48 protein-coding genes (2 of these 48 cut by a window edge) are annotated in these 57,671 nt (G+C 69.3%); 25 read left to right on the top strand and 23 right to left on the bottom strand.

Features of this window, described 5'->3' with window-relative positions:
- From ACIRRA_RS28860 to ACIRRA_RS28840, 5 genes are all read left to right on the top strand, one after another.
- On the top strand, positions 1-283 hold the end of the coding sequence (locus tag ACIRRA_RS28860; protein ID WP_402774398.1) for a TetR/AcrR family transcriptional regulator. It extends 413 nt beyond the left edge of the window; only the last 283 of its 696 coding nucleotides appear in the window; its start codon lies beyond the left edge, outside the window; its stop codon occupies positions 281-283.
- Positions 284-396: 113 nt separating this feature from the next.
- Complete coding sequence (locus ACIRRA_RS28855) at positions 397-2,082, top strand: metallophosphoesterase (RefSeq protein ID WP_402774396.1); 1,686 nt, start codon at positions 397-399, stop codon at positions 2,080-2,082.
- Positions 2,083-2,145: 63 nt separating this feature from the next.
- The gene (locus ACIRRA_RS28850) at positions 2,146-3,132 is read left to right on the top strand and encodes a cytochrome c oxidase assembly protein (protein WP_402774393.1); all 987 of its coding nucleotides are present in this window, start codon (positions 2,146-2,148) and stop codon (positions 3,130-3,132) included.
- A 55-nt stretch (positions 3,133-3,187) separates the two neighbouring features.
- The gene (locus ACIRRA_RS28845; protein WP_402774390.1) at positions 3,188-3,427 is read left to right on the top strand and encodes a hypothetical protein; all 240 of its coding nucleotides are present in this window, start codon (positions 3,188-3,190) and stop codon (positions 3,425-3,427) included.
- Positions 3,428-3,677: 250 nt separating this feature from the next.
- The gene (locus ACIRRA_RS28840) at positions 3,678-4,367 is read left to right on the top strand and encodes a hypothetical protein (protein ID WP_356997838.1); all 690 of its coding nucleotides are present in this window, start codon (positions 3,678-3,680) and stop codon (positions 4,365-4,367) included.
- Between the two features lie 236 nt (positions 4,368-4,603).
- Here the strand turns inward: ACIRRA_RS28840 and ACIRRA_RS28835 are convergent, their stop codons facing one another.
- A complete protein-coding gene (locus tag ACIRRA_RS28835; protein ID WP_402774387.1) occupies positions 4,604-4,888 on the bottom strand; it encodes a DUF2631 domain-containing protein in 285 nt (94 codons plus the stop codon).
- Between the two features lie 94 nt (positions 4,889-4,982).
- Here ACIRRA_RS28835 and dxr point away from each other — a divergent pair, with 94 nt between their 5' ends.
- Positions 4,983-6,122 (top strand): 1-deoxy-D-xylulose-5-phosphate reductoisomerase, encoded by a 1,140-nt coding sequence (gene dxr, locus ACIRRA_RS28830; protein ID WP_402774384.1) that lies wholly within the window; start codon positions 4,983-4,985, stop codon positions 6,120-6,122.
- 22 nt (positions 6,123-6,144) lie between these two features.
- A complete protein-coding gene (locus tag ACIRRA_RS28825) occupies positions 6,145-7,347 on the top strand; it encodes a M50 family metallopeptidase (protein ID WP_402774382.1) in 1,203 nt (400 codons plus the stop codon).
- Here the strand turns inward: ACIRRA_RS28825 and ACIRRA_RS28820 are convergent.
- Positions 7,322-7,996, bottom strand: a complete 675-nt coding sequence (locus ACIRRA_RS28820) for an endonuclease V (protein ID WP_402774379.1) — start codon at positions 7,994-7,996, stop codon at positions 7,322-7,324. The two genes, ACIRRA_RS28825 and ACIRRA_RS28820, sit on opposite strands and share 26 nt — an antisense overlap.
- A gap of 256 nt (positions 7,997-8,252) precedes the next feature.
- Between ACIRRA_RS28820 and ispG the strand changes: the two genes are divergently transcribed.
- The 3 genes from ispG to ACIRRA_RS28805 all read left to right on the top strand — a co-directional run bounded on the left by ispG (position 8,253) and on the right by ACIRRA_RS28805 (position 12,390).
- Positions 8,253-9,386: a flavodoxin-dependent (E)-4-hydroxy-3-methylbut-2-enyl-diphosphate synthase gene (gene ispG, locus ACIRRA_RS28815; RefSeq protein WP_402774540.1), complete on the top strand. Its 1,134-nt coding sequence runs from the start codon at positions 8,253-8,255 to the stop codon at positions 9,384-9,386.
- A gap of 234 nt (positions 9,387-9,620) precedes the next feature.
- Positions 9,621-10,484: a GNAT family N-acetyltransferase gene (locus ACIRRA_RS28810; RefSeq protein ID WP_402774376.1), complete on the top strand. Its 864-nt coding sequence runs from the start codon at positions 9,621-9,623 to the stop codon at positions 10,482-10,484.
- Positions 10,485-10,590: 106 nt separating this feature from the next.
- Positions 10,591-12,390: a penicillin-binding transpeptidase domain-containing protein gene (locus tag ACIRRA_RS28805; protein WP_402774374.1), complete on the top strand. Its 1,800-nt coding sequence runs from the start codon at positions 10,591-10,593 to the stop codon at positions 12,388-12,390.
- Positions 12,391-12,409: 19 nt separating this feature from the next.
- Here ACIRRA_RS28805 and ACIRRA_RS28800 read toward each other — a convergent pair whose 3' ends face one another.
- The 8 genes from ACIRRA_RS28800 to ACIRRA_RS28765 form a co-directional block, all read right to left on the bottom strand.
- On the bottom strand, positions 12,410-12,607 hold the full coding sequence (locus tag ACIRRA_RS28800) for a hypothetical protein (protein ID WP_402774371.1): 198 nt from the start codon (positions 12,605-12,607) through the stop codon (positions 12,410-12,412).
- Between the two features lie 223 nt (positions 12,608-12,830).
- Positions 12,831-13,394, bottom strand: coding sequence for a peroxynitrite isomerase (locus ACIRRA_RS28795; protein WP_402774368.1), 564 nt, complete (start codon positions 13,392-13,394; stop codon positions 12,831-12,833).
- A gap of 21 nt (positions 13,395-13,415) precedes the next feature.
- Positions 13,416-14,237: an ABC transporter permease gene (locus ACIRRA_RS28790; protein WP_402774366.1), complete on the bottom strand. Its 822-nt coding sequence runs from the start codon at positions 14,235-14,237 to the stop codon at positions 13,416-13,418.
- Between the two features lies 1 nt (position 14,238).
- On the bottom strand, positions 14,239-15,072 hold the full coding sequence (locus ACIRRA_RS28785) for an antibiotic transporter (RefSeq protein WP_402774364.1): 834 nt from the start codon (positions 15,070-15,072) through the stop codon (positions 14,239-14,241).
- Positions 15,069-16,109: an ATP-binding cassette domain-containing protein gene (locus ACIRRA_RS28780; protein WP_402774537.1), complete on the bottom strand. Its 1,041-nt coding sequence runs from the start codon at positions 16,107-16,109 to the stop codon at positions 15,069-15,071. Before ACIRRA_RS28780 ends, ACIRRA_RS28785 begins: the two co-directional genes overlap by 4 nt.
- A gap of 65 nt (positions 16,110-16,174) precedes the next feature.
- On the bottom strand, positions 16,175-29,464 hold the full coding sequence (locus ACIRRA_RS28775; protein ID WP_402774361.1) for an amino acid adenylation domain-containing protein: 13,290 nt from the start codon (positions 29,462-29,464) through the stop codon (positions 16,175-16,177).
- A 40-nt stretch (positions 29,465-29,504) separates the two neighbouring features.
- Complete coding sequence (locus ACIRRA_RS28770) at positions 29,505-29,912, bottom strand: AMP-binding protein (RefSeq protein ID WP_402774358.1); 408 nt, start codon at positions 29,910-29,912, stop codon at positions 29,505-29,507.
- A gap of 147 nt (positions 29,913-30,059) precedes the next feature.
- Entirely contained in the window at positions 30,060-30,923 is an 864-nt protein-coding gene (locus tag ACIRRA_RS28765; protein WP_402774355.1) for a helix-turn-helix domain-containing protein, read from the bottom strand.
- A gap of 262 nt (positions 30,924-31,185) precedes the next feature.
- On the opposite strand from ACIRRA_RS28765, the gene ACIRRA_RS28760 reads away from it, so the two are divergent.
- Both ACIRRA_RS28760 and ACIRRA_RS28755 read left to right on the top strand, forming a co-directional pair.
- Positions 31,186-31,545 (top strand): DUF4254 domain-containing protein, encoded by a 360-nt coding sequence (locus tag ACIRRA_RS28760; RefSeq protein WP_402774535.1) that lies wholly within the window; start codon positions 31,186-31,188, stop codon positions 31,543-31,545.
- A gap of 320 nt (positions 31,546-31,865) precedes the next feature.
- Complete coding sequence (locus ACIRRA_RS28755; protein WP_402774352.1) at positions 31,866-32,228, top strand: hypothetical protein; 363 nt, start codon at positions 31,866-31,868, stop codon at positions 32,226-32,228.
- Between the two features lie 132 nt (positions 32,229-32,360).
- Here ACIRRA_RS28755 and ACIRRA_RS28750 read toward each other — a convergent pair whose 3' ends face one another.
- The 9 genes from ACIRRA_RS28750 to ACIRRA_RS28710 form a co-directional block, all read right to left on the bottom strand.
- Positions 32,361-32,996 carry a LysE family translocator gene (locus ACIRRA_RS28750; RefSeq protein ID WP_402774349.1) on the bottom strand — a complete coding sequence of 212 codons (636 nt, stop codon included), beginning with the start codon at positions 32,994-32,996 and terminating at the stop codon, positions 32,361-32,363.
- Between the two features lie 98 nt (positions 32,997-33,094).
- Positions 33,095-34,804 carry a hypothetical protein gene (locus ACIRRA_RS28745; RefSeq protein ID WP_402774346.1) on the bottom strand — a complete coding sequence of 570 codons (1,710 nt, stop codon included), beginning with the start codon at positions 34,802-34,804 and terminating at the stop codon, positions 33,095-33,097.
- Positions 34,805-34,979: 175 nt separating this feature from the next.
- The gene (locus tag ACIRRA_RS28740) at positions 34,980-35,777 is read right to left on the bottom strand and encodes an ABC transporter permease subunit (RefSeq protein ID WP_402774344.1); all 798 of its coding nucleotides are present in this window, start codon (positions 35,775-35,777) and stop codon (positions 34,980-34,982) included.
- Positions 35,778-35,780: 3 nt separating this feature from the next.
- A complete protein-coding gene (locus ACIRRA_RS28735; RefSeq protein WP_402774342.1) occupies positions 35,781-36,674 on the bottom strand; it encodes a 2-aminoethylphosphonate ABC transporter permease subunit in 894 nt (297 codons plus the stop codon).
- A complete protein-coding gene (locus ACIRRA_RS28730) occupies positions 36,671-36,844 on the bottom strand; it encodes a hypothetical protein (protein WP_402774339.1) in 174 nt (57 codons plus the stop codon). The genes ACIRRA_RS28735 and ACIRRA_RS28730 overlap by 4 nt, the downstream gene beginning before the upstream one ends.
- Positions 36,841-38,022, bottom strand: coding sequence for an ABC transporter ATP-binding protein (locus ACIRRA_RS28725; protein WP_402774336.1), 1,182 nt, complete (start codon positions 38,020-38,022; stop codon positions 36,841-36,843). The genes ACIRRA_RS28730 and ACIRRA_RS28725 overlap by 4 nt, the downstream gene beginning before the upstream one ends.
- A gap of 41 nt (positions 38,023-38,063) precedes the next feature.
- Positions 38,064-39,128, bottom strand: coding sequence for a 2-aminoethylphosphonate ABC transporter substrate-binding protein (locus ACIRRA_RS28720; RefSeq protein WP_402774333.1), 1,065 nt, complete (start codon positions 39,126-39,128; stop codon positions 38,064-38,066).
- Positions 39,129-39,220: 92 nt separating this feature from the next.
- On the bottom strand, positions 39,221-39,907 hold the full coding sequence (locus tag ACIRRA_RS28715; RefSeq protein WP_402774330.1) for a phosphonatase-like hydrolase: 687 nt from the start codon (positions 39,905-39,907) through the stop codon (positions 39,221-39,223).
- Between the two features lie 10 nt (positions 39,908-39,917).
- Positions 39,918-41,033, bottom strand: a complete 1,116-nt coding sequence (locus tag ACIRRA_RS28710; RefSeq protein ID WP_402774327.1) for a TIGR03364 family FAD-dependent oxidoreductase — start codon at positions 41,031-41,033, stop codon at positions 39,918-39,920.
- A 161-nt stretch (positions 41,034-41,194) separates the two neighbouring features.
- Between ACIRRA_RS28710 and ACIRRA_RS28705 the strand changes: the two genes are divergently transcribed.
- The gene (locus ACIRRA_RS28705; protein WP_402774532.1) at positions 41,195-41,926 is read left to right on the top strand and encodes a GntR family transcriptional regulator; all 732 of its coding nucleotides are present in this window, start codon (positions 41,195-41,197) and stop codon (positions 41,924-41,926) included.
- A 66-nt stretch (positions 41,927-41,992) separates the two neighbouring features.
- Here ACIRRA_RS28705 and ACIRRA_RS28700 read toward each other — a convergent pair whose 3' ends face one another.
- Positions 41,993-43,006, bottom strand: a complete 1,014-nt coding sequence (locus ACIRRA_RS28700; RefSeq protein ID WP_402774325.1) for an LLM class flavin-dependent oxidoreductase — start codon at positions 43,004-43,006, stop codon at positions 41,993-41,995.
- 128 nt (positions 43,007-43,134) lie between these two features.
- On the opposite strand from ACIRRA_RS28700, the gene map reads away from it, so the two are divergent.
- From map to ACIRRA_RS28680, 4 genes are all read left to right on the top strand, one after another.
- Positions 43,135-43,998, top strand: coding sequence for a type I methionyl aminopeptidase (gene map / locus ACIRRA_RS28695; protein ID WP_402774322.1), 864 nt, complete (start codon positions 43,135-43,137; stop codon positions 43,996-43,998).
- An 8-nt stretch (positions 43,999-44,006) separates the two neighbouring features.
- A complete protein-coding gene (locus ACIRRA_RS28690) occupies positions 44,007-44,348 on the top strand; it encodes a hypothetical protein (RefSeq protein ID WP_402774320.1) in 342 nt (113 codons plus the stop codon).
- A gap of 136 nt (positions 44,349-44,484) precedes the next feature.
- Positions 44,485-46,035 carry a cobyric acid synthase gene (locus tag ACIRRA_RS28685; RefSeq protein WP_402774318.1) on the top strand — a complete coding sequence of 517 codons (1,551 nt, stop codon included), beginning with the start codon at positions 44,485-44,487 and terminating at the stop codon, positions 46,033-46,035.
- Between the two features lie 66 nt (positions 46,036-46,101).
- Positions 46,102-46,665, top strand: coding sequence for an alpha/beta fold hydrolase (locus tag ACIRRA_RS28680; protein ID WP_402774315.1), 564 nt, complete (start codon positions 46,102-46,104; stop codon positions 46,663-46,665).
- Here the strand turns inward: ACIRRA_RS28680 and ACIRRA_RS28675 are convergent.
- Positions 46,645-47,583: an alpha/beta hydrolase gene (locus tag ACIRRA_RS28675; protein WP_402774529.1), complete on the bottom strand. Its 939-nt coding sequence runs from the start codon at positions 47,581-47,583 to the stop codon at positions 46,645-46,647. The two genes, ACIRRA_RS28680 and ACIRRA_RS28675, sit on opposite strands and share 21 nt — an antisense overlap.
- A 238-nt stretch (positions 47,584-47,821) precedes the next feature.
- Between ACIRRA_RS28675 and mqo the strand changes: the two genes are divergently transcribed.
- From mqo to ACIRRA_RS28635, 8 genes are all read left to right on the top strand, one after another.
- Entirely contained in the window at positions 47,822-49,378 is a 1,557-nt protein-coding gene (gene mqo / locus ACIRRA_RS28670; protein WP_402774312.1) for a malate dehydrogenase (quinone), read from the top strand.
- Positions 49,379-49,396: 18 nt separating this feature from the next.
- Positions 49,397-49,846, top strand: a complete 450-nt coding sequence (locus ACIRRA_RS28665) for a GNAT family N-acetyltransferase (protein WP_402774310.1) — start codon at positions 49,397-49,399, stop codon at positions 49,844-49,846.
- Positions 49,847-50,123: 277 nt separating this feature from the next.
- Entirely contained in the window at positions 50,124-52,232 is a 2,109-nt protein-coding gene (locus ACIRRA_RS28660; RefSeq protein WP_402774307.1) for a magnesium chelatase subunit D family protein, read from the top strand.
- Between the two features lie 109 nt (positions 52,233-52,341).
- Positions 52,342-52,962, top strand: coding sequence for a cob(I)yrinic acid a,c-diamide adenosyltransferase (gene cobO, locus ACIRRA_RS28655; protein WP_356997889.1), 621 nt, complete (start codon positions 52,342-52,344; stop codon positions 52,960-52,962).
- Positions 52,956-54,341 carry a cobyrinate a,c-diamide synthase gene (locus ACIRRA_RS28650; RefSeq protein WP_402774304.1) on the top strand — a complete coding sequence of 462 codons (1,386 nt, stop codon included), beginning with the start codon at positions 52,956-52,958 and terminating at the stop codon, positions 54,339-54,341. Before cobO ends, ACIRRA_RS28650 begins: the two co-directional genes overlap by 7 nt.
- Entirely contained in the window at positions 54,328-54,693 is a 366-nt protein-coding gene (locus ACIRRA_RS28645) for a cobalamin biosynthesis protein (RefSeq protein ID WP_402774301.1), read from the top strand. The genes ACIRRA_RS28650 and ACIRRA_RS28645 overlap by 14 nt, the downstream gene beginning before the upstream one ends.
- 75 nt (positions 54,694-54,768) lie before the next feature.
- A complete protein-coding gene (locus ACIRRA_RS28640) occupies positions 54,769-55,653 on the top strand; it encodes a DUF222 domain-containing protein (protein ID WP_402774298.1) in 885 nt (294 codons plus the stop codon).
- 107 nt (positions 55,654-55,760) lie between these two features.
- The gene (locus ACIRRA_RS28635) at positions 55,761-56,123 is read left to right on the top strand and encodes a hypothetical protein (protein ID WP_402774295.1); all 363 of its coding nucleotides are present in this window, start codon (positions 55,761-55,763) and stop codon (positions 56,121-56,123) included.
- Positions 56,124-56,317: 194 nt separating this feature from the next.
- Here ACIRRA_RS28635 and ACIRRA_RS28630 read toward each other — a convergent pair whose 3' ends face one another.
- Together ACIRRA_RS28630 and ACIRRA_RS28625 are read right to left on the bottom strand one after the other, a co-directional pair.
- The gene (locus ACIRRA_RS28630; protein WP_402774293.1) at positions 56,318-57,430 is read right to left on the bottom strand and encodes a hypothetical protein; all 1,113 of its coding nucleotides are present in this window, start codon (positions 57,428-57,430) and stop codon (positions 56,318-56,320) included.
- A gap of 3 nt (positions 57,431-57,433) precedes the next feature.
- Positions 57,434-57,671: the 3' portion of a phosphotransferase family protein gene (locus ACIRRA_RS28625; protein ID WP_402774290.1), read on the bottom strand. Its footprint extends 899 nt past the window's final position; 238 of the gene's 1,137 nt are visible here — the last part of the coding sequence; its start codon lies off the right edge, out of view — the gene reads right to left on this strand; it ends in the stop codon at positions 57,434-57,436.

The following is a 57,671-nucleotide window of genomic DNA, read 5'->3' as shown; positions in this document are numbered from 1 at the left end:
GCTCGAGGACCCCATCTTCCAGCTCATCGGGGTCGGAATCGACGCCCTGGTCGCGGCTGGATTCATGGATCCACGTCAGCGTCCCGGCGCGGAATTCACCGCGTGGGCGGCCGTACACGGGCTGGCGAGCCTCATCGTCGACGGCCCACTGGCCGACGCCGAGCCCGCCGACCGCGAGGCGGCCATCGACCATGCCGTCGCCACCGTCCTGCGCGGCTTCGCCACCGGCCCGCGCGCCGAGCCGTACCGCTCGACCGACCCGCACATCGCGCTGCCCGCCTGATTCGGACGACTCGCCGCGCGAATTGTCCTATGTTCACCGCCATGTCGCGAGTCCGTAAGCTTGCGGCGTTTTGATGACCGCGCAAACGGACTCACGGTGACAAGGTTTTCTCGATGCTGAACCCCCTCGGCACGGTGCCCCGCACGGGTATTCCGGCACAGCTCGCCGCGCAGATGACGATGGACGAGCAATACGACTGGCACCGTTCATATCTGAAACGGCATCGGGTGAGCCGCCGCACCTTCCTGTGGGGCAGCGCCGCCGCGGCCATGGCCGCCGGACTCGGCTCCGCCTTCGGCGGCCGCGGCATCGCCTACGCCGACGACGCTCCGCTGACCGTCGGCGGCCGCCGCGTCGGGTACGGCACCGACGCCGCCAGTCAGCTGCGCTTCTCCGCCCAGCTGTCGCGAAACCCGGGCGCCACCAAGGTCTTCCTCGACCACGGCCCGACCCCGGCACTGGGCGGCACCCTCGAGGCCGAGGTCCGCAATCTGGTCACCCAGCTCCCGCGCACCGACGGGGGAGTGCTGTCGGCCGAACAGTTCTACGTCCACGCCCCCGTCGACGGACTGCCCGGCCGCCTGCCGCACTTCTACCGCTGGCGCACCGCCGACGGCTACAGCAGCGACGTACTCTCCGCGAACACCGCCATGCCGACCTCGCGCGCCGCGCTGCTGCCGTTCCGCTTCACCATGATGGGCGACCAGGGCGTCGACGACACCCCGGCGCTGCCCGCGGGCATGCCGGCGGGCGCCTACCGCAACAAGTACGGCGAGGGCGACGCCCCGAGCTCCCGCAATGCCGAGAACATCCAGCGCCAGATCGTCGCCAGCAACCCGGAATTCCACATTCTGGCCGGCGACATCTGCTACGCCGACACCTCCCACGGCGGCGGCCCGGACTGGTTCGTGCCCAACGGCAAGGCCGACACCGACGCCATCGACGCCTACAACCCGTTCGTGTGGGACACCTACCTGCAAGCCATCGAGAGCAGCGCGGGCCGTGTGCCCTGGATGTTCGCCACCGGCAACCACGACATGGAAGCCGTCTACGGCAATCACGGCTACGGCGGCCTGATGGCGCGCATGGACTTTCCGGGCAACGGGCCCGCGGGCTGCCCGTCGGTGTACTCCTTCACCTACGGCAATGTGGCGGTGCTGTCGCTGGACGCCAACGAGGTGAGCTGGCAGGTCCGCGCCAACCTCGGCTATTCCGGTGGCGCACAGAACAGTTGGGTGGAATCCACCCTGGCCGGCTACCGCGCGAACCCGAGCATCGACTTCATCGTCTGCTTCTTCCACGAATGCGCCTACGCCACCGGCATCGGCGGCGCCAGCGACGGCGGCGTGCGCGGGGCCTGGGCCGACCTGTTCGACAAGTACCGGGTCGACCTGGTGTTGCAGGGCCACAATCACAACTTCGAGCGCACCGACCCGATGCGCGGCGGGCAGCCGACCAAGGCCGCCCCCGACAACTCGATCGTCTACCCCGACACCGACGGCACCGTCTACTACGTGGTCGGCGGAGGCGGCGCGGCGCACGCCACCTTCGCCGCAGGTGACACCTACCGCGGCAACGAGCAGCCCGACACCTTCGTGCCGGAGAGCACCCTGTGGGGTTCCGACGGCAAGGAGCGTAAGGAGGCCGTCGCCTGGTCGCGGGTGCGGTTCAGCCGCTACTCGTTCATTCGTGTGGATGTGCGGCCCGGCGTGTTCTCCAGCGAAATGGACGTGGTCGCGGTCGACGAGCACGGGCGCGAATTCGACACCGTGACCTACCGCCGCCTGGTCTCCCGCTAGTCCCGCACCGCCTTCCCGGTAGCCGTGCCGACCCTCGCGGCGGCACGGCGCATACTGGGTGCCGTGTTACAGACCCATACACCGCTGCAGCTGAGCAGTTTGGTGAGCTCCTGGCGGTGGGACACCTCGACCGTGCTGGTCACCGCGCTCCTGGGACTCGCGTACGCGGCCTGCTTCCTCAAGGGAAGACAGCGCGGCGAGCAGCTTCCGGTGAGCCGGGCCCTCTACTTCGGCCTGGCCGGACTGGGAGTGTGGTTGTACACCGGCGTCGGCATGATCGGCGTGTACTCCGACACCCTGTTCTGGGTGCGCGCGCTGCAGGTGCTCCTGCTGCTCTACCTGGTGCCCTTCGCGCTCGCGGCCGGTGCGCCGTTCACCGTGCTGCGTGCGGCGCTGGGCCCGGCGGGCCGGAAACGCCTGGACGCCATGCTCTCCGGCAGTGTCGCCCGGCTGCTCACCCACCCGGCCACCGCCTCGATGCTGATCCTGCTGCTGCCCTGGGTGCTGTTCCTCTCGCCCTGGTACGAGTCCGTGCTGCGGCACGGGGGCGTCGACGCGGTCACCCGAATCATCGTGGTGGCCATCGGGTTCCTGTACTTCTACTCACGCCTGCAGATCGATCCGGTGCCCAAGCACTTCACGCAGGGTCTGTCGCTGCTCATCACCATCGCGGAGTCCCTGGCCGACGGCATTCTCGGCATCGTGCTGTGGCTGGGGCCGCTGATCGCCACCGGCTACTACGGCTCGCTCGGCCGCACCTGGGGTCCGGACGCGCGCCTGGACCAGACCATCGGCGCGGGCATCCTGTGGCTGCTCGGCGATTTCCTCGGGCTGATCTACTCGCTGGTCGTCATGCGGGCCTTCGCCGCCGACGAGAAGCGCAGGGCCGGGGAGGTGGATGCCGAGCTGGATGCCGCCGAGGCGGCGCGGGCGCAGCGGAAGGCGGTGTCGCGCACCGCGACCCGGGCTGCGGAGGCGGTCGACGAGCCGGTGTCCACCGGACTGTGGTGGGAGAACGACCCGCAGCTGCGCGAGCGCTTCCGCCGCTGAAAAGTGACCTGGCTCACCAAGATCAGGAGTCAGTGATATCGGCTATTGATACGCCTTGGTCGGCACCATCGTCGGCGCGGGCATCGGCTGTGTCGTCGGCATCGTCGGCGGCGCGACGCTGAGTTTGCCGGTGTTCGAGGGCATGGGCTTGGGTCCGGTGCTCGGCTGCCTGGCCGGTGCGGGCATCGGCATTCCGCTGGGCGCGGCGGCCGGCCTGATCCTGACCGGAGCGCCCGCGGCCATCATCATCGGCATCGGATTCGTCCAGCGCATCAACGATTCGGCGAACCGGTAGTTATCGGCTCGCGAATGCGGGGTCCCCAATGGGGGTGTGAGGCGGGCCTCTTTATGCGCCGAAAGGTTGCCTGGATCACTCATGCGGGCTCAGCGAACGCCATTTTTACGCAAAACGTACGTTACGAACTGTCTTTGCTACGGTTTGGCAACAAATAGGCAACATTTGCTGACTTATCCTGTATGGGGTGCTCGATGAGGACCTCGCTCCCAGGAGGGAAGCGCCCGTTCAAGAAAGCGACAAGAAGTTTATGCGTTTCACCAAGTTTGCCGCCACCTCGGCCCTGGCCATCGCGGCCCTCGGCATCTCCGCCGGTACCGCCTATGCCGATCCCGCGGCCGCCGCCGCTCCCGGCATCCACTGGGACACCAAGATCGACGGCGCTTCGGTGGTGCTGAAGACCGACGCGGGCTCGCTGACCACCCAGGACGGCCAGTTCCAGGTGCGTGACAACAACGGCGGCCTGGTCACCCAGTTCCCGCTCGACATCATCACCGGTGACGTCGCCCACCCGGTCGCCGCCCGGATCGACGGCAACACCGCCACCTTCACCCCGAACATGGACCCGGCCGCCGCCTTCCCGGCCCCGGCCCTGCCGGCCCCCGTGGTCAAGGACGTCGCCAGCCAGGCCGACCAGGACGCCGCGTTCTCCGCCGCGGTCAACCAGTTCGGCATCGCCACCTCCATGGGCACCCTGCTGGGCACCCTCATCGGCGGTGTGGCCGGCTGCGCCATCGGCGCGGCGGGCGGCGCCATCGCCGGTGTCGTGGTCATGTCGGTTCCGGCCGGCATCGCGGGCTGTGTCGCCGGCGCCGCGATCGGCATCCCGCTGGGCGCCGCCGCCGGTCTGGTAGTGACCGGTGTGCCCGCCGCCATCGCGGTCGGCATCGGCCTGTTCAACCGCCTGAACGCGCCGGACTCCACCCCGGCCGCCAGCTGAGCCGCTGAGTAGGGGCCGGACCGCGACCACCACGGTCCGGCCGGGCCGCGGCAGTGGCGCGCACGCCGCGGCGAGCAGCGGTGCCGATGCAGGAGGCACTGCGTGACAACAGAATTCGGGCCGGGTCGCTTGGGGGCGACCCGGCCCGAATTCGTTCGCGGTGCTGCCGGACGGGGCCGGCAAAACCCGAATGCCCCACGGACGTGTCCGTGGGGCATTCGGGTTTTCGCGTCGAACTAGCGCGGGCGGCGCGACACGATGGAGTCGCGGATCAGGACGAAGGCGATACCGATCGCGAACAGCACCAGGAAGATGTAACCGACATTGCCGGTGCCCGAGGAGCTGCCCTGCTGGTTCTCGAACAGCATGGCCAGCAGGATCACGACGACGACCCAGCCGGCGGTGCGAGCGGTACGGCGCGACTCGCCGCTCCAGCCCCACGCGGCGGACGGAACCTCGGCGGTGTCGACCTTGGTCACAACCTCAGAGGGGTGCGCGGGTTCCAGTTCCGTGGCGGCCACTGTGGCTCCTTTACGGCTCGAATCGATTGCTGGCCAATATCGTGACATACGACCCAGCGTCGTAGCGAGCAGGGGGCAGGGGACAATGGGTTCCGTGTCCGACGTTGTGAGAGTTCTGCTGCTGGGCAGCACCGGTTCGATTGGTACGCAGGCACTGGAGGTGATCGCGGCCAACCCCGACCGCTTCGAAGTGGTGGGTCTCGCGGCGCGCGGGGGCAATGCGGACCTGCTGGCACAGCAGATCGCGGCCACCGGGACCGGCAACGTGGCGGTGGCCGACCAGGCGGCGGCGGCGAAACTCGGTGTGGCGCTGTCGGGTCCGGACGCCGTGACCGAGCTGGTGCGGCGCACCGACGCGGACGTGGTGCTCAACGCGCTGGTCGGCTCGCTCGGCCTGGAGCCGACCCTCGCCACGCTGGAATCGGGGCGGCGACTCGCCCTGGCCAACAAGGAGTCTCTGGTGGCGGGCGGCTCGCTGGTGACACGGGCGGCCAAGCCGGGCCAGATCGTGCCGGTGGACTCCGAACATTCGGCGCTGGCCCAGTGCCTGCGCGGCGGCAGCGCCGACGAGGTCGCCAAGTTGGTGCTCACCGCCTCCGGCGGACCCTTCCGCGGCTGGACCACCGAGATGCTGGAGTCGGTGAATCCGGCCGAGGCCAAGACCCATCCGACCTGGTCCATGGGACCGATGAACACGCTGAACTCCGCGTCGCTGGTGAACAAGGGCCTCGAGCTGATCGAGACGCACCTGCTGTTCGGCATCGACTACGACCGCATCGACGTCACCGTGCACCCGCAGTCCATCGTGCACTCCATGGTCACCTTCACCGACGGCTCGACCCTCGCCCAGGCCAGCCCGCCCGATATGAAGCTGCCCATCGCGCTCGCCCTGGGCTGGCCGGACCGCGTTCCCGGCGCGGCCGCCGCGTGCGACTTCTCCACCGCCTCCACCTGGACTTTCGAGCCGGTCGACAACACGGTCTTCCCGGCCGTCGAGCTGGCCCGCCAGGCCGGTAAGGCCGGCGGCTGCGTGACCGCGGTCTACAACGCCGCCAACGAGATCGCCGTGCAGGCCTTCCTCGACGGGCTCATCCGATTCCCCGACATCGTGAGAACTGTCGCGCGCGTCGTGGAGTCTGCCGACCGCTGGAGCGCCGAACCCGGTAGCTTGGACGAGGTGCTCGCGGCCGATACGTGGGCGCGTGACACCGCACGCACGATCGTGCGCGGCTGACAGCAGGAGGGCTCGGAACCGGATGGTCTACGCGATCGGCTTCGTACTGTTCGCCCTCGGGATCACGGCCTCGGTCGCCCTGCACGAATGCGGCCACATGTGGACCGCGCAGGCCACGGGCATGAAAGTACGGCGCTACTTCATCGGTTTCGGGCCCAAGGTCTTCTCGTGGCGGCGCGGCGAGACCGAATACGGCCTCAAGGCGCTGCCGCTCGGCGGGTTCTGCGATATCGCGGGCATGACTGCCCTCGACGAGCTCGAACCCGAGGATCTCGACCGGGCCATGTACCGGCAGGCCCCCTGGAAGCGGCTGCTGGTGATGTCCGGCGGCATCCTGATGAACTTCCTCATCGGCTACCTGCTCATCGTGCTGCTCGCGGTGGGCTGGGGGCTGCCGCGTTTCGATCAGCCGCCGGCCACCCAGCTCGGCGCCATGAGCTGCGTCGCCAACATGGCTCCCGACCAGTCGCTGCTGCCCTGCACCGGGCAGGGCCCGGCCCAGCTCGCGGGTCTGCAGCGCGGCGACCGGGTGACCGCGGTCGCCGGCGTCCCGATCAAGACCTGGAGCGACTTCCGCACCCAGACCGAGAAGCAGACCGGCACCTTCGAATACACCGTCGAGCGTGACGGCAAGACGCTGCCGGTCCAGGTCACCCCGCAGATGGCAACGGTCTACACCGACAAGAACGGCACCCCGAAGACCGTCGCCAAGGTCGGCGTCGGCCAGGACTACTACGCGCCGGTCCAGCACAACATCCTCAGCGCGATTCCCGCCTCGGGCGCGTTCACCGGCCAGATCGCGGTGCGCACCGTGGAGTCGCTGGCCCAGATGCCGTCCAAGGTGGTCGACCTGTGGCACGCCGTCACCGGCGGCACCCGTGACCCGGAGACCCCGGTCAGCGTCTACGGCGCCTCCAAGATCGGCGGCGAGACCGCCGAGCACGGCCTGTGGTCGATGTTCGTGCTGACCCTGGCCAGCCTGAACTTCTTCCTCGGCGCCTTCAACCTGCTCCCGCTACTCCCGCTCGACGGCGGCCACATGGCGGTCGTCATCTACGAGAAGCTGCGCAACCTCTTCCGCAACCGCAAGGGCCTGCCCGACGGCGCCCCGGTCGACTACCTGAAGCTGCTCCCCGCGACCTACGTCGTGGTTGTCATCGGCGGCGCCTACATGATCCTCACGCTGGTCGCCGACATCGTCAATCCGGTGAAACTGTTCCCATAGCCGTTGGCGCGCTTGCGGATTCGATTGCGATGTCGCGCAACAGGGTCCGGCAGAGCCGATCGGCCCGGCGGGTGGTTTCGGGCTGACGGTATTCCGGGGTCAGCGACAGGACCTGGGCGCAGGCGGTTTCCAGGTCGATCAGATGACCGACCGAGACGTACACCGGTTTGACGTCGGTGCGGGTTCGCAGCGCGCGGCCGACCGGGTCGCCGTCGATGGTGATGACGCTGGAGGCGCCCCGCTCGCGGGCGGGCTCCTCGAACTCGCCCCAGGCGTTCTTGGCGACTCCGATGGTCGGCATGCCGGTCAGCAGGCCGAGGTGGCAGGCGAAGCCGAAACGTCGCGGGTGGGCCAGGCCCTGCGAATCGCAGACGAGCAGATCCGGTGTGGCGGTGAGGTTTTCGAGGGCGGCCAGGGTGGTGGGGAGCTCTCGGAAGGCGAGCAGGCCCGGCACGTACGGGAAATCGGTGGTGCCGCGTGCGGTGGCGGTCTCGACGGTCTCGAGCGTGGTGGCGTCCAGCACCACAATGGCGGCCGCCACATTGCCGTCGTCGTCATAGGCCGAGTCGAGCCCCGCTACCGTCCGGAATTCCGGTGGCCGGGGGTTGACGGCGATCACCCGCGTGCGCAGCCGATCTTGCAGTGCCACTGCCTCTTCCGGTGTCGCCGGCCACGGATCTGGATTCGCTACCTTCACTTTTCGGAGCGTAAACCTTGGCGTCGATCGCAACGAATATGAACTGTAGGCTCCGGGCCGATTCCGAGTCCCGCAGCCGGCGCGGGTACCCTTGTCGCCGCCGTCACAGGGCGACCGGTATTCGAGCCTCGGTAAGCTCGGAGCCGGTAAGGGTGAGGACTTAGTCGAAAGTAGGCAGCCGATCGTGAGCAGTGCCATCGCATTGGGGATGCCGGCCGCACCGGCGGCCGTCCTCGCACCGCGGCGCAAAACGCGCCAGCTGATGGTGGGCAATGTCGGAGTGGGGAGCGAATTCCCCGTCTCGGTCCAGTCGATGACCACCACCAAGACCCATGACGTCAACGCCACCCTGCAGCAGATCGCAGAGCTGACCGCGTCCGGCTGCGACATCGTGCGCGTGGCCTGCCCACGTCAGGAGGACGCGGACGCGCTGGCGACCATCGCCCGCAAGTCGCAGATCCCGGTGATCGCCGACATCCACTTCCAGCCGCGCTACATCTTCGCCGCCATCGACGCGGGCTGTGCCGCGGTGCGCGTGAACCCGGGCAACATCAAGGAGTTCGACGGCCGCGTCAAGGAGGTCGCCAAGGCGGCCGGTGACGCCGGCATTCCGATCCGCATCGGCGTCAACGCCGGATCCCTCGACAAGCGGATGCTCGAGAAGTACGGCAAGGCCACCCCCGAGGCGCTGGTCGAGTCCGCGCTGTGGGAGGCGGGCCTGTTCGAGGAGCACGGCTTCGGCAATATCAAGATCTCGGTCAAGCACAACGACCCGGTGATCATGGTCGAGGCCTACCGCCAGCTCGCCGCGCGGTGCGACTACCCGCTGCACCTGGGTGTGACCGAGGCCGGCCCGGCCTTCCAGGGCACCATCAAGTCGGCCGTCGCCTTCGGCGCCCTGCTGAGCGAGGGCATCGGCGACACCATCCGCGTCTCCCTCTCCGCCCCGCCCGCCGAGGAGATCAAGGTCGGCACCCAGATCCTCCAGTCCCTCAACCTGCGCCCCCGCAAACTGGAGATCGTCTCCTGCCCGTCCTGCGGCCGCGCCCAGGTCGATGTGTACACCCTGGCCAACGAGGTCACCGCCGGTCTCGAGGGCATGGAGGTCCCGCTGCGTGTGGCCGTCATGGGCTGCGTCGTGAACGGCCCCGGCGAGGCCCGCGAGGCCGACCTCGGCGTCGCCTCCGGCAACGGCAAGGGCCAGATCTTCGTCAAGGGCGAGGTCATCAAGACCGTCCCCGAGCATCTCATCGTCGAGACCCTCATCGAGGAGGCCATGCGCCTCGCCGAGGAAATGGGCGACATCACCGAATCCGGCGCCCCGGTCGTCACCACCGGCTAGCCACACCCCAACCCCGGCCCGGTCCGTATCGGCATCACCGCCGCTGCCGCCCGGGCCGTTCGTCATTCACGCCTTGGCCCGGGACCCGTACCGGCAGGTGTTTTCCGGGGTGGCGTGGGGCGAATGCGTACCAAAGGGCTGGATTGGGTTGGGGGGTTTGGGGTTTTGCCTGATGGGTCGGCGGTTGGGGGCAATCGGGCGGCGCGGGGCGGGAAGTTCTGGCAGGCTGTGAGCGTGCGGAGTGTGCTGGAGCCGACTCGCAGGGGCCGGACGTCCGGGGTCCGTCAGCTCGCGAACCGTGATCTGACGCAGGTCTTGCGTGTGCTCGACACCGATCCGGTGGCGACCTGTATGGTCGCGGCGCGCCTGCAGGAGTACGGGCTGGATCCGCGCGGGCTGTACGGCGAACTGTGGACCCGGGGTGGGCCGGCGGAGTCGCTGTGCTTCTCGGGCGCGAATCTGGTTCCGCTGCGCGGTGGTCGCGACGATATGAAGGCCTTCGCGGAGCGCGCGATCAAGGGGCCGCGCGTGTGCTCGTCGGTGGTGGGGCGGCGCGAGCTGACCCTGCCGCTATGGGAGTTGCTGGCCGAGCACTGGGGGACGCCGCGGGAGGTGCGCGAGGACCAGCCATTGCTCGCGCTGGAACGGCCCGCGAGTATTGCGCCGGATTTGCGGGTGCGCCGGGTGCGGCCCGAGGAGATCGATCGGTATCTGGTCGCGGCGGTCGCCATGTTCACGGAGGAGATCGGGATCGACCCGCGCACGGGCGACGGCGGCCGCAGTTATCGCCGCCGGGTGTCGGGGCTCATCGAATCCGGCCGGGCCTGGGCGCGATTCGAGGACGGTGAGGTCGTCTTCAAGGCGGAAGTCGGCGCGTTGTCGCGACGCACCGGACAAATTCAGGGCGTATGGGTCCATCCGGACAAGCGCGGCCAGGGCTACGGCGCGGCGGGGACCGCGTCCGTGGCCAATGTGGTGGTCTCCTCCGGGCGCACGGCCAGCCTGTATGTCAACTGCTACAACAAGATTGCGCGCCGCGCGTACGGCAAGGTGGGGTTCCGTCAGGTCGCCACGTTTGCGACAGTGCTGCTGGATTGAGTCCACACCCGAGCGCCGGGAGGCGGAGCGGGATGTGGGCGTGAAATCCGTTCCGATACAGAGTGTCGCGCCAGTTTGCCGGTAGTTGGCTCTAGCATCTGACCCGATGTCAACACGGGTCTTCACCACGCTGATCGTCGCCGCGGTCGCCCTCCCGGTCACCGTCGCCGCGACCGGTTGCTCGCCGGGTCCGCAGGGCCCCGCGCAGGCGGCCGAGGCCTTCGTCTCCGCCTTCGCCGACCATGAGGTACAGGCGGCGGCCGACCGCACCAGTCAGCCCGAAAAGGCCGGTGCCGCACTGGCTTCGGCGTGGGACCAGCTGCAGGCCGAGAAGCTGGTGGCCACCACCGGCGCCGCCCGCGTCACCGGCGACACCGCCATCGTCGACTACACCTACGAATGGCATCTGCCCAAGGACCGTGTCTGGACGTATCAGGGCCAGCTGCAGATGGGCCGCGCCAACGGCCAGTGGCAGGTGCGCTGGTCCTCCGCCGACATCCACCCGCAGCTGGGCAATACCCAGACGCTGCAGCTACGTTCGAATCCCGCGCCCCGCGCGCGCGTGAACGAGCGCTCGGGCAGCGATGTCATGGTGCCGGGCTCGCTGTACCGGGTGCTGTTCAAACCGTCGGCATCGGCCGACCCGACCGCTGTCTCCGCGGCGCTGGCGAATGCCCTGCACCGCTTCGACGCGCACCTCACCCCGGACTCGCTGTTGCGCGCGGCCCGCAAGGCCGACGGCGCCTACACCGCGGCGTTGCTCTCGGAATGGGAGTTCGGCCAGGTGAATTCGCAGCTGCTGGGGCTGTCCGGGGTCACCTTCAGCAAGGAATTCGATCTGGTCCCCACCGACCGCCACTTCGCCCCCGACCTCATGACCCAGGTCCGTAAGACCGTCATCGACGAGGTGGACGGCAAGGCGGGCTGGAGCGTGGTGACCGTGAATGCCAATGGCGTCGACACCGATGTGCTCCAGGAGGTCGATCCTCAGACCTCCCCGTCGTTCTCGCTCAGTGTCGACCGCAATATCCAGAACGCCGCCCAGGGCGCGGTGGATGCCCGCGCCGAGCAGACCATGATGGTGGTGCTGCAACCCTCCACCGGCGCGGTGCTGGCCATCGCCCAGAACGAGGCGGCCGATGCCGACGGCCCGGTGGCGGCGACCGGCCTCTACCCGCCGGGCTCGACGTTCAAGACGGTGACCGCCGCCGCGACCATGACCGCCGGCCACGCCACCCCGGACACCGTGGTGCCGTGCCCGAGCCAGATCGTGGTGGGGGAGCGCACGATTCCCAACTACGACCTGTTCAGCGTCGGCAATGTGGCCATGGCGACCGCCTACGAGCGTTCCTGCAACACCTCGTTCGCCAAGCTAGCCTCGGAGCTGGGTGGCCAGGATCTGCGCACGGCCGCGGCCGCGCTGGGGCTGGGCCCGGACTACACGATGGCGGGCCTGCCGACGGTATCGGGTTCGGTGCCGCCCGACGATGATCTGGTGCAGCGCGCCGAGGACGGCATCGGTCAGGGCAAGGTGCTGGCCAGCCCGTTCGGCATGGCGATGGTGGCGGCGACGGTGGCGCACGGTTCGACGCCCGTGCCGTATCTGATCGCGGGTCATCCGACGCAGGTGTCGGGTGATCGGCCGCAGTTGAAGCCGGAGGTCGTCGACGGGTTGCGGTCGATGATGCGCAAGGTGGTGCTCGGCGGTACGGCCGAGCGCATCATCGATCAGGGTGAGGTCTACGGGAAGACCGGTGAGGCCGAGGTGGACGGCGGTTCGCACTCGTGGTTCATCGGCTACCGCGGGGATCTGGCCTGGGCGACGCTGCTGGTGCGCGGTGGCAGTTCGGACAATGCGGTGGCGGTGACGCGGGACATGCTCGCGGCCCTGCCTCCGGGCTACTGAGGACCACCGCCCGGCAGGGTCAGCGCTCGCTGTAGGTGTCGAGTCGAGAGCAGGCGACGGGGTGGATCGTGCCGACGTTGTCGGTCACGAAGCGTTGGTCGGCGAGGGCTTGGACGGGTGGTCCGTCACTGGACGCGTCGCCGATGATCTCGGTGACACCCGCGCCCGCGAGGATCATGCCTGCGGTGGTGATCAGCAGAAGGGCCGAGCGCTTCATGTCCCTCTCCCTTGTTTGGGGATGAGTTGGGAGACCCGAACGTTCGCCTTGTGCGGCGAACACGGTGGTGATCCGATGCTCATTAAGGGTTGGCTGACTATTTGCCAATGGAAGAAACGGTAATCGGTCACTTATGCCGAGGCAACCCGCAATTGTGCTGCCGCATTCCGGTTGGGCGGAGATTCAGCAGTTCGCGGGCCGGATTTGAATCCGAAGTTCACTGTCAGTTTTCCCGGTGCATGGTCGCCGCGAGGTGGTGGGTCAGTGGTTGCTCGACTGCCGCCATGCGCAGCGAGTACTCGAGGGTGTCGCCCGCGACGGTGATGGTGCGACCCAGTGCGGTCACCGATTTCGCGGTGCTGCTGAGGCCGATCGAGGTGGATTCGAGTTCCAGGCGCAGCTCGCCGCCCTCGGTCACCAGGCTGCCCTCGCAGATCTCGGTGATGCCGGTGGGATGGGCCAGGATGAGCTCGATGCGGTCGGGGCCGATCGCCCGCAGGTATCCGGTCTCGCTGTGCATGGGCCGGCTTCCGTCGGCGGCGCGGGTGCGCTGCCGGTAGGTGAGGAAGGGGCGGCCGACGTGGCCGAAGTGCACTTCCTCCAGGTACTCGAACGGCTCGATGGTCGGGTATTCGCCGCGGCCGCGGCCGCGCCAGGAGCCCAGCAGCGGGGCGAGGTGGGCGATATCGGGGTGTGGCGCGACGGTGGTTTCGGGTTCGAGCACGGCGGACAGCTTAGTAGGCCCGGCGCGTAGCTGCGCGAGGTCCACACGCCTGCGCGCCGACATTCCCGGATAGGGGTATTGATCTCAGCGGCGGCTGGCCCGGCGGTAGCCGTAGGCGGCGGGGATGGCGAACACGACGATCAGGCCGACGGTCCAGGCGAGTGTCTGCATGAGCGGGCCCGCCACGGGTCCGCCGTCGGCCAGCGCGCGCATGGTGTCGACGGCGACCGACATGGGCTGATCGCGGACCACGGGCTGAATCCACCGGGGGTAGGCCATGAGTGGCACGAATCCGGTGCTGAAGAACATGAGCAGTGACGACAGCAGTGCGACGGCCTCGACCAGGGTGGACTTGGCGGTGAACACGGCGATGGCGGTGATCATGGTGGCGAAGGCCAGCCCGAACAGCACCGGGATCCACAGGAAGGCGAAGGCCTGCAACGGTCCCTGCTGGAAGCGGAAGCCGAGCGCGGTGCCGAAGCAGATGATCACGACGGTTCCGGCGAAGATGCGGCAGCCTTCGGCGAGGATGCGCGCGGCGAGCCCGGACGCGCGGTGCACCGGCAGCACCCAGAAGCGGGACAGGATGCCCGCCTCGCGTTCCCGGCCGAGCATGACGCCGCTGGCCACGGTTCCGGACAGCGCGCCGACCAGGGTCACCATGGGGGTGGATCCGTACAGAGCGCTGTGGCCGGAGAACTTCTGGATCTGTGAGCCCACCACGATGTCGAGCATGAGCAGCAGCAGGCACGGCACGATGAGGGTTTCGAGCAGCGTGATGGGGTCGCGGACCCAGCGCAGCAGCAGTCGCTGGGTCTGAATCCAGGTGTGCCGCAGCAGGGCCGGGGCCGAGCCTTCGCCGAAGACGATCGTGTCGGCGAGTTCGGGGTGGTCGAGGGTGGCCATATCAGGACCTCTTCAGGTTCTGCCGGGCGATGAAGTAGCAGGCCAGCGCGATGGTGCCGACGAGCCACAGCAGCGGCGGCGTCATGAGAGACCAGGTCACCGGGTGGGCCTTGCCGAGGGTGTCGCCGCCCAGCGCGCGCAGCGCCTCGGCGTATTGGGACACCGGCTGGTTGCGGACGAAGAACTGGACCCAGTGCGGGAATTGGTGGGCGGGGGCGAGACCGGTGGAGAGCATGCCGAGGATGAGCGGCGGCAGTACCAGCACCTGGGTGGTGGCCTCGGGGCTGCGTGTGGCGGTGCCCATGGCGTCCGCGCCGAGGCAGAACGCGATGCCGATGGCCAGTCCGAGGGCCAGGAAGCCCAGGGTGTGCGCGGTGCCGTCGACGAAGCGGAACCCGATCACGTGGGTGCTGACGACGGCCGAGGCGAGCCCGATGAGCAGCCGGAACACATTGGAGGACATGCGCGCCGCGGCGGGGACGATCGGGTGCATGGGCATGGCGTCGAAGCGCCGGTCGAGGCCGGAGACCGCGTCGGTGGCGGCGCGGAAGGCGGCGGAGACCGCGGTGAAGGCGCACGCCTGCAGGATGACGATGGGCGCCATGAACTGCGCGTAGCTGCTGAATCCCAGTCCAGCGAAGGACATCACGCGGTTGAGCGGGATGTAGAAGCTGGCGGTGAAGGTGATGGGTGCCAGGACGGCGGTGATGATTTCGCCGGTTTTGACCGAGGGCACGATGAGCCGCACCGTCAGTACCCACCACTGGGCGAGGGTGGCGGGTGCGGCGCGGACGTTGGTGAGCCACCCGGCGGGTGCGGCCTCGACGGCGGTCATGCCCGGGTCCGATCCTCGGCGCTGAAGCGCCCGTCCGTCGTGCGGAACCGGACCGACGGCGAATCATCCTCGGCCTCTTCAGATTTGGCGATGTGCCCGGTGAGTTCGAGGAAGACGTCGTCGAGCGAGGGTCGGCGCAGCGCGATGTCGATGAGTTCCATTCCGGCCGTGTCGAGCCGGCGCAGCGCCTCGGCGAGCGTCTTGGCGCCTTCCGGTGCGGGGATGGCGATCCGGTCCGAATCTCCGGTCAGCGCTTCGCGATTGGCGGCGGGCAGCAGGTCGCCGAGAGCGCGGGCGATGGCGGGCAATTCCTCGATGCGCAGCGGCACGATCTCGCAGTAGCTGCCGCCGGTCCGGGCCTTGAGTTCGTCGGCGGTGCCGTCGGCGATGACCAGGCCGTGGTCGATGACGATGATGCGGTCGCAGAGCGCGTCGGCCTCTTCGAGGTACTGCGTGGTGAGCAGGGTGGTGATGCCGTGTTTGCGGAATCCGCCGACCAGGTCCCAGACGCCCTGGCGGCTGCGCGGATCCAGGCCGGTGGTCGGTTCGTCGAGGAAGACCACCTCGGGCCGCACCACGAGTCCGCACGCGATGTCGATGCGCCGCCGCATGCCGCCTGAGTAGGTGCCGACGCGGCGTCCGGCGGCCTGCACCAGGTCGAATTCCTCGACGAGTTCGTCGGCGCGGGCGCGGGCGGCGTGCTTGCGCAGGCCCATGAGGCGGCCGAACATGACGAGGTTCTCGTATCCGGACAGGGCGTCGTCGAGGGCGGCGAACTGCCCGGTCAGCATGATGGATCGGCGGACCGCGGCGGCGTCGGTGACGACGTCGTGCCCGGCGACCAGCGCGCGCCCGCTGTCGGGGGCGATGAGGGTGGACAGGATATTGACCGTGGTGGTCTTGCCCGCGCCATTGGGTCCGAGGATGCCGAGTACCTCGCCGGGCGCGGCCTTGAAGGTGATGCCGCGCAGCGCCCGGACCGTGCCGAAGGATTTCTCGACGTCTTCGACGACGACGCCGTCGACGCCGGTGTGCACGCTGCTCGGGGGTGCGGCCGTCTTGGTTTCCACGTTTGTTGTATCGGGTTTGGCACGGTCGGTGTTCACGGCGTCCCTCCCAGGTGTGCGTCGAGAATGCGTGCGATGGCCGCGAGCGCGTGCGGTGCGGTGAGTTCGTCGTGGCTGACGTCGATGTCGTGGTTGCTGATGGTCCCGGTGATCCAGGGTCGCCAGCCGGCGGGCCCGAAGATGTCGGAGGTGTGCACGGTGGCGCTGAAATACAGTGCGTCGCCGTGGAATACGGGCCGCTGGTAGCCGGTGCGGGTGGCGGCGGAGGCGTTGTAGGAGGCGGCCATGCGTTCCAGGGTCTGCGCGTCGACCAGGCTGACGCCGCCCATGTGGTCGCGAATCATGGCCGCGGCCTGTTCGGCGCTGGTGTCGGCGGGGATGCCGGTGATGCCGAAGACCGAGCCGAAGGTCGCGACGAAGGAGCCGGCGGTGAGCGTGTCGATACTGTCACCGTCGATATCGGTGCTGTCCGCGTCGAGCAGGGCCAGGGTGCCGACCTCGTCTCCGGTTGCCTCGAGCTGGGCGGCGATTGCGTGCGCGATCAGGCCGCCGAAGGACCATCCGAGCAGATGATAGGGGCCGCGCGGTTGCAGTCGGCGGATTTCGGCCACGTAGCGCGCGGCGAAGTCGGCGATGCTGCGGGCGTGCGGTTCGCCGGACAGGTCGGGGGCCTGCAGACCGTAGATGGGACGGCCGGGGTTCAGCGTGTCGGCGAAGCCGAGGTAGGTCCAGGCGATGCCGGAGGACGGATGGATACAGAACAGGGCGGGTTCGTCGCCGCCGGGCCGGATCGGCAGCACCACGTCCAGGCCGAGGCCCGGCGGCGAATCTGCCTTGCCGGCAGCGAGTTCGGCCGCGGCCTGCTGGTCGCGCAGATACTGCCGTTCGGCCTCGGCGGCGAGCTCGGCGGCCGGTGAGGTGGCGAAATAGGCTGCGGCGGTGAGCGCGTCGGTCCACAGGTGGGCCAGCATGGTGATCTCGTGGCGGGGCAGCAGGGTTTCGGGGAAGGTGAAGGCGGCCTGCAGGCGGTCCCCGACGACGACGGCATTGATCTCGATCTCGGCGGTGACGGGCACGTCGGCGTGCTCGGTGGCGTGCAGGTCGCCGAACTCGTCGGTGGGCAGCCAGCCGAGATCTTCGAGCCCGGCCGGAATGTCGGCGGTGGCGTAGCGGCCGAGGTAGTTGAAGCCGATGCGGCCGGGCACCCGGTCGGGCAGGTCGGCGGCGGTCCCGGGGTTGAGGTAGCGCAGCATGCCGTAGCCGATGCCCTTGTCCGGCACGGACATCAGCTGGTGTTTGACCGCCCGGATGGCCGCGCCCATGGCCGGGCCGCCGGCGAAGGCGTCGCGAATCGGGATGTCCGACAGGGCGAGTCGCACCGGGTACACGGTGGTGAACCAGCCGATGGTGCGGGACAGATCGGCTCCCGGAACGATTTCCTGCTGTCGCCCGTGCCCTTCGAGCCGGATCAGCACTGCCGCGCCGGGTTCCGTGCGCCAGCGCATGACGGCCAGCGTGAGCGCGGCCAGCAGGGTGTCCTCGACGGTACCGTCGAACAGCGCGGGCAGGGTGGTGAGCAGGGCGGTGGTGACGTCCGGGTCGAGCTCGACCTCGACGGTGCGGACGGCCGGCACCCGGTCGACGGCGGGATCGAGTGCGCGCGGCCCGATCGGCGGGTCGGGGGTGGCGGCGACCTCGCGCCAGTAATCCAGTTCGGCCGTGCGGGTTTCGCTTTGCGCGGCTTCTTCGAGCGAGTGCGCCCAGCGGCGCAGGGAGGTGCCGGTCTCCGGCAGGATCGGTGGCGTGTCCGCGCTGATCTGCGCCCAGGCGGCGATCAGGTCGGGAATGAGGATGCGCCAGGAAACACCGTCGATGACCAGGTGGTGGGCCACCAGGATGAGGTGACCGCGGCGGTCGGCGGGGCTGTCCGGCGCCGGGTCCAGCCACACCAGTTGCAGGACGGTCCCGGTGGCCGGGTCGAGGCGGCCGAGCGCGGAATCCAGTTCGGTGACCGCGTATTCACGCAGGTCGACCGCGTCGGCGGTGTCGAATTCGATGCGATGCAGGAGCGTGTCGACATCGACCGCGCCGGGTTCGCGGATGCTCATGCGCCAGTCGCCGTCCGTATAGGCGAGCTGGGCGCGCAGTGCGTCGTGGTGGTCCACGACGGCGGTGACGGTGGCGACGAGCTGGTCGCGCCCGATGCCCTGCGGCAGTTCCAGCACCGCGGTCTGCGCGAATCTGCGGTGGTCGCCGCCACGTTCGAGCATCCAGTGCACGATGGCGGTGAGCGGCAGCTCGCCGACTCCGCCGCCGGGCAGCTCCTCGAGGACAACGGTCTCGCCGGCTGCCGCCGCGAGCGCGGCCAGCGCCGCGACCGTGCGATGCTCGAAGATCTGCAATGGCGTGAGTTCGATGCCGCGCAGCCGGGCGCGGGAGACCAGCTGGATGGCGAGAATGCTGTCGCCGCCGAGGGCGAAGAACGAGTCGTGCACGCCGACCCGGTCGCGGCCGAGCAGTTCGGCGACGAGCTCGGCGAGCACGGCTTCCAGCTCGGTGCTCGGTGCCCGGTATTCGGTCGCGGCCTCGAACACCGGCGCCGGCAGCGCCTTGCGGTCGAGCTTGCCGACCGCATTGAGCGGGATGGCGTCGAGCGCCACGAATGCGGTCGGCACCATATAGCCGGGCAGCCGGTCGGCGGCGTGGGCGCGCAGGGCGGCCAGGTCGACCTCGCGCCCCGGCGCCGGCAGCACATACGCCGCGAGCGCGATGGCGCCGCCGGGTCCGGGAACACCCAGGGTGACGGCGAATTCGACGCCCTCGGCGGCGGACAGCGCGGCATCGATCTCGCCGAGTTCGATGCGCTGGCCGCGCACCTTGACCTGGAAGTCGGTGCGGCCCAGGTATTCCAGGCGCGGTTCGTCGAGGTAGCCGGTCCAGCGCACCAGATCGCCGGTGCGGTAGAGCCGTTCACCGGGCCGCCCATACGGGTCGGCGACGAAGCGGGCCGCGGTGAGGCCCGGGCGTGCGTGATAGCCGCGCGCCAGGGCCGGTCCGGCCAGGTACAGCTCCCCGGCCACGCCCATCGGCACCGGGCGCAGGCGGTCGTCGAGGACGAGGGTGCCCGCACCGCGGATCGGGGTGCCGATGGTGACCGGCTGCCCGGCGGTGAGGGGTTCGGAAGCCGTTGCCCAGATGGTGAATTCGGTGGGCCCGTAGAGGTTGATCAGCGTGCGCCCGCTCGACCACCGGGCCACCAGGTCCGGGCCGATGGCCTCGCCCGCCACGGCCAGCACCCGCACGCTGGATACCGCCTCCGGGTCCAGGGTCGCCAGCGCCGAGGGCGTGATGACCAGGTGCGTGACACCCTGCGCCGCAATGAGATCCGACAGCGCCTCGCCGCCGAAGACATCGGGCGGGGCGACCACGGCGGTGCCGCCGGAACCGAAGGCCATCAGCGCCTCGAAGGTCGAGGCGTCGAAACTCGGTGAGGCGACCTGGAGTACGCGGCAGTGCTCACCCAGGGCCAGCAGTTCCCGCTGGGCCCGCACCAGGTCGGCGATGCCGCGATGCGAGACGGAGACGCCCTTGGGTGTGCCGGTGGACCCGGAGGTGTAGATGAGCCATGCGGGCTGATCCGGGTACGTGGTCATGGCGCGAATCCGGCCCTGCCCCGGGGCGATCCGCACGCTGGAGGCGGCGGGATCGTCGAGCACCAGCCAGCCGATCGTGTCGGGCAGCAGCGCCCGGTGCGCGCTCGTGGTGAGCCCGAGCACCGCGCGCGAGTCGGTCAGCATGTGATCGATGCGGTCCAGCGGGTGACGCGGGTCGATGGGCAGGAAGGCCGCCCCGGCCTTGGCGCAGGCCCAGATCGCGGTGATCAGTTCGATGCCGCGCGAGAGGGCCAGCGCCACAATCGTTTCCGATCCCGCTCCGGCGGCCGAGAGCTGCATGGCGAGCCGCTGCGACGCGGTGTCCAGCTCGCGGTAGGACACCGCGCGCCCGTCGGCGATGACTGCCGGGCACATGCGGTGGGCGGTGGCGGCGGCCCGGAAAACCTGGGCGAGCGTGGTGATCCGGTCGTGCCCAGGGCCGCACAGCGGCACCAGCGCGGTCCGTTCGGCCGCATCGAGCAGGTCGATATCCGACAGCCGGACCTCGGGGTCGGCGGTGACGGCGGTGAGGATCCGCTGCCACCGGGTCACCAGGCGCGCGGCGGTGGCCTCGTCGAACAGGTCGGTGGCGAAGGTGAGCGTGCCGTCGAGTCCGGCTGCCTCGGTGCCGGGTAGCGGTGCGCGCAGATCGAAGGTCAGATCGAACTGCGAGGCATTCCGCTCGATGGGCTCGACCGCCACCCGCAGCCCGGGGAATTCGACGGTCGGCGGCTGGAAGTTCTGCAGCGACAACGACACCTGGAACAGCGGATGCTGTGCCGTTGACCGCGGCGGGTCCAGGACCTGCACCAGCCGCTCGAACGGCACCTCCGCGTGCGCGAAGGCATCCAGATCGGTGGCCCGCACCTGTGCCAGGAACTCCCGGAACCCCGTGGCGGGATCCACGGGTGTGCGCAGGGCGAGCGTATTGACGAACATGCCGACCAGGTCGTCGAGGGCCGCCTCGCCGCGCCCGGCCACGGCGGTCCCGATCAGAATGTCGGGCGTGCCGGACAGCCGCGACAGCAGCACCGCCAGCGCGGCATGCAGCACCATGAACAGGCTGGTGTCGGTCGCGGCCGCCAATTCGGTGAGCGCACCGTGCAATTCGGCGTCGAGCCGGAACTCCAGGTCCGTGCTCCGCAGGCTCTGCACCGCCGGTCGCGGCCGATCGGTCGGCAGCTCCAGCACGTCGGGCGTCGCCGCCAGCCGCTGCTGCCAATACCGAATCTGCTGTGCGGCACGCGATTCCGGATCCGCCTCGTCGCCCAGTAGTTCCCGCTGCCAGATCGAATAGTCGGCGTACTGAACCCGCAACGGCGGCCGCTCGGCCTCCGCACCACCGCGCGCGAGATACGCCGTCACCAAGTCGGTGGCCAGCGGTGCCATGGAGGCTCCGTCCGCACTGATGTGGTGCACCACCAGCACCACCACGTGCACCTCGGATGCGGTGCCGCCGGTGCGCTGTGCTCCGGCCGGGTCGATCAGCCGGAGCACGCGGACCCGCAGCGGGGCTTCGCGGGTGAGATCGAAGCCAGCCCCGGTGCTTTCGGCGATGGCCGCGCGCAGGTCCGGGCCGTCGTCGGTGTCCGCGACGCTGATCTGCGGCGCGGCCGCTTCGGCGCTGAGCACCACTTGGCGAGGGCCGTCGGCGTCGGCCGGGTAGATGGTGCGCAGCGATTCGTGACGGGCGACCACGTCGGCGACCGCCGAGCGCAGGGCCTCCATATCCAGTTCGCCGGTCAGACGCAGGGCCGCGGTGATGTTGTAGGCGGCGGAGGCCTGGTCCAAGCGGTTGAGGACCCACATCCGTTGTTGTGCGGGGGACAACGGGATTCGGTCCGGGCGGATGCGCGGGGCCAGCGCCGGCAGTCCGGGGGCCTCGGTGCCGGGGACGATGCGCGACGACAATTGCGCGACGGTGGGCGCGTCGAAGAGATCGCGCAGGGCGATGGTCGCGCCGAGGGCGGCGTTCACCCGGGCCACCACGCGGGTGGCGGTGAGCGAGTTGCCGCCGAGGTCGAAGAAGGAGCGGTCGATGCCGACGCGCTCGGCGTCGAGGACGTCGGCGAAGACCTGGGCGACGGCTGTTTCGACGGGGGTGCGCGGGGCCAGGTAGCGCTGGTCGAGGGTCGCGAAATCCGGTGCGGGCAGCGCATTCCGGTCGAGCTTGCCGACCGGGGTCAGCGGGACTTCGTCGAGTGCGATCAGGTAGCTCGGCACCATGTAGCCCGGCAGCGCGGCGGCGACGCGGGTGCGCAGCAGTTCGGTGTCGAGGGTGTGCCCGGCCGCGGCGACCACGTAGGAGACCAGCACTGTCTGCCCGCCCGGGCCGGGGCAGCCCAGGGTGGCGGCGTAGTCGACCTGCTCGTCGGCGGACAGCACCGCGTCGATCTCACCGAGTTCGATGCGCAGGCCGCGGATCTTGACCTGGAAGTCGCTGCGGCCCAGGTACTCCAGTTCCAGCTGTGCGCCGTCGGGTGTCTTGACCTCCACCCAGCGCACCATGTCGCCGGTGCGGTACATGCGCGCGCCGGGCGTGGTGTACGGATTGGCGACGAAACGGGCTGCGGTGAGTCCGAATCGGCTGAAGTAGCCGCGGGCCAGTGCGGGCCCGGCCAGATACAGCTCCCCGGTCACCCCGATGGGAACCGGCCGCAGCCAGCCGTCGAGCACCAGGGCGGCCGCGCCGCGAATGGGCGCGCCGATGGTGATCGGCTCCCCGGGCAGCAGCTCACCCGGACCGGTCGCCCACACGCTGAATTCGGTGGGGCCGTACAGGTTCACCATGCGCCGCCCGGCGGACCAGGCGGCCACCAGTTCGGGCCCGGCCGCCTCACCGGCCACCGACAGGCAGCCGAGTTCGCCGAGTCCCGCCGGATTCATGGTGGCCAGTACCGACGGCGTGATGACCGCGTGTGACACCCGTTCGGTGCGCAGCAGTTCCTCGAGTGCGCTGCCGCCGTACACATCCGGCGGCGAGATGACCAGCCGCCCGCCCGCGCCGTGCGCCATGAGCAATTCGTGCACCGAGGCGTCGAAGCTCGGCGAGGCCACCTGCAGGGTGCTGGAGGTCTCGTCCAGATCCAGCAGACTCTGTTGCGAGGCAACGAGATTGGCGAGGCCGCGATGGCTCAGCAGCACCGCCTTGGGCTTGCCGGTCGAGCCGGAGGTGTAGATGAGGTAGGCGGTCTGGGCGAGGTTGATGGGCCCGCCGCGTTCGTCGTCGGTGATGTGCGCGTCGGACACCGTCATGACCCGGCGGATGGTGTTGAGGTCGTCGAGCAGCAGCCAGTCGATGGTGCTGGGCAGGGTGTCGCCGACCGCGCACACCGTCACCCCGATGGGCGCGCGGGAGTCGCTCAGGATGTGCTCGATGCGCTCGACCGGATAGCTGGGGTCCAGCGGCAGGAACGCCGCCCCGGTCTTGGCCAGCGCCCACACCGCCACCACGGATTCCACCGATCGGGTCAGGGCCAGCACCACGAAACTCTCGCGGCCGACACCGCGCCGCAACAGGACTCGCGCGAAGCGGTTGGACCAGGTGTCGAGATCGCGGTAGGTCATGCTGAGGGCGCCGGAGCTGACGGCCATGCCCTCCGGGTTGGCGCGCGCGCCCGCGGCCAGGATGTCGGGCAGGGTGCGCAGGGGGGTGGGCGCGCCGCCGCGGACGGGCAGCAGCTGGGTGCGTTCGATCGGATCGCAGTGCTGCAGCTGCGCGGTCCGGCGTTCGGGATGGTCGGCGATCTGGTCGAGCAGCAGCACGAACCGGTCGAGCAGCCGGCGCGCGGCGGCCTCGGGCAGTTCGTCGGCCATGAATTTGACGGTGATGGTGAGGCTTTCGCTGCCGTCGGCGGCGCGCTGCGGGATCACCATGAGGTTCAGCGGGTACGGGGTGGCGTCGGTGCCGGACACGTCGATGATCCGCATGCCCGCGATATCCAGTGCACGCGAGAGGGTTTCGCGGTCGATGGGATAGGACTCGAAGACGGTGAGGGTGTCGAACAGCTCGGGCAGCCCGACCGTCCGGTGGATGGCGGCCAGCCCGACGTGCTGGTGGTCCAGCAGCCGCGCCTGCTCGGCCTGCACCCGGGCCAGCAGATCGCCCACGCGCTCACCGGGATCCAGCCGCACCCGCACCGGCAGGGTATTGATGAACAGCCCCACCATCTCCTCGACCCCGGCCAGCTGCGGCGGCCGCCCGGAGACGGTGCCGCCGAACACCACATCGGTGCGGCCGGTGAGCATGGTCAGCAGCAGCGCCCACGCGGCCTGCACGGCGGTGTTGACCGTGGCCCCGGCGGTGCGCACGGTGTCGGTGAGCCGTTCCAGTCGCGCCGCGGTGAATTCGGCCGAGACCATGCCGGATTCGGTCGAGGTGATGCCCGCGAGGGTGGGCACCGCGCGGGTCGGCGCGTCGACCCCGGCCAGCGCCTCGGTCCAGGCCGTCAGGGACGCGGCGTCGTCCTGCTGATCGAGCCAGGCCAGGAATTCGCGATACGAGTGTGCCGGAGCCGGCGCGATCTCGTGCCCGGTGACCGCGGCCAGGTACCCGGCCAGCAGCTCGCGCACCAGCAACGGTGTGGACCAGCCGTCCAGGGCCAGATGGTGATTGGTCATGAGCAGCGTGTACGCCTCGGGTTCGGTGCGCACGAGGCTGAAGCGCAGCAGCGGCGGCCGGGCGAGGTCGAAGCGGGTGCCCGCGTCCACGGCGATGAGCCGGGCCAGTTCCCGCTGCCGTTCGGCGGGTTCGTCGATGGTGGTGAGATCGATTTCCTGCCAGGGGATCTCGGCCTCGCCGAGCACCAGCTGCCGGGGGCCGTCGGTGGTCTCGACGTAGGCCACCCGCAGCACCTCGTGCCGAGCCGTCAGCGCCGCCGCTGCGGTGCGCAGCCGCCCGGCGTCGACCCGTCCGGCCAGCGACAGCCGGGTCTGGACGGTGTACCCGTCGGCGGTGTCGGAGTCGTAGCGGGCGTGGAAGAGCAGGCCGTACTGCAACGGCGACAGCGGCCAGACCTCGGTGAGGTCCGGATACTCCCGCTCCCAGGCGTCGATCTGCGCCTGATCCACCGTGACCAGCGGGAAGTCCGAGGGTGTGTGCCCGCCGGCTCCGGCGTGCCGGGCATGGGTCACCAGTGCGGTGACCGCCCGCCCCCACAGCCGCGCGAACTCCCGCACCTGCCCGGGAGTGAGCAGCCGCGACGCGTAGGCCCACGTCACCTCGAGGCCGGCGGCGGTGTGGAAGGCATTGATGTCGACGACCGCCGCCAGCGGTGCGCGATCGTCCTGGGTGGCGGCGAATCTGACCGGCACCCACGGGGTTTCTGCGCCGCCCGGATGCTCCACTCCCGCGCCCGTGCGGCCGAGATAGTTGAAACTGATCTGCGGCGTGGGCGAATCGTCGAGTCGGGCAGGTCCCGTACCGAGGTAGCGCAGCATGCCGAAGCCCACACCCTTGTCGGGAATCGCCCGCAGCTGCTCCTTCACCGCCTTCAGTGCCGCGCCCGCCGCGGGCCCGCCCCGGAAGGCGTCGTCGAGGTCGAGGTCGCCGAGGTCGAGCGCCACCGGGAACACGCTGGTGAACCAGCCGATGGTGCGCGAGATGTCCGCACCGGGCAGCACCGATTCCTCGCGCCCGTGCCCCTCGACGGTGAGCAGGGTCCGGGTGCTGTGCCGCCAGCGGCTCGCCGCCAGGGCCAGCGCGGTGAGCAGGGCGTCGTCGAGTCCGCAGTGGAAACGTGTCGGAATGAGTTCCTGTGCGGCCGTGGCGGTATCGCTGTCGATGACGGTCCGCAGCTGCCCCATGGTGGCCACGGTGTCCAGCTCCGGATCCAGGGCCCGGATGCCCAGCCGCGGGTCCGGTGTGGTGAGGATCCGCCGCCACTGTGGGATCTCGGCCGCGCGCGCCGGGGTCTGCTCGACCTGCCCGTGCGCCCAGCGCCGGAACGAGGTCCCCACCGGCGCGAGCGATCCGCCCGCCCAGGCCGTGGCCAGGTCCGGCAGCAGGATGCGCCACGATACGCCGTCGGTGACCAGGTGGTGCAGCACCACCCACAGCAGTGGCAGGGCGTCCTCGCGGTCGATGAGCACGAAGCGGGCCACGATCCCGGCGGCGGGATCCAGCAGGTCGGCCGCGCGCTGCAGTTCGTCCTCGCCGTCGCTGCCGGGTGCGGCGGTCACGGTTTCGATGAGGGCTCCGGCCTCGATCGTGCCGGGCGCGCCGACCCGCCACTCCCACGGGCTGCCGCAGTTCGCGGGCCGGTGGACGAGGGTGCTGCGCAACAGGTCGTGCCGGTCGAGCAGGGCCTGCACCGCGACCGTGAGCCGGGATCGGTCGGCCTCGCCGGAGGCGAAAGTGTCTTCAGCGCCGGAGGCGAAAGTGTCTTCAGCGCCGGAGACGACAACGTCTTCAGCGCGGGGGAGCGGAATCTGCACGGCCTGAGCGAATCTGGGCCAGGTCTCGCCCTGCTCGAGCATGGCGTGCACGATCGGCGTGAGCGGTACCGGCCCGACCGCGCCGCCGGGCAGCTCCTGGACCACCGGGGCGGTCACCTCGGTGGCGACGACGGCCAGCGCCGCGACCGTCTTGTGCTCGAACACATCCCGGGCGCGCAGCCCGAGTCCGGCCGCCTTGGCGCGCGCCACCAGCTGGATGGCCACGATGCTGTCGCCGCCGAGGGCGAAGAAATTGTCGTCCGCCGCAACCGATTCCACCCCGAGTACCGCGGCGAAGACCTCCGCGAGCACGCGTTCCCGCTCGGTGGCGGGCGCGCGACCGGCGCTGGGGCCGGACCCGAAGTCGGGTCTGGGCAGCGCGCGGCGATCCACCTTGCCCGCCGGGGTGAGCGGAAGCGAGTGCAGCACCATCACGACCGACGGCACCATGTGCGCCGGAAGCGACTGGGCCACCGTGGCTTTCACATCCTCCGGCGCGACCACCGAATCGGCCGCCAGCACGTAGGACACCAGCGCGGTCGCGCCGCCGGGCGTGGTCGCGCCCACCGTGACCGCCATCTCGACCCCCGGATACCGCGCCACCGCGGCGTCCACCTCGCCGAGTTCGATGCGGAAGCCGCGCACCTTCACCTGGGTGTCGCCGCGGCCCAGGTACTCCAGTTCCCAGCGGCCGCCGCGCCGGCGCCACCGCACCAGGTCGCCGGTGCGGTACATGCGCGCGCCCGGGCCGAACGGGCTGGCCACGAAACGCTCGGCGCTCAGGCCGATGCGCTGGTGGTAGCCGCGCGCCAGGCCCGGCCCGCACAAATACAGTTCACCCGTCACCCCCGGCGGCACCGGACGCAGCCACGGATCGAGCACCATCGCCCCCATGCCCTGCGAGGGCGCGCCGATCGTAATGGGATCGCCCGGGGCGAGTGGGGCGGACAGGGTCGCGGTGACGGTGGCCTCGGTCGGGCCGTAGCCATTGATGACGCACCGCCCGGCCCAGCGGACCGGCAGCTCGGGCGGGCAGGAGTCGCCGCCCACCACCACCGTGCGCATCCGCGGCAGCGTCTCCGGTTCCAGTGAACCCGCCACCGCCGGCGTCACATTCAGGTGGGTGACCTCCAGGTGCCGCAGCACCCGCGCCAGCTCCTCGCCCGCGTAGGCGGCCGGCGGCACCACGGCCACCGTCGCGCCGACCGCGAGGGCGACCAACAGCTCCTCCACCGAGATGTCGAAACTCGGCGAGACCGCATGCGCCACCACGGCATCCGAGCCGACGCCGAACGCGGCCCCGGAACCGGTGACCAGATTCGTCAGGCCGCGATGGGTGACCGCGACGCCCTTGGGCAGCCCGGTCGAGCCGGAGGTGTAGATGAGGTAGGCGACCTGGTCCAGGTGCAGGGGCGCGTGCCGGTCGGCGTCGGTGATCGGACCGGAATCGCTTGCGGCGATGAGCTTCTCGGTGGCCGGGTCGTCCAGCACCAGCCACTCGACCCGATCCGGCAGGGCCGGCCGGGAGCCCGTCATCGTCACGCCCGCGACCACGCCGCTGTCGGTGAGCATGTGCTCGATGCGGTCGATCGGATAGCCGGGGTCGACGGGCACGAACGCCGCGCCGGTCTGGGCGACCGCGCACATGGCCAGCACCGACTCCGCGGAACGCGGGATCGAGATCGCCACCGTTCGTTCCGGCCCGGCCCCCGCCGCGATCAGCACCCGGGCCAGCCGATCGGCGTACTCGGTGAGCTCGCGATAGGTGAACGCGGTCCCGTCCACCCGCAGGGCGATGGCCGACGGAGCCCGGCCCGCACCCGCCGCGAGGATCTCGGGCAGCGTGCGCGGTCGGGCGCCGCCACGGCCCTGCGCGGGCGCCAGCTCGGCGCGTTCCGTGTCGGAGAGCGCGGTCACCGCCGCCAGCGGCTGTTCGGCGCCCCCGGCCAGGAAGCGGTGCAGGAACTCCAGGAACCGCGCGTGCAGCACCGCGAGTTCGGGCCCGTCGTAGCGATTCGGATTGGCCTGGAAGTCGATGTGCGTGCGTTCCGCGCCGCCGCCCGGATAGACGTTCACGAACAGGTCGTCGATGAGGCCCGAGGTCAGCACGTGCAACTGCCCGGTGCACCCGCCCAGCCGGATCCGGGCGTCGGCGAGCATGAGATTGACCGTCGGGCCGAAGCCCGCCACCTCGTCCATGGCCCAGCCGAGGTCGCGGATGATGTCCTCCTGCCGGTACCGCTGGCGGCGCAGCGCGGCGGTGAGCTCACCCTGGGTGGCGCGGACGAGATCGCCGACCGTGGCGGTGGGGGAGGGCCGCAGCCGCAGCGGCACCACATTGGCGACCATGCCGCCGGAGCGGCGCAGGATGGCGGTGGTGCGGCCGGACACCGGCAGGCTCAGCACGATCTCGCCCGCCCCGGTCATGGCGCCGACATAGGCGGCGAAGGCGGCCACCACGACCGGCGCCGGACTGGTGGACAGGGCGGTGGTGAGCGAATCCAGCAGGGCCGCCGTGGATTCCGGCAGCGCACCGCTGAGCAGGCGGGGATGGGCGTCGACCGCGCCGGTGCGCCTGCCCAGCTGGGCCGGTTCGGGCAGGCCCGCCAGATGCGTGCGCCAGTACTCCCGGTCGGTTTGGAGCTTGTCCGAATTCCGGTATGCCGCATCGGCTTCCACGATGCGCTGCAACGGCTCGGCCCGGCCGGGCGGAATCTCGTGCCCGGCGGCGGCCTCGTTGTAGATCTCGGAGGTGCGCTGCAGCATGGTGAGCGCGCCGACGCCGTCGATCAGGATGTGGTGGAAGCGCGAGTACCAGTACCAGCGGTCCGGGCCCAGGCGCAGCATGGCGATCAGGCACAGCCGGTCGCGGGTCAGGTCCAGGGGCGCGGTGTACTCGGCGCGCATCCACGCCCGCGCGGCGGCCTCCGGATCGGGCGCGCCGCTCAGGTCGACGGTGTCGATCGGGTCGTCGAGCGTGGTGTCCACGAGCTGCCGGGGTAGCTCGTCGATTTCTATCAGGCGCAGGTAGCCGGTGCCGAACTCGCGCCCGGCGCGGCGGGCCGCGTCGGCGAGCAGCTCCACGTCGACGGGGCCGGTGAGCTCCACGTACTGGGCGATCGAGACGGGTGTGTCACCCGCGACCTGCTGGGCGAACCAGATACCGCGCTGGGCCGCCGAGAGGGCGAAGGCCGCGGACGAATCAGGGGTGGATACGGACAGGGTGCTGGAAACCATGCTCCTGAGGCATTCTGCGGGCGATGACGATTCGGTGCGGTCAGGCTGCAGCCTCTCGCGCCGGCTGCAGTTCCGCCTCGGTGAGCGGCGCGTCCGAGCCGGTGAGGTACTGCACCAGCGTGGAGCGGTCGTCGAGCACCAGCCAGCGGCTCGGATCGGTGATCAGCTCCCGGCCGTCCTTGGTGGTGATGCCGAAATCGGCACGGGCCACCGTGGTCCCGGTGGTGAGCGGCACCGGAATCGCGCCGGTCTTGGTGATGGCCAGACGAGACACCGCGGCCTCCAGCGGCGGGGTCTCCGCAATCGCGATGCGGGCCCCGGGGTGGGCTCCGAGCCGCAGCAGCATGCGCGCCAGGCGATTGCTCCAGCGATCCAGTTCGGCGTGGCTCAGTTCGCAGTCGGCGGCGGTCATCGCGATGGCGGCGGGCGATTCGACCGGCTTGCACATCGAACATCATCCTCTCGGAGGGGCGCTTGCGGTGGCGTTCGGTATGTATCAACTGTCGCCGCCGCGCGCCGTGTCCGATACCGACCACAGTGCTACCGGAACCCGCTCCGAGGGTGCGGGTGTACCCACCCTGGGGTGGGCGGAAGATCAGCCTCCCAGGTCGTCCATGGTCTGGCAGATCATGGTGATGGAGTCGCGCGGGCTCAGCGCCATGGCCCTGAGCTGGTCGAACATGACGCCGTACCGGCGCACCTCCGGGTGACCCTCGATGAGCTCGTCACTGGCGATGCCCTCCACGTAGACCAGCTCCGGGTCCGCGGGGTCCGGGAAGTCCAGCAGCGTGAAGGAGCCCAGCATGCCCGGGTGCGCGCCGGCGTCGAAGGGCAGGATCTGCAGGATCACATTGCGTTTCTCGGTGTGTTCCAGCAGCAGGGTGAACTGCTGGAACATCACCTCCGGGCCGCCCACCAGCCGGCGGATGACGGCCTCGTCCAGCACCACCCACAGCTCCAGCGGATCGTCCTTGGTGAGTACCTTGGCCCGCTCCTGGCGCGCCCGGATGCGTTGCTCGATAACCTGATCCGAGATCTTGGGCATGGTGGTCTGGTAGACCGCGTTCGCGTACGCCTCGGTCTGCAGCAGGCCGGGGATATAGGTGGACTGGAAGAACCGAGCCGAGAGCGCCTCGGCTTCGAAGTTGATGTAGGCGCCGTAGACCTCCGACACCGCATCCTCGAAAGACCGTGCCATGCCTGGGCGGAGCGCATCCACCAGCAACTGCAAGGCATCTGAACGTTGCGGCTCGCCGATGCCGTAGAGGTCCAGCATGGCCGTCAGGGTGCGGCGCTGGGGTCTGGCCTGAGCGGTTTCGATGCGGTAGAGGGTGGTCACGTTGATGCCGGTCTTGGCGCTGACCACTTCTTTGCTGAGCTGCACGTTCTCGCGCATCTCGTGCAGCATCGCGGCGAGTCGCCGCAAACGGACGGTTAGCACGGTGCGCTTGCCTGCCATGACAACCCTTTCCCTTGTCGCACTTGCTAGAACGCAGTATTGCGTTCTTGCATTTGTAAGAGCATGATCCAGCTAGCCTATTCGTGAACAACCGATCCGATGACCGGTATAGCTGAATCCGGAGACCAATCATGTTGGTGCGATTAGTGATGCTGTCGGGTGCGTATAGGGAGTCTCGATGACCATGTCGATAGCCGGCGTCCTGCCGACCGCTCCGCAATTGCTCTGTGCCTTCCAGGGGAGGCGATTTCAAGATCGAGTATTGCTACGGTCGGCGCACGCCCTCGCCGAACTGCACGAACGTCGAGGCCAGATACGGGATCCCATGATGGTCAGCGAGATCGATTGTCGCCGCAGCGAACTCGTTGACGATATCAACGATTGGGTGGAACAGGAACTGCCGCAACACCGCAACGGCGCCACGCTGCACACCGAGAGCCTGGGCGCGGTCGTCGACCGCATGGCCAGGAGCTGGGTGAAGGCCAATCAGGTGATCGATCACGAGGGCGCGGCCAGTGATAACACCCATAAACACTGGTACCATCTGGCCGAACTGGTGGACGGCTACACTGATCTCGTAATCGACGTGGCCGGTGGCCGCCGCCGTTTACCAGAACAATGATTCCAAATGCATTGACACAATTGAGGTATTGCTAACGAATCGTTGATCATCAGCGGTGACGTCAGCCGAGTCGTGCTATCGGACAATAGCTCGCTCGAACCGTAGGACGTCGCCCGCCCGAGACGGCGGGCGCAACGGGGCGCCCCGCCCGGCGTGCCGCGCGGTCGACTGGCGCGGCACGCCCGCCCTGGATAAATCGCGGAGCGCTCAAAAACCATCCGAGCGGTATTTATTCACGCCATGTTTCATTCACATGGCGGCGGATTCACAAAAGTGCGGGTGTAATACAGCATTTCACAATACGAGGGAGGGAGTTCGTCATGAACACGGGCGAGAGCACGGCCACCGAGTTCTACCGGCGGGCCCAGGACGGCACGTTCCGCCTGGAGGTGGGGGCGGCGCGCACCTGCGCCGCACACTTCCTGCGGTTCGCGGACGCACTGGACCCGCAAATCGAGCGCAGCCACGATACTCACACCCTCACCGGCTTCGGGGATTTCGACTCCGCCCACCAACTCCGGCGCGGCTTCGAACGCAAGGGCCGCCAGCTCACCGAGGCCCTGACCGCCCTGCGGCACTCCGCCCTCGACATGGCCGCCGCCTACCTGCTGGCCGCGGGCCTGATCGACGCCACCGACGCCACCTACTCCCGCACCCTCCTGGCCGCCACCGCCGGCCTCTGAAACTTCGGGTCTTGTTGATCCCTCGCCCGGAGAAGGTTGGGCCGGTATCCGCCAAACGGGTACCGGCCCAATTCTTGTCGTCCGGACCCGGCGCTGTCGGTGGACGGCCAACCCGTTCGGCCGCGGCCGATCTCATCCGTTTCCGGAGAACGCCACCGTCGTCCCCACCCCGATGATCATCGCGCCGCCGGTGGCCCCCACCGCCTCCAGCCGCCGCGGTGAGCGCACGAACCACTCACGCGCCGACGCCGCACCGAGCGCCCACACCACATCCGAAAGCACCTGCAGCACTGGGAAGATCGCCCCCAATATCAGGAACTGCACCGGCAGCCACCCGTTCGCGGGCACCGCGAACTGCGGCAGCACCGCCGCGAAGAACACCACCGTCTTCGGATTCGTCGCCCCCACCACGAACCCCTGCCACACCACCCGCCGCTCCGCCCCGTCCGGCACTCCCGCCCGCAAGCTCTCCCCGAGCTTCCGTCGCCCCCGAATCGCCATGCCCCCCAACCAGATCAGATACACCGCCCCCGCAATTTTCACCACCAGAAACAACATCGCCCAGGCCATCAGCAACGCCCCCAACCCCACCGCCGCCCCCACCAAACACACCACCGTCCCGGCCCCCGTCCCCACCACCGACAACACCGCAGCCCGCCGCCCCAACACCAACGCCCGCCCCACCGCGAACATCACATTGGGCCCCGGAATCACAATCAGGATCACCGCCGCCACCCCGAATGCCACCACATGCGACCAAGGCACCATCCCCCCAGGGTAACGGCCCGCAACGGCTGTGAGCGCCGAAAACCGTTGTCCCGCTGATGATCTATCCGCCGAGTCTCATCGATTGAAATGGGTTGGGGTCAGCGGGTTTTCCAGTAGTTGTCGGGGCCTACCAGGTTGAGGATGGTGCGGGAGGGGGCCTCCAGGTTGGGTTCGAGGGAGGAGTCGACTGCGAGGTTGATGTAGAGGGAGTAGGACTCGTAGAGGTAGCGGTATTCCTGGCTGCCCCAGCTGGAGTAGGTGGCCTTGAAGAGGGTGTCGGTGTTGGCCTGGCAGACGCTGGAGCCGACGCCCTGGGTGGGGCACCAGACGTCCCAGATCTGGTCCTGGCCCTTGAGGCCGTTGTAGAGGGTTTGGGCCTCGGTGTTGGAGGGGAAGGCGAAGACCTCGATGGAGGTCAGGATCTTCTCGGACGCGTCGAGGTAGACGCCGGTCATCATCTGCTGGCAGTTGTTGTTCTGCAGCGCCGTCTTCACGTTCTGCGACATGTTGCTGGAGACGCAGTCCTTGGGGCCGAAGGAGTGACGGGTGAACACCACGCCCTTGCTGTCGGTGAAGCTCTGCGGCAGCAGGGCGTCCGCGGTGAACGGGGTCTTGTCGGTGGACTGCTTGTTGAGGGTGTTCTTGTCGAAGCCCGCGGTGGTGCTGGTCGGCGGGGCCGTCGTGGTCGTGGTGATGGTCGTCGTCGAGGTGCCCGAGGCCGAGTTCTTGTTGGAGTCCTTGCGGGTGAGCACCACCGCGCCCACCGCGATGGCGATGACCAGCACCACCAGCAGGACCCCGAGGATCACCTTGAGCGCCGTGTTCGCCGAATTGGGCTGCGGTGCAGTCGGATACGCCGCCGGCTGCTGCGGTGTGGACCAACCGGTCGGTGAGCCCGGGGTGGCCGGCGAACCGAACGCCACCGTCGGTGTGGCGGGCGCACTGGCCGGCTGCCCGGCGTGCCGATCCAGCACCGCCAGCGCCTCGGGCACATAGTTCGCGCCGTCGGGCGTCAGATACACCGCACGCAGCGTGTCGCTCCACTCCGTCGCGGAGGGCCGGGCGTCCCGCCCGAATCCGCCATTGCCGAAGGCCCGGTCGAACAGCGCCCGCACCCGCGGATCGAGATCGGCGGGCACCCCGGACGGCTGCCACGGCGCACCGGGCGCCCCCACCGCCCCGGCATCCGGCAGCAGCGTCCGATACACCAGCACCGCCAGGTCGTACCGATCCTTGAACCGGTCGTAGGCCGCGTCGATCGGCGTCAACCCGGCGGTGTCGATGAGGTACGCCAGCGGCGCGGCCGGCTGCCACAGCACGTTCTTGGCGGACAGGTCCCCGTGCACGAATTGCCGATCCTCGAGCAGTCGCACGATATCGCTCAGCCGGATCGCCAGTCCGGCCCGGAAATACGACGCCACCTGCCCGGGCGCGGCCCACAGCTGATCGAGCGTGCGCGGCCGCCCGTCCGGCTGCAGGAAGTCCATGGGAATCAACGGCAGCACGGTCCCGGCCAGCACCCCCTCGCGCAGCACCAGGTCGATCGGCCAGTTCACCGCCTCGGCGGCGTCCCCGGTGGATCCGCCCGCGGCCTCGGCGGTGAGGACGGTCTGCCGCCCGGAGAGCATGGCCTGCCGAGCCGATTCGATGGCGTCGGGACCGGTGACCGGAGTCCGGTACAGCTTGTAGAGCCTCTGCTGCCCGCGCGGATCCCGGCACAGATACTGCACCGACCGGCTGCCCGCGGCATAGAACGGTTCGCCGTCCACGTCATAGGAATCACCGGACAACCCTGCGACAACCACCATCGAACTAACCCCCGCCCGAGCAGTTAACTCCGACAACGCGAACGACTCCGACAACGCGGCGAGCCTATCGGTTCAACTGTCCGCCACGCCCGGCAATAAACGCAAGACACCGCTGACCGTCCCCTCATTCGCGGTCAGCGGTGTGGTGCGGTCGACCCGAAAGCTGACCCGGCAGTCAGCGCAGCGCCGCACGACCTTTCAAGCGGCCCAGGATCACCAGGGCGAGGAGGGTGACCAGCACCAGCAGCGTGGTACTGGCCGCGGCATCGAAGACCGCGCCGCGGTCGGTGGCCGCGAAGATGGACACCGGCAGGGTTTTCCAGGTCGCGGGGTAGACCATGATGGTCGCCCCCAGCTCACCCATGGACAGTGCGATGGCCAGCCCCGCCGCCGCGCCGAGCGCGGGCAGCAGCAGCGGCAGCGTGATCCCGAACAGGACCCGCGCCGGTCCGGCGCCGAGCGATTCGGCGGCCTGCCGGTAGCCGGGGTCGAGCCGGTCCAGCGCCGCGGAGACCCCGCTGAAGGCGTAGGCCAGCACGAGCACCGTATGCGCCAGGATCACGATCCATTTGGTCCCGCCCAGCAGCAGCGGCCGCTCGTTGAAGGCGATGAGCACGCCCAGGCCGATCGCCACCGACGGCACCGCTACCGGCACGTGGAACACCGCGTCGGTGATCCGCCGCAGCCACCCGGGCGCCTCCACCGACGCCAGCGCCGCCCAGGTGCCCAGCGCCAGCGAGAGCAGTCCCGCCAGTAGCGCGGTCTGCAGGCTCACCGACAGGCTGGCGGACTCCTCGCCCGACAGCGCCCGGGAGAAGTTCGCGAACCCCAGATGCGAGGGCAGCGGCCCGTTCCAGCGTCCGGCCAGTGCCGCCGCCACCACGGTCGCGATGGGCGCGACGAACACCACGGCGACCACGACCCCGAACACGGCGAGCACCGCGGCCCGTCCGCGCCTGGTCCACACCAGCATGGTTCAGCTCTCCTTCCGCGCACCGATGAGGCGCGCGAACAGCAGTCGGTATCCGAGGTACAGGCCGAGCGACAGCAGCACCTGCACCGAGGCCAGCACCGCGGCCCCCGGCAGATCGAAGGTGACGATGCCGCGCGTGTAGATCAGCGCGGGCAGCGTGATGACACCCTTGGCCCCGGTGAACAGCACGATGCCGAATTCGTTGAGGGTCAACAGCAGCGTGAGGCTGCCGCCCGCCGCCAGTGCCGGCCACGCCTCCGGCATCACCACCTGCGCCAGCACCCGCCACGGCGAGGCGCCGAGGCTGGAGGCCACATCCAGCTGTTCGCGCGGCAGCTGCGCGAACGCGGCCAGCAGGGGCCGCACCACGAACGGCGTGAAGAAGGTGACCTCGGCGAGGATCACGCCCCAGGGCGTGCTGAGGAAATTCACCACCGGCCGCGTACCACCGGTGATCTGGTCGATGAGCGCGTTCACCGCCCCCGCTGTCCCGTACAGGAACGTGAAGGCCAGTGTCACAAGGAAAGACGGCAGTGTCAGCACCGAGTCGATGAGCCGACCCACCAGCTGCGAACCCGGAAACGGCACGAATGCCAGCACGATCGCCAGGAATGTCCCCAGCAGCAGGCAGCCGATGGTCGAGCTGACCGCGATGGTCACGGTGCGCGTCAGCGCATTCCGGAACGACTCCTCGACCAGCACCGCCGACCAGGTCCCGACCCCTCGCCCGGACTTGGTCTTGGTCGACTCCAGCAGCACCCGCACGATCGGATACACCGCGATCAGCAGCACCGTCAGCACCGGTGGCAGTGTCCACAGCACCGGCCGCCACGACCGTCCCGGCTCGCGTGACCCGGGAGCCTCTGCCGCGGAGGGAGATTCGAGCAGCGCGGTCACGACGGCCCTCCGTCCCGCGCCGCGGCCGACCCGGCGAACGGCTCGGACCATTCGTCGGCGGTCATCGCGCGCCGCCGCGACACCGTCCGCCCTTCCTCGCGCTTCGGGCTCGATGTTACTGCGGCATAGGCGAATTCACCCGTAGCCCGACGGGTCGGGAACGCGGTCATGCGCGGACCTCGCGGTCGGCGGCGGAGTCGGTGCCGATGCCCGGCGGGATGAGCACCCCGGCCGGGTCGGGGAGGCGCACGCCGATGTGGTCGCCGGGCGCGATCTCGGTGTGGCCCAGGACATCCGCGGCGAGCTCGGCGGGGAGGCCCGCCACATCGAGGTGCAGCCGGGTCGAAGCGCCCTTCCAGACGCTGGTGATCACGGTGGCGCGCAGCGCATCTCGTTCGGTGAGCGGCACGATGCGCACGGTGTGCGGCCGGACGCACAGCTGGGCGTCGGCATTCGGGGCCCAGTCCGGGCGTCCCACACCGGGCGGCGGCGCGTCGGCGCGCAGCGTGTGCTCGCCGACGGTCACCAGTGCGGCGGTGCCGGAGACGTGTTCGACCGCGCAGGCCAGCAGATTCGCGCCGCCCAGGAAGGACGCGGTGAATTCGGTGGCCGGCTGCTGCCACAGTTTGTGCGCGGTATCGATGTCGACCAGCCGCGCGTCCCGCATGACCGCGATGCGGTCGGCGAGCGCCAGCGCCTCGGCCTGGTCATGGGTCACGTACAGCATTGCCGTGTCCGGCAAGGCTTTTCGCAGCTGCTGCAGCTCGCCGAGCATGTTCTGGCGCAACTGGGCGTCCAGCGCGGCGAGGGGCTCGTCGAGCAGCAGCACCCGGGGTCGGATGGCGAGGGCCCGCGCGATGGCGACGCGCTGCTGCTGCCCACCCGACAGCTCGCGTGGCAGCCGCCTGGCGTAGGCGCCCATGCCGACCATGTCCAGGGCCTCGGTCACCCGGGCCCCGATCTCGTTGCGTGGCACGCGATGTGCCTTCAGCCCGAAGGCCACATTGTCGTGCACCCGCATGTGCGGGAACAGTGCGTAGGACTGCACCACCACTCCGATGCCGCGCTTGGCGGGGGAGAGGTCGGTGACGTCGCGGCCGGCCAGCCGCACCGCGCCCGAGGTGGGCCGGACGAACCCGGCCAGCGCCTTGAGCGCGGTGGACTTGCCGGAACCGCTGGGCCCCAGGAGCGCGACCGTTTCCCCCGCGGCCACCCGCAGGTTGAAATCGGCCAGTGCGACAGTGGATTTACGGCCGCGACCGTAGGTGACCCCGACCCGGTCGAACACGATGGCCGGTTCGGCGGTGGTGTCGGTGACCACCGTGGATGTCGTCAACGCGGAGGACATGGTTGCTGCTCCTGGGGCTGGTATCGGACTGACGCCGTGCTCTAGCTACCAGTGGCCTTGGTGTAGGCGGCCACGTCGGCGTCGAGGTTGTCGAGCACGGAGGTCCAGTCGGGGTGCAGGACGGTCACGTCCTTGATGGTCGAGGCCGGGGACGGACCGTTGCCGGTGGCCGGGGCGCTCGCCAGATCCGTGCGGGACGGGATGGCGAAGGTGTCGGGCAGCGACTTCTGCACGTCGGCCGAGAGCAGGAACTCCATCAGCTGCTTGGCCGCGTCCGAATGCGGCGCGCCCTTGGCCATGCCCATCAGGTAGGGCAGCGAGACGGTCGACTTCTTGCCGTCGGCGGACGCCGGGAAGAAGACGTCGAACTTGGAGCCGCTCTTGACGCTTTGCAGGTTCATCTGCACATCGCCGTTGGCGATGAGGATCTCGCCCTTGTCGACCTTGGCCTGCAGCTTGCCGGTGGAGGAGGACGGGCCGACATTGTTGGCCTGCAGCTTGGCCAGGTAGTCGAGCGCGCCCTGCTTGCCCATCAGCTGCTGCAGCAGCACCAGCACCGCGGTGCCGTCACCGGCCTGGCCGGGGGTGGAGTACTGCAGCTTGCCCTTGTAGTCGGGCTTGAGCAGGTCGTCCCAGGTCAGCTTGGCGGCGTCGACCGACGGGTTGGCGATGAAGCACAGGTAGTTGCCCGCCAGGGAAACCCACTTGCCGTTGGCGTCCTTGTCAGCGGCGGCGACCGCGCCGGTGTCCACGCCGCTGGCCTGCAGCAGTCCGGACTTGTCGGCCTTCTGCATGAATGGCGGCAGGGTGACGACCAGGTCGGCCTGCGGGTTGGACTGTTCCTTCTCCACCCGGCTGACGACCTCGCCGGAGCCGGCCTCCACCTCGTTGACCGTGATGCCGGTCTGCGCCTTGAACTTCTCGAAGACGGGCTTGTACCAGTCCCCGAGGCCATCGACGGAGTAGACGGTGACCGTCTTGCCGTCCTTCGAGTCGCTGCCGGTGCCGCCGCAGGCGGTCAGGCTGAGGGCGACGGCGGTGGCCGAGGTCAGGATGAGAGCGGTGCGGGCGATGTTGCGTGCGAGGCGGTTGTTCGAAATACGCACGGTGACTGCACTTTCAGTTCAGGGGACGGTCGAGTCGAAGGAACAGGGGGTACTCCGCCCCCAGGCGAGGCGCGCCCGGGCGGCGGAATTCTCTAGCCGCGCTCGGCCAGCAGCAGCTGCGCGAATTCGGTGACCGACGGCACCACGTGGGTCGCTCCCGCGGCCCGTAGCTGCTCCTCGGTGTGCGCGCCGGTCAGCGTGCCCGCGACGATGCGCGCGCCCGCGGCCAGGCCGCTGGCGATATCGCTGGACGTATCACCCAGCACCGCGACACGATCCACGGCGTCGGCCTGCAGCCGCAGCACGGCGGTGAGCACCATGTCGGGGTAGGGGCGGCCGCGCCCGGCGTCGGAGGGGACCAGCGCCAGATCGGCGATGTCGTTCCAGCCCAGCGCTTTCAGCAGCTTGTCCTGGGTCTCGCGGCTGAACCCGGTGGTCAGCGCCACCTTGATGCCCGCCGCCCGCAGCGCCGAAATGGCCTCTGCGGCACCGGGAATCGGGTTCACGCCCGCCTCGGCGAATTCCGCGTAGGCGGCCTCGAAGGCGCGGTTGGCCAGCTGGGCGCGGTCCTCGTCGCCGAGCAGGGTGCGGAAGCACCAGATCTTGGACTGGCCCATGGTGTCCTGGACGAATTTCCGGGCCGCCTCGCGCTCCGGGCCCTCGGCCGGCACGCCCGCGGCGGTGATGGCGGCCTCGAACGCCCGCTCGACCAGCCCGTCGTCGGCGACGGTGGTGCCCGCCATATCGAGCACCGCGAGTTCGATCTGCTTGTCGGACATGGTGATTCCTCTACAGGTTCAGAAGGTCGGCGGTCTCTTCGCCCAGTGCGGGGCCCAGCGTCATGCCGCGCCCGCCCGGGCCCGTGACGACCCAGACGCCGTCGGACGCCTGCGCGCGGGTGACGATGGTGCCCGGATCGATGGACTGGCTGTACACGCCCGCCCAGCGCCGCACGATCGGCGGCAGCTTGCGGCCCAGCAGTTCCTCCATCACGCCGGTGAGGTGCTCGTAGGGGGCCTCGTCCACGTCGAAGGTGAACGGTTCGTCGTACTCGTGGGTGTCGCCGATGGTGAGCCCGCCGTGCAGGCGCTGCACGGCCAGCAGCTGCATCTTGTGCTGGGCGGCCGTGAACGGCTGCGCCTCTTCACGATTGAGCCGGTCGAGCTCCGGGCCGGCGAAGGCCGGGTAGTAGCGGAAGCTGTCGCCGTCCGCGATGGCGGTGGTGAGCGGTTCGCCCAGGGGGGCGGTCTGCATCATCTGCAGCCGCACCCGGCGCACCGGAATGTCACCCACCAGTTCGCGGGTCAGGCCGGTGTGCGCGGCGCCCGGGCAGACCAGCACCAGATCGCCCTCGTGGCGGCGGCCGCGGTCGTCGATGACGGTGGTGCCGGTGACGGCGCGGGCCTCGGTGCCGGCGAAGAAGGCGTAGCGTTCGCTGGCCTCCATGTAGCGCCGCAGGGCGGGCAGCGCCTGCCGGGACTCCACGGCGGCGTCGGTCGAACAGTGCAGGCCCGCAAGGAATTTGCCGCGCAGCGCGGGGTTCAGCGCGCGCACCCGGTCGACATCGAGCAGGTCGAAGCCGCGTTCGGCGGCCGACGGGTGGGCCGCGGCGGCCTCGGCCACCGCGAGCTCGTTCTCCGAGCGCACCAGCGTGAGGGAACCGGCCGGGCGGAAGCCGACGCCGGGGACCCGGCCGCCGATCTCCTCCCACAGCTGCCGCGAGCGCAGGGTGAGCTCCAATTCGTGTGCGCTGCGCCCCGATACCCACACCAGACCGAAATTGCGTACGGTCGCGCCGCGGGCTTCGACCTCGCGTTCCAGGTGGACGACGTGGTGGCCGCGCCGGATGGCGGCCAGAGCGTGGGCGGTACCGAGGATCCCTCCGCCGATGATGACCAATCGCATGGGAATCATCCTGAGCAATGGTCTAGACCTACGAGTGTTTCGTGTGGAAACGATAGGTTAATAATTGGTATAGACCAATCTTGTGTAGGCTGGGGGCCATGGACACGAGGGAGGCTGCCGGGGTGGAACATCAGGTGGAGCGAGGCCGTACGCTGGGCGAAATGCCCAGCGCCGGAACCGATTCCGCATCGAATGCGCGCCTGCCGAAGTCGTACCGCGTGCGCGCCGAACTCGAGGCGCTGCTCACCGAACTCTCCGAGGGCGACCCGCTGCCCTCGGAACGCGAACTGGCCCTGCGCTGCGGCGTCGCCCGCGAAACCGTGCGTCAGGCGGTGCGGGAACTCTTGGTGGAAGGCCGCATTCGCCGTCAGGGCCGCGGCACTGTGGTCTCGCGCCCGAAGATGGTGCAGCCTCTGTCGCTGCGCTCCTACACCGAGGGCGCGATCAAATTCGGCCGCAAACCGGGCCGTCTGCTCGTCGAATGGACCGATATCCCGGCGGACGCGGACACCGCCCAGGACCTCGCGCTCGAACCCGGCACGCCGGTCATGCATCTGGAGCGCATCCTGCTGGCCGACGGCGAGCGCATCGGCCTGGAGAGCACCTGGATGCCGCTGGACCGCTTCGCAGTGTTGCGCGAGTTCTACAACCCGGAGACCTCGCTGTACGCCGCCACCCGCGGCATGGGCGTGGTCTACGCGGTCGCCACCGAGCGCATCGAAACCGTGCTGGCCTCACCGCGCGAGGCCGCGCTGCTGGAGTGCACGACGGCTCTGCCGATGCTGCTGTTGCACCGCCGCAGTGTGGACGGTGAAGGCGTGCCGATCGAACGCGTGCGCTCGCTCTACCGCGGCGATCGCATCGCGTTCCAGGCCAAACTCACCGATTACTGAATCGTGCGCGAAAATCGGTGTGCGCGAGTCGTATCGGCCGATCCCGACCGGCCGATACGCCGCGCCTCAGCGAACCTGCGGAGCCACCTTCGCGCCCAGCAATTCGATGTTGTGCAAGACCTTTTCGTGCGGCAGCGTTCCGACGCTGCTGTGCAACATGAATCGATCCAGCCCGAGGGTGTCGCGGACATCGGCGATCTTCTCCGCGACATGGTCCGGCGTGCCCACGAACAGCGAACCGCTCTGCGAGCGCAGCGCGTCGAACTGCTGGCGGGTCATCGGACCCCACCCGCGCTCGCGCCCGATCCCGGACATGGCCCGCGCGTACGGCGCGTAGAAGTCCTCGACGGCTTCCTTGTCGGTGTCGGCGACGTACCCGTGCGCGTGCACGGCCACCGGCCGCGGCTCATGCCCGCCTTCCTCCAGCGCCCGGTGATACAGATCCACCAGCGGCTTGAACCGCGCAGGCTGTCCGCCGATGATGGCGATGGCCAGCGGCAGCCCCAACAGCCCTGCGCGCACGACGGATTCGGGACTTCCGCCCACCGCGATCCACACCGGCAGCGGCCGATTCTCGGTGCGCGGGTAGACGATCGCGTCCGTCAGCGGCGCGCGGAACCTGCCGGACCAGGTGACCGGCTCCTCCTCGCGGATCTTCAGCAGCAGCGCGAGTTTCTCCTCGAAGAGCTCGTCGTAGTCGCTGAGGTCGTACCCGAACAGCGGGAACGACTCGATGAACGACCCACGCCCGGCCATCAATTCGGCCCGCCCGTTCGAAATCCCGTCCAGCGTCGAGAAGTCCTGGAAGGCGCGCACCGGGTCGGCGGAGCTCAGCACGGTCACCGCGCTGGTGAGCTGGATCCGTCCGGTGCGTGACGCGATGGCCGCCAGCACGACGGCCGGCGAGGACGCGGCGAAGTCCTTCCGGTGATGCTCGCCGACGCCGTACACGTCGAGCCCTGCCTGCTCGGTGGCCACGGCTTCCTCGACCACCTGCCGCAACCGCTCGCCCGCGGTCGGCACCGGCCCGTCCCCGCCGACGGGATGCGTTTCAGCGAATGTCGTCAGCCCCAGTTCCACGGCCGGAACCCCTCTCCTGTCTTGTTTCCAAGTCAACCGAGAGCATAAACGGACTGCGGTCCGGAAGAATTCCCCCGTCCCTGGACCTGGGAATCCCACGATCCGGACCGGCAGATAGTCTGGTACCCATGTCTGTGCGCACCCGCAAGCCCCTCGTTCCCGGCACGCAGTCGCCCATTCGCGAGGTCCCGAAAAGTATCGAGCGACCCGAGTACGTCTGGAAGAAGACCGTCAAGGAGGGGCACGAACCCTGGGTGCAGACCCCGGAGACCATCGAGAAGATGCGGATCGCGGGCAAGATCGCGGCCCAGGCCCTGGAAGAGGCCGGCAAGGCCGTCGCGCCCGGCGTCACCACCGACGAGCTGGACCGGATCGCGCACGAGTACATGCTCGACCACGGCGCCTACCCGTCGACCCTGGGCTACAAGGGATTTCCCAAGTCCTGCTGCACCTCGCTGAACGAGGTCATCTGCCACGGCATCCCGGACTCGACCGTGATCGAGGACGGCGACATCGTCAATATCGACGTCACCGCTTACATCGACGGCGTGCATGGCGACACCAACAAGACCTACCTCGCCGGTGACGTGGACGACGAGGTGCGACTGCTGGTCGAGCGCACCGAGGAAGCCACCATGCGGGCCATCAAGGCCGTCAAGCCCGGCCGTGCGCTCAATGTCATCGGCCGCGTCATCGAGGCATACGCCAACCGCTTCGGCTACGGCGTGGTCCGCGACTTCACCGGCCACGGCGTCGGGCCGACCTTCCACTCCGGCCTGGTCATCCTGCACTACGACCAGCCCTCGGTGGAGTCGGTCATCGAGCCGGGCATGACCTTCACCATCGAGCCGATGATCAACCTGGGTGGGATCGACTACGAGATCTGGGACGACGGCTGGACCGTGGTCACCAAGGACCGCAAGTGGACCGCCCAGTTCGAGCACACCCTCGTCGTCACCGATGACGGCGCCGAGATCCTCACGCTCCCGTGAGGGTCGCGATGCCCCAGCGGGGTACCAGAACTCGGGCGATCGGCTCCCGCGGCCCGCGGCGGAAGAATGCGCGGGTTCTTCCGCCCAACCCCCGCGACGAGGGCCTGGGCGCGCTCCGCGCCACCATGCGACGCCACGTCGAACTCGCCGCGGGACGACAGTTGCCGGAAACGGACGATGCCCCCGGCGCGCAGCCCGACGTCGAAGTGACCAGCGGTGCGGACGCCGAAGCTGACGACGGCCGCGACGTCTACACGAGCCGGGACGCCTACACGAGTAGCAGCCGAGACTCCTACAGCAGCCGGGACGCCTACACCAGCGGTGCGCGAGCGGGGAACAGCCCGCGGTGACGGGTGCGCTGCCGGTCGCAGGCGCCGCCAGGAAAAGCGTTGTGGTGGCTGGGTTTGGCCGACCGCCGGCACAGCGGGTAGCGCGGAAGGCGCCCGGCGACGTCATCCTCGCCCTCTTCTACCGGAAGAGCGTCGGATGGCCGGAGTGAAGGGCGCACTTCTGGTGGCAGGCACCACCTCCGACGCGGGAAAGAGCGTTGTGGTGGCGGGGCTCTGCCGCATGCTGGCGCGGCGCGGGGTGCGGGTCGCACCGTTCAAGGCGCAGAACATGTCGAACAACTCCGTCGTCACCCTGGACGGCGGGGAGATCGGCCGGGCGCAGGCGCTGCAGGCCCGGGCGTGCGGGCTGGAGCCCAGCGTGCGGTTCAACCCGGTGCTGTTGAAGCCGGGGAGTGACCGGCGCTCGCAGCTCGTGGTGCGGGGTAGAGCCGTCGATACCCTCGGAGCGAAGGACTACTTCCGCCATCGGCAGCAGTTGCGCGCCATCGTCGCCGAGGAATTGGCTTCGCTGCGAGCCGAATTCGATGTGGTGATCTGTGAGGGCGCGGGATCGCCCGCCGAGATCAACCTGCGGGCAACGGATCTGGCGAACATGGGATTGGCACGGGCCGCGGATCTGCCGGTGCTGCTGGTCGGGGACATCGATCGCGGGGGCGTGCTGGCGCACCTGTTCGGGACCGTTGCGATCCTGGAACCCGAAGACCAGCACCTGATTTCCGGGTTCGTCATCAACAAGTTCCGCGGCGACGTGGACCTGCTGCGGCCCGGGCTGGATCAGCTCACCGAGCTCACCGGTCGCCCCACGCTCGGCGTCATCCCCTTCGCCGAGGACCTCTGGATCGATGCCGAGGACTCCCTGGGCACCGTCGCGGACGCACCGGTGGGCCGCTCCCGGCCGCCGCTGGGCGGGGACTGGCTGACCGTGGCCGCCATCCGGCTGCCGCGCATCTCCAACTCCACCGATGTCGAGGCCCTGGCCTGTGAACCGGGCGTCGCCGTGCGCTGGGTGAGCGACCCGTCCCGGCTGGCCGGAGCCGATCTGGTGGTCGTTCCGGGCAGTAAATCCACCGTGAGCGATCTGGAGTGGTTGCGCCGCACCGGAATCGCCGATGCTCTCATCGCTCGTGCGGCCGCGGGTGCGCCCATCCTCGGCATCTGTGGCGGCTACCAGATGCTGGCCCGCACCATCGTCGACCCGATCGAATCCGCGGCCGGCACCGTCCCCGGCCTGGGCCTGCTGGACCTGGAGATCGAATTCGCCGACCCCAAGGTGCTGCGCCGTTCCAGCGGCCGGGTCCCGAATCATGGTGTGCCGGGCCGTGACAGCGATCTCCCGGTGCACGGCTATGAGATCCACCACGGCCGCGTCACCCGGCAGGGCGACGACCCGTGGTTCGAACTCGACGGCGCTCGCGAAGGCAGTGTGCGCGAGGCGATCTGGGGCACCCATCTGCACGGAGCCATGGAATCGGACGAGTTCCGCCGCGCCTGGCTGCGTGTGGTCGCCGCGCGGGCGGGCCGCACCGATTTCGTTGTCTCCGACACTGTTTCGGTCGCCGAGGTGCGCTCCGCCCAGCTGGATCTGCTGGCCGACCTCATGGAGAAGCACCTCGACCAGGACGCCCTCGAACAGCTCATCACCGCTGGTGCGCCCGCGGATCTCCCGGTTCTGACCGTTGAGAAGTGACCGCCGTCACAATAATCCGCCCGACTCGCGTTCGGCTCCTCCGGGGCTCCTGTAGCGTGATCGAACATGGAATCTCGGCGGATCACGGTCGGTGACCGCGAGTGGGCGGTGCGAGTCGGCGGACCCGAAACCCGGCACCACGTCCTGCTGCTACCCGATGCGGGCGATCCGGCCGACATTTACGACCAGGTCTGTGCACGCTTGCAGACCTCGGACCTGCACACCATCGCGATCGAATCGATCGACGGTCTCGACACCACCACCGTTTTCGCCATCCTCGACCAGCTGAAGGTCCCGTGGGCCAACCTGGTCGGCAGCGGCGCGGGCGCGGACCTGGCCTGGCAGCTGGCCGCCCGCGGCTTCGGCCGCTTCATGAGCCTCATCGTGGCCGGCGGCGGTCACCCGGCCGCACCGGGCGCGGACGGCGCCGTCAAGGACCCTTCCTGCCCGCCGGTGGAGATCCCCACCACGCTGCTGGCCACCAAGCGCCTGCCGCGCCCGGTGGCCGAGGGTTCCAGCCGGTTCGTCTACGGCGAATTCCGGCTGGTCCCCATGGATGTCACCGATGTGGCTGCCGAAGCGGGCCACGAGCTGGCCACCGAAGTGGTGCTACGCACCAGCTTCTGGTGAGTCGGCCAGCCACTTCAGCCAGGAATCCAGTTCTCCGAACGCCTGGGTGCGCGGCGTCTCCGACGACAGGAACACGTCGTGCCGCGCACCCTCGATCGGCACGATATTGGTGCGCTCGCCCAGGCAGCCCGACCAGCGCTGGATCTGCCGCACATCCAGCACCACATCCGACACGTCGGCGGCGGGCCCGTACTCGCGCATGAACTTGGTGACCTTCGAGCGCAGGATCAGTGCGGGCACCCCGATCTCGAGGCCCTTGTGCAGCCGCAGGTGCCCGCGCCGGATGGCGCGCAGCCAGCCCGCGTGAACGGGGTAGCCGCTCAACGGTTTCCAGTCCAGGTTGTAGTCCCACTCACCGGCCTGGGTGTGGTGCAGGCTGTCGCCGTAGGTGGTGGCCACGCCCAGGGGCAGCTTGGCGAAGGCGCGCAACCGGCCCAGGCCCTCCAGCAGCGGCGTGCCCACCGAGCGGTAGTAGCCGGGACCCTGCAGGTCGAACCACGGGCTGTTGAGCACCAGTCCGGTAATGCCCTGTGCGCGAACGCCACCGGTCGCCTCCAGCCGGTTCAGCCACAGCGAGGTCACCAGGCCGCCGGTCGAGTGCGCCATGATCAGCACCGGCAGCTCGGTCTCCTCACGGATGACCTGCAGCGACCGGTTCAGTTCCCCGTCGTAGAGCGCCAGGTCGCTCACGTAGTGCGGGGTCTGCCCCGCCCGCTGTGAGCGTCCGCATTTGCGCAGGTCCAGCGCATAGAAGGCATAGCCCTGGGCGGCCAGGTGCTGGGCCAGGTGCTCCTGGAAGAAGTAGTCGGTGAACCCGTGCACGTACAGCACGGCCCGGGTGGCGACCGGGACGTCGGCCGGGGCATAACGGACCAGGGTGGCGACCACGTCGCTCTCACCGTCCGGATCCGGACCCATCGGGATTGTCAGCTGCTGGTAGTCGGCACCCAGCACATCGGGCTGCCAGGTGGTGGTCGACGACGTGGTGGATGACGTTTCGGAGGTCACACGCCCAACATAGACCGCGACGCAACGATGTCCATTTGGGAGGGATCTCTCACAATCAGGGATTTCGAAGCGGGATTCGGGAATGGTCAGGGGCAGAATTGAGTCCAAGTGAACGACGGGTAACCTAACCCCCACCTGGTGACCCCAAATGACAAGGAAGTCGATCAACGCCGTGTCGAACGCTGCCACGATTGAAAAGACCGATGTAGTACTCATCGGTGCCGGCATCATGAGTGCCACCCTCGGTGCCTTGCTTCGACAGGTGCAGCCGGACTGGTCGATCACCATCTTCGAGCGCCTGGAAGCCGCGGCCGCCGAGAGCAGCGACCCGTGGAACAACGCCGGTACGGGCCACTCCGCCCTGTGCGAGCTGAACTACACGCCGCAGAACGCCGACGGCTCGGTGGAGATCACCAAGGCCATCGACATCAACGAGCGCTTCCAGGTCTCGCGCCAGTTCTGGTCCTACTCGGTCGAGAACGGCGTGCTGGCCAACCCGTCGAACTTCATCAACCCCATCCCGCATGTGAGCTTCACGCACGGCGCGGACGGCGTGGAGTACCTGCGCAAGCGCCACGAGGCGCTGTCCAAGCACCCGCTGTTCGAGGGCATGGAATTCATCGACGACGCAGCCGAATTCGGCCGCCGGCTACCCCTGATGGCCAAGGGCCGCGACTTCTCCGACCCGGTCGCCCTGAACTGGACCGACTTCGGCACCGATATCGACTTCGGTGAGCTCACCAAGGAACTGCTGGCCTACCTGGGCGCGTCCGGCGCGGACATCGCATTCGGCCACGACGTGCTGAACCTGACCAAGCAGTCCGACGGCTCCTGGCTGGTCAAGGTGCGCAATCTGCGCAGCAACAAGGTGCGCGTGATCAACGCCAAGTTCGTGTTCGTGGGTGCCGGCGGCGGCGCGCTGCCGCTGCTGCAGAAGTCGGGCATCAAGGAGATCCGCGGCTTCGGCGGCTTCCCGGTGTCGGGTCTGTTCCTGCGCTGCACCAACCCGGAGCTGATCGCCCAGCACGAGGCCAAGGTGTACGGCCAGGCGTCGGTCGGCGCGCCGCCGATGTCGGTGCCGCACTTGGACACTCGCGTCATCAACGGTGAGAAGGGCCTGCTGTTCGGCCCCTATGCCGGCTGGACGCCGAAGTTCCTCAAGGACGGTAAGCTGACCGACCTCATCAAGTCGGTCAAGCCGAACAACCTGTTCTCCATGCTGGGCGTGGGCGTCACCGAGATGGGCTTGGTCAACTACCTGGTCTCCGAGCTGCTCAAGTCGCAGAACGGCCGCATCGGCGCCATGGAGGAATTCATCCCGCGCGCCGACGGCAGCGACTGGGAGCTGATCATCGCCGGTCAGCGCGTGCAGATGATCCGCCGCAAGGGCATCGGCGGTGTGCTGGAGCTGGGCACCGCGGTCGTCGCGGCCGAGGACGGCACCATTGCCGGTCTGCTCGGCGCGTCCCCGGGCGCGTCCACCTGTGTGAGCGCCATGCTGGATGTCATGAAGAGGTGCTTCCCGCGCGAATTCTCCACGTGGGAGCCGAAACTCAAGGAAATGGTGCCGTCGCTGGGCGTCAAGCTCTCCGAGAACCAGGCCCTGTACCGCGAGGTCTGGGACTGGTCCACCAAGGCCCTGCAGCTGGATTCGGTGGATTCGGACAACACGCCCAGGCCCGTCGGTATCGCTTCTCACGCCTAGATGTGATAGCAAGACGCGATGATGTCAACGGTTGCTCTCAAACGGTCGTGGTCCCAAGACCTGGACACCGCGACGCTGTACAAGCTGTTGAAACTTCGCGTCGAGGTGTTCGTCGTCGAGCAGAAGTGCGCGTATCCGGAACTGGACGGGTTCGACCTGCTGCCGGAAACCCGGCACTTCTGGCTCGACGATGAGGGCGAGGTCATCTGCACCCTGCGCCTCATGGAGGAGCACGAGGAGGGCGTGAAGTCCTTCCGCATCGGCCGCCTCTGCACCGCCCCCGAGGCTCGCGGCCACGGCTACACCACCCGCCTGCTGCAGGCTGCCCTGGCCGAGGCGGGCTCGGCGACCGTCCGCCTGAACGCGCAGACCTACCTGCTCGACATGTACACCAAGCACGGCTTCAAGCCCGACGGCGAGGAGTACATCGAAGACGGCATCCCGCACATCCCGATGCGCCGCGGCTGACCCCGCACCGACCGAACAACCCCGCGCCCGCTGTGAAACCCACAGCGGGCGCGGCTGTTTCATGCCGGTGAGCGGCCCGGAGGCACGCCGGTGAGGATTCGTGGGTTGCCGCTCGCCGATGGACGACCTGGCGCCGGCGGAGAGGGGCCGCTGGAGACTCGACAGCGTGGCGACGTGGGGAATCGCCCGTCATCCGCCGTGCCGGTGCGCAATCGGGCGGATCGGCGCGTGTGGGGCGGCGGAGGTGGGGGACGGTGGCCCGCTTAGAGTTGTGCGCGTGTCCGTTTCTCCTGTGGCTTACTCCGAGAGTGTTCGTGCGGCCGATGACGAGGCCGGGTTTCCGTTCTCCGCGGTGGTGGGGCAGGAGCGGTTGCAGCTGGCGCTGATCCTGTGCGCGGTGCATCCGGGGATCGGCGGGGTGCTGGTGCGCGGGGAGAAGGGGACCGCGAAGTCGACCGTGGTGCGGGCGCTGGCGCAGTTGCTGCCGCCGGTGGTGGACGAGTCCGGGGCGCGGCCCGCGCGGCTGGTGGAGCTGCCGGTGGGCGCCACCGAGGACCGGGTGGTCGGGTCGCTGGATCTGGAGCGGGTGCTGCGGGACGGGGAGCAGGCGTTCAAGCCGGGGCTGCTGGCCGCCGCGCATCACGGCGTGCTCTACGTCGACGAAGTGAACCTACTGCACGACCATCTGGTGGATGTGCTGCTCGACGCGGCCGCCATGGGGCGGGTGCACATCGAGCGCGACGGTGTCTCGCATACGCATCCGGCGCGATTCGTCCTGGTGGGCACCATGAATCCGGAGGAGGGCGAGCTGCGGCCGCAGCTGCTGGACCGGTTCGGGCTCACCGTGGACGTGGTCGCCTCCCGCGATGTGGATGTGCGGATGGCCGTCGTCCGCCGCCGCCTGGACTACGAGGCGGATCCCGGCGCCTTCGCCGGCCGCTATGCCGCCGCGGATCGTGAAGTGGCCGAACGCATTCTGACCGCCCGCGACCGGCTCGCCGACGTCGGTCTCGGCAATGTCGAGCTGCGCCGCATCGCCGCCCTGTGCGCGAGCTTCGATGTCGACGGCATGCGCGCCGACCTGGTGGTGGCGCGCACCGCGACGGCCCATGCGGCCTGGCGCGGAGCAACCGCGGTCAGCGAGGCCGACGTCCGCGTGGCCGCCGAACTGGCGCTGCCGCACCGCCGTCGCCGCGATCCCTTCGACGAACCCGGCATCAGCGAGGAGCAACTCGACGACGCCATGCGGAACGCGGCCGAGGAAGCGGCCCGCGCCGAGGAGGACGACAGCCTGGGAAAAGGTGAAGCGGTCCCGCCGAACAACGGTGCGGGACCGCAGGATCCGGCGGACGGGGCCGAGGACTCCGGCCTGAACCCGGACCACGCCAATTCACCTGGCGCCGACCCGGACTCGCACGATGGCGGCCCGGATTCGGACAATGGCCTCGATCTCCCGGACCGTGGCCCGGATTTCCCTGGGGGAGACCAGAATCCACCGGATGCCCCGCGCCCGGACGACGGCGATCGGCGTGACCGGAACGACTCGGCCGGCCGTCCCGGCCGCGAGGGCCGGGTCGCCGCCCCCACCGCGACCCTGCCCAAGCCCCCGCGCTGGGAGGTCCCCGGCGTCGGCGAGGGCGCGCCCGGCCGCCGCTCCCGTGCCCGCACCCGGCAGGGCCGCGTCGTGCGCACCACCGACGACACCTCCACCGGCCTGCACCTGCTGGGCACCATCTTCGCCGCGGCCCCGCGCCAGTTCGAGCGCGGCCGCCAGTCGGGCCCGCTCGCCTTCGCCCCCGGCGACCTGCGCGGCGCGTATCGCGAAGGCCGCGAAGGCAACCTGGTCGTCTTCGTCGTCGACACCTCCGGCTCCATGGCCGCCCGCGACCGCCTCGCGGCCGTCACGAACGCTGTGGTGGCGCTGCTCCGCGACGCCTATCAGCGCCGCGACAAGGTCGCTGTCATCACCATGCGCGGCCAGGACGCGGAGCTGGTCCTCCCGCCCACCTCGTCGGTCGACATCGCCGTCCGCCGCCTCGCCGACCTCCGCACCGGCGGCAAAACCCCACTCGCCCAAGGCCTCCTGAAGGCCCGCGACCTCATCCGCCGCGAACGCACCCGAGACCCCCACCGCCGCCCCCTCCTCGTCCTACTCACCGACGGCCGGGCCACCGGCGGCGCCGACCCGCTGCCGCGCGCCCGAACCGCCGCCCGCATGCTCGCCAACGACGCCGTCACCGCCATGGTCATCGACTGCGAACGCGGCATGATCCGCCTGAACCTCGCCCGCGACATAGCCACCGCTCTCCGCGCCGGATACCTCCAATTGACCGCCCTCACCGGCGATTCCGTCGCCGGCATCGTCCGCGCCACCCGCGCCGCCTGACGACAACCGGTGGTCGGCCGTCGTGCCGGACCGGGGCGCGGATCGGCGCGCCGCGTGCGTATGGCACCGTGAATCCTCGGACTGGTTGGTGTGGAAGGAGCTGGAGACGATGCCGAAGGGTGTGCCGCTGCCGGAGAGCATTCCGGATGACGGGCTGACGACGCGGCAGCGTCGGAATCTGCCCGTGCTCGCGGTGCACACCGGGCCCGGGAAGGGGAAGTCGACGGCGGCGTTCGGGATGGCGCTGCGGGCCTGGAATCAGGGGTTCGATGTCGCGGTGTTCCAGTTCGTGAAGAGCGCGAAGTGGAAGGTGGGGGAGGAGGCCGCGTTCCGGACGCTCGGGAAGTTGCACGACGAGACCGGGGTCGGCGGGGCCGTGGAATGGCACAAGATGGGCGAGGGCTGGTCGTGGACGCGGAAGCAGGGGTCCGATGAGGACCATGCGGCCGCGGCGCTGGCGGGGTGGCAGGAGATTCGCCGCCGCCTGGAGGCCGAGCAGCATCGGTTCTATGTGCTGGACGAGTTCACCTACCCGCTGAAGTGGGGCTGGGTCGACGTGGATGAAGTCGTCGAGACGCTGCGCAACCGGCCGGGCAACCAGCACGTGGTGATCACCGGCCGCGACGCACCGCAGGCGCTGATCGAGGCCGCGGACCTGGTCACCGAGATGACCAAGGTGAAGCATCCGATGGACGCGGGCCGCAAGGGCCAGCGCGGCATCGAATGGTGAACACGCCCGCGGTCGTCATCGCCGCGCCCGCGTCGGGGAGCGGGAAGACAACCGTCGCCACCGGATTGATCGGGGCACTGCGCCGGGCCGGGCACCGGGTCGCGCCGTTCAAGGTGGGCCCGGACTACATCGACCCGGGATATCACGGGCTGGCGGCCGGGCGGCCGGGGCGGAACCTGGATCCGGTACTGGTCGGGTCCGACCGCGTGGTGCCGTTGTACCGGCACGGGAGCCAGGGCTGCGATCTGGCGGTCGTCGAGGGCGTCATGGGCCTGTTCGACGGACGCATCGACGAACACCACACCGAACCCATCGCCGAGGGCTCGACCGCCCAGATCGCCGCCATGCTGGGCGCGCCGGTCATCCTGGTGGTCGACGCGCGCGGGCACAGCCAGAGCCTGGCGGCCCTGCTGCACGGATTCGCGACCTACGACAGCGGAATCCGGCTCGGCGGAGTGATTCTCAACCGGGTGGGCAGCGAGCGCCACGAGCAGGTGCTGCGCGCGGCCTGCGCCCGCGTCGGGCTGCCGGTACTGGGTGCACTACCGCGCCTGGCCGAATTAGCGGTGCCGTCACGGCATCTCGGCCTGATTCCGGCGGTGGAGCACGGCTCGGCCGCCCAGGCCGCCGTGGACGCCATGACGGATCTCGTTGCGGCACATATCGATCTCGCGGCGGTGGCCGCCTCGGCCGTGTCGAGCGCACAGGGACGGGACTGGGATCCCGCCACCGAGGTGACGGCGGCGGAATCCGGGCCGGTGGTGGCGATGGCGGGCGGACCGGCCTTCACCTTCGGATACGCCGAACATCGCGAGCTGCTGGCGGCGGCGGGCGCCCAGGTGCGAGTCTTCGACCCGCTGCGCGACGAATTGCCCTCCGGTACAGCCGGTCTGGTCCTTCCGGGCGGTTTCCCCGAAGAGCACGCCGCCGAACTCGCCGCCAACACCGGCCTGCTCGCCACCATCGCCGACCAGGCCGGCCGCGGCCTCCCGGTCCACGCCGAATGCGCGGGCCTGCTCTACCTGACCCGGACCCTGGACGGCCACCGCATGGCCGGGGTCATCGACGCCGAAGCCGAATTCGGCCCGCGCCTCACCCTCGGCTACCGGGATGCGGTGGCGCTCACCGATTCTCCGCTCTGGAGCGTGGGCGAACGCGTGCGCGGCCACGAATTCCACCGCACCCGCCTGGTCACCCCCGGATCGGGCGCCCCGGCCTGGGCCTGGCGCGCTCCCTCCGGGGAGGCCGTCCGCGAGGGTGCGGCAGTGCATCGCGTCCACGCGTCCTACCTGCACACCCACCCCGCCGGGAATCCGTCGGCCGTCGGCCGATTCGTCACCGCCGCTGCTGAGTTCACACGGAGCCATGCCCCGGCCTGAATTGGCTGTCGGGGTCGGACTCCGTCCCGGGACAACCGTCGACGCGATCCTCGCCGCCGTTCGAAACGCGGTCGGTGACAGGGTGATTCGCTGCTTGGCGACCGTCGAGCGGCGGGTTGGAGAGCCGGGGATCAGAGCGGCCGCCGACCGGTTGGGTGTCGAGCTGGTGGGATTCACGCTCACAGAGCTGGAGGCCGTTTCCGTCCCCAATCCGTCGGAGCGGGTTGCGCTTGCCGTGGGGAGCGCGAGCGTTGCGGAGGCGGCTGCTGTGCTGGCCGGTGGCGGGAATTTGGTCATCGCTAAAACCGTTTTCGCTGGGGTTGTTATCGCTGCGGCAGAATTGAATTCGTAGTCACAGATGTGAAAAGCCAAGTAATATAGGCCATTTCGGGTTCCTGGGTTGTTGCTGTAGCGGTAAAATCAATGCATGAATTCGATGGGGGGTGACACTCGACGCATGCGGCATCGTCGACCTGGCGGCCGCCGTCGAAACCCTGTCGAATTCCGTCCTCCATGGCGACCTCACCCCGTTTTCCGAGGGGGATGTCGTGGGGTTGATGCAGCGGCTGGAGACCTGCAAACGTCAACTGTCGGCGCTGGATTCACGTTTGATTGTCGAGGCCTGCAATCGTTCGCTGCCCGAAGGTCGTGGGGCGAAGGCTGTGGTGCCGTTCCTGCGGCAGACGTTGGGCCTGTCGAAGTACGACGCGTCGGTGCGGGTGAAGATCACCCGGCAGTGCGGAGAATTCTTCGAACCCACCGGACACCAGCGTGCCGCCTCCCTGGCCGCGACCGCCGCGACACCGGTCAGCGCACCCACGACGCGCTGTTCGCGTTGCTGCAGCCCGGCCTCGACCCCGCCGAGCTCGGCTCCCACCGCGGTCTGCCGGTCCAGGCCACCCTCACCGTGAACCTCGCCGACCTCGAGCGTGGGGCCGGGGTCGCGACCACCGCCACCGGCGGCCACGTGAGCATCGACGAGGTGTTGAAGATGGCCGAGGGCACCCGCCCGGTGCTGGCGGTCCTCGATGCCGACGGGTTGCCGCTGTTCCTGGGGCGCTGCCAGCGGCTGGCCACCCCGGCCCAGCGGTTGGCGTTGATCGCCCGCGACAAGGGCTGCACCCACCCGGGGTGCGACGCGCCCGCGAGTACACGTGGGGCAGTGGGTCGCCGCTGCCATCGAATCCAGTTACTCGAGGTGGGGTTCACGGGCGGCGTGATTCCCGGCTGCTCGTGTCGGGCTGGTGTGCGCAGGGCATGGGGAGGTGTGGTTGCCTCATCGCCGCCGCGACCACCACGGCTTCAGAGGTGAGGGCTGGTAGGTGTAGGTGCGTCCGTGAGCCTGGCCCCCTCCCTTCTCCAGGCGTCTTTGTCTTTCGGTCTTTTGTCTTTTGCGTTTTGTTCTTTATCTTTTGCCTTGTGGCCTATCCCACCCTCGAACCCGACGGCTGGCGCAGCTTCCTGATGTGGTGGCGTTTCTGGGGCACCGTGGGCCTCTGCGCCACAGCCTTCCTGTCCTTCCTCATCATCAGAGACCTGGACGGCATCCCAGAGTTCTGCGCCTGGCGGCACCCTTGCCCACCCCAGATCATCCTGGGCCTGGGCGCGTTCCCTCTGTACACCTGGGCAGCCGGTGGAGCCGTCTCCTGGCAACTGGGTCGCATAGCCGTACGTCATGGCTGGCGTCCCACCTGGGGACTCGCGATCGGCGCCCTGATCTTCATCGCAGGCTTGATACTCAGCCTCTACATGGTCGTCAATTACTGGTGGCCCTCCACCTGACCGCTCCCTCAGCTGTCTGAGGGAGCCCTGTCGCCGGGAAAGAGAATCGGGCTGAGGAGGTATGGCCCGCGGCCCGGCCCCGGCTTGTCCGCTGGTTCGTGGCACGTCGGGCAGTCGTTCGCGCGGATGAGACCCACACGCCGCAGCCCCCGCCGGGTGGTTGGTTATCCGGCGAGGGCTGCGGCTGTGCGCGATCAGGGTGCGACAGAACCCCAATCGGCGAATCCGGTCGGATCGTGGCGACCCATGGTGCCGTGCTCGAACAGTCCCCAGCCCTCGGCATCGCCGCAGCGCGCCTTGCCGACGTGGTCGATGACGCCGAACGGAATGCGCCCGGCGATGGCCGGGTCGGTCAGGTCGTAGAGCTTGCTCTCGGACCAGTCGCGACCCTTCCATTGGCCGTGCTGCCAATCGGGGTCGCCGCCGTAGCCGCAACCGACATTGAGGGCCATGAAGGTTCCGGCCTCGACCTCGACCTCGAGCGGCTTGCCGTCGGGTGTGGTGAGATCCAGGCGCACCCGCGTCGGGATGCGCGTGCCGGACTTGTAGGTCAGATGCACACGGGGCCAGCCCAGTTGCTCGACTCGCCCGTCCTTCCAGATCCGGGTGGCGTCATTGAGCGTGCGGAAGCCGTTGGGCTCCTCCTGCACGATGACGATGATGGAGAACTCGTCGAACAGCAGCGGCACGTACAGCCACCAGAAGCCTTCGGACGGTTCGGACGCCAACCGGCCGGGGTGATCGGATTCGCCGACCGGACGGATCCCCCAGGACCGGTCGCGGGTGCCGCACCATGCGGACGGGTCCACGGCGATATCGGTGCCGTCGACATGCAGTGTGCCCGACCAGGTTCCGACCTGCGCGAAGCGCTGCGCGTCGATGATGGGCCGGTGCACGCCGGTGAGGATGGTGTGCGGCTGTTCGGCCATGGCCGGGAAGGAACCCTCCCAGGTCAGGTCGAAGGACAGGTCCTCGTGTTCGCAGAGCACGCGGATCTTCTGCAGCGGTTCGGCGATCTCGATCCGGTAGCCGCCGACCTTGGGCTCGAGGCTGCGCTCGGCCAGGGCGTCGGAGAACCGCACGGCCCGCTGCGTGTCGCCGCGGCGCACGGTCGCGAACGCGTCGGTCACTCCCAGGTTCGGGTACACCCCGAAACCGGTGACCAGGAAGGTGTCACTGCCGGTGTCGAGTGCGTTGAAGTAGTTGCGGTCGTAGAAGTTTCGATCACTGGTCCCGACCCGCGACATGGACAGCGGGGTCTGGTGGATCGGATATTCGTCGAGCGAGTTGATCTGATTCTGCGTCATCTCTCAATCCCACGAGTAGGTGCCGTCGAGCATGGCTTCCAGCAGATGCCGGTGCATCACGTAGTCGTCGCGATCGTCGTTGTCGGCCGCCTCGCCGAAGTGGATCATCCGCCGCCGGATGCGAGCCATCACGATGCCGTGCCGCAGCGCGGCGTACATGAGGTACCAGTCCAGGTCGCGCACGGCGTGCCCGCTGGCCTCCTCGTAGAGCTTCTCCACATCGGAGCGCCGCATGTAGTCG

It is taken from the genome of Nocardia sp. NPDC101769 (assembly GCF_044766925.1).
Taxonomy (GTDB): domain Bacteria; phylum Actinomycetota; class Actinomycetes; order Mycobacteriales; family Mycobacteriaceae; genus Nocardia.
This window is presented reverse-complemented; position numbering and strand designations above follow the sequence as displayed.

Coding starts and splice junctions, on each gene's coding strand:
- ACIRRA_RS28840 (WP_356997838.1), top strand. CDS start 3,678: ATGCGTTTCACCAAGTTTGCCGCCACCTCGGCCCTGGCCATCGCGGCC.
- cobO (WP_356997889.1), top strand. CDS start 52,342: ATGCCGAAGGGTGTGCCGCTGCCGGAGAGCATTCCGGATGACGGGCTG.
- ACIRRA_RS28675 (WP_402774529.1), bottom strand. CDS start 47,583: ATGGGTCCGGATCCGGACGGTGAGAGCGACGTGGTCGCCACCCTGGTC.
- ACIRRA_RS28825 (WP_402774382.1), top strand. CDS start 6,145: ATGGTCTACGCGATCGGCTTCGTACTGTTCGCCCTCGGGATCACGGCC.
- mqo (WP_402774312.1), top strand. CDS start 47,822: ATGACAAGGAAGTCGATCAACGCCGTGTCGAACGCTGCCACGATTGAA.
- ACIRRA_RS28650 (WP_402774304.1), top strand. CDS start 52,956: ATGGTGAACACGCCCGCGGTCGTCATCGCCGCGCCCGCGTCGGGGAGC.
- ACIRRA_RS28685 (WP_402774318.1), top strand. CDS start 44,485: ATGGCCGGAGTGAAGGGCGCACTTCTGGTGGCAGGCACCACCTCCGAC.
- ACIRRA_RS28680 (WP_402774315.1), top strand. CDS start 46,102: ATGGAATCTCGGCGGATCACGGTCGGTGACCGCGAGTGGGCGGTGCGA.
- ACIRRA_RS28750 (WP_402774349.1), bottom strand. CDS start 32,996: ATGGTGCCTTGGTCGCATGTGGTGGCATTCGGGGTGGCGGCGGTGATC.
- ACIRRA_RS28800 (WP_402774371.1), bottom strand. CDS start 12,607: ATGAAGCGCTCGGCCCTTCTGCTGATCACCACCGCAGGCATGATCCTC.
- ACIRRA_RS28755 (WP_402774352.1), top strand. CDS start 31,866: ATGAACACGGGCGAGAGCACGGCCACCGAGTTCTACCGGCGGGCCCAG.
- ACIRRA_RS28795 (WP_402774368.1), bottom strand. CDS start 13,394: ATGTCGGCGCGCAGGCGTGTGGACCTCGCGCAGCTACGCGCCGGGCCT.
- ACIRRA_RS28645 (WP_402774301.1), top strand. CDS start 54,328: ATGCCCCGGCCTGAATTGGCTGTCGGGGTCGGACTCCGTCCCGGGACA.
- ACIRRA_RS28765 (WP_402774355.1), bottom strand. CDS start 30,923: ATGGCAGGCAAGCGCACCGTGCTAACCGTCCGTTTGCGGCGACTCGCC.
- ACIRRA_RS28740 (WP_402774344.1), bottom strand. CDS start 35,777: ATGCTGGTGTGGACCAGGCGCGGACGGGCCGCGGTGCTCGCCGTGTTC.
- ACIRRA_RS28715 (WP_402774330.1), bottom strand. CDS start 39,907: ATGTCCGACAAGCAGATCGAACTCGCGGTGCTCGATATGGCGGGCACC.
- ACIRRA_RS28745 (WP_402774346.1), bottom strand. CDS start 34,804: ATGGTGGTTGTCGCAGGGTTGTCCGGTGATTCCTATGACGTGGACGGC.
- ACIRRA_RS28710 (WP_402774327.1), bottom strand. CDS start 41,033: ATGCGATTGGTCATCATCGGCGGAGGGATCCTCGGTACCGCCCACGCT.
- ACIRRA_RS28770 (WP_402774358.1), bottom strand. CDS start 29,912: ATGTGCAAGCCGGTCGAATCGCCCGCCGCCATCGCGATGACCGCCGCC.
- ACIRRA_RS28790 (WP_402774366.1), bottom strand. CDS start 14,237: ATGGCCACCCTCGACCACCCCGAACTCGCCGACACGATCGTCTTCGGC.
- ACIRRA_RS28775 (WP_402774361.1), bottom strand. CDS start 29,464: ATGGTTTCCAGCACCCTGTCCGTATCCACCCCTGATTCGTCCGCGGCC.
- ACIRRA_RS28665 (WP_402774310.1), top strand. CDS start 49,397: ATGATGTCAACGGTTGCTCTCAAACGGTCGTGGTCCCAAGACCTGGAC.
- ACIRRA_RS28730 (WP_402774339.1), bottom strand. CDS start 36,844: ATGACCGCGTTCCCGACCCGTCGGGCTACGGGTGAATTCGCCTATGCC.
- ACIRRA_RS28725 (WP_402774336.1), bottom strand. CDS start 38,022: ATGTCCTCCGCGTTGACGACATCCACGGTGGTCACCGACACCACCGCC.
- ACIRRA_RS28785 (WP_402774364.1), bottom strand. CDS start 15,072: ATGACCGCCGTCGAGGCCGCACCCGCCGGGTGGCTCACCAACGTCCGC.
- ACIRRA_RS28690 (WP_402774320.1), top strand. CDS start 44,007: ATGCCCCAGCGGGGTACCAGAACTCGGGCGATCGGCTCCCGCGGCCCG.
- ACIRRA_RS28855 (WP_402774396.1), top strand. CDS start 397: ATGCTGAACCCCCTCGGCACGGTGCCCCGCACGGGTATTCCGGCACAG.
- ACIRRA_RS28705 (WP_402774532.1), top strand. CDS start 41,195: ATGCCCAGCGCCGGAACCGATTCCGCATCGAATGCGCGCCTGCCGAAG.
- ispG (WP_402774540.1), top strand. CDS start 8,253: ATGCCGGCCGCACCGGCGGCCGTCCTCGCACCGCGGCGCAAAACGCGC.
- ACIRRA_RS28805 (WP_402774374.1), top strand. CDS start 10,591: ATGTCAACACGGGTCTTCACCACGCTGATCGTCGCCGCGGTCGCCCTC.
- ACIRRA_RS28640 (WP_402774298.1), top strand. CDS start 54,769: ATGAATTCGATGGGGGGTGACACTCGACGCATGCGGCATCGTCGACCT.
- map (WP_402774322.1), top strand. CDS start 43,135: ATGTCTGTGCGCACCCGCAAGCCCCTCGTTCCCGGCACGCAGTCGCCC.
- ACIRRA_RS28630 (WP_402774293.1), bottom strand. CDS start 57,430: ATGACGCAGAATCAGATCAACTCGCTCGACGAATATCCGATCCACCAG.